We start from the raw sequence: 55,666 nt of genomic DNA, 5'->3' as shown, positions 1-55,666 counted from the left end.
GGATCAGCGGCAGGTTCAGCACCAGCAGCATCACGTTGCCGATGTAGAGGCTGGCGATCAGCGTCCACACGAGCACCGGCTGCTGGTCGAAGAGCTGTGGTCCGGGCTGCACGTTGTAGATCTGGAAAGCGATCAGCAGCATGCTGGCCGTGGCCGACGTCGGGATGCCGAGCGTGAGCAGCGGCACCAGCACGCCGGAGAACGCCGCGTTGTTGGCCGCCTCAGGCCCCGCCACACCCTCGATGGCGCCGTGGCCGAACTCCTCCGGGTTCTTCGCCAGCCGCTTCTCGACGTTGTAGCTGAGGAACGTCGGCAGCTCGGCGCCGCCCGCGGGCAGCGAGCCGATCGGCAGGCCGAACGCGGTGCCCCGCAGCCATGGCCGCCAGGACCGGCGCCAGTCGTCACGGGTCATGCCGATGCGTCCGGTCACCTTCACCGGCGCCTGCTCCTGCCGGTTGCGCTGGGCCGCGGTGGCGACCGCCTCGGCCACGGCGAACAGGCCGACGGCCAGCGCCACGACCGGCAGCCCCTCGTACAGCTCGGGGACGCCGAAGGCCAGGCGCGGCTGGCCGGTCATCTGGTCGATGCCCACCATGCCGATCGCCAGCCCGAGGAAGAGGCTGGACAGGCCGCGCACGATCGAGTCGCCCATGAGCGAGGTGACGGTGACGAAGGCGAGCACCATGATCGAGAAGTACTCGGCGGGCTGGATCGACTTGGCGATGGCCGACATGCCCGGCGCCAGGAACGTGATCACCACGGTGGAGATCGTGCCCGCGACGAACGAGCCGATGGCCGCCGTGGCCAGCGCGGCCCCGGCCCGGCCCTTCCGCGCCATCGGGTACCCCTCCAGCGTGGTGGGGATCGACGCCGTCTCGCCGGGGATGTTGAGCAGGATCGCGGTGGTGCTGCCGCCGTACATGCCGCCGTAGTAGATGCCGGCGAACATCACGAACGCGCCCACCGGGTCGAACACCATGGTCAGCGGCAGCAGCAGCGCGATCGTCGTGGCCGGCCCGAGGCCCGGCAGCACGCCGACGAGCGTGCCGACGGTGACGCCCAGCAGGCCGAGCAGCAGGTTCTGCAGGGTGAGCGCGTGCGCGAAGCCGTCGAGCAGATGGCCCAGTACGCTCATCTCAGATCGCCAATCTGATCAGGCCGGGCGGCAGCGTGATGCCCAGCACCCGGTCGAACAGCAGGTACGTCGCCAGCGCCAGCAGCAGGCCCACGACCAGGTCGCGGACCAGCTTGCGGCTGCCGAGCACCCGGGCGACCGCGAGGAAGAACAGCGTGGTGGCCTGCCAGTAGCCCACGGGCACGAGCAGGGTCGCGTACAGGGCGAGCGTGCCGATGAGGAGCAGCACGGGACGCCAGTGGATCCCCTCGTCCTCGCTCTCTCCCTCGCTGCTCACCGGAGCGCGGAACGCCTGCGCCACCCCGATCACCGCCACCACCGCCATGCCGATGCCGACCAGGAGCGGGAAGGCCCGGGGGCCGACGGCCTGGTAGCCGCCGCTGTCGGGGATCATGAACGCCTGCGCCAGCACGACCAGCGCGACCGCCAGGAACCCGGCCGACACGAGCCGGGTGGTCATTTGCCCAGTCCCAGCTCGCCGAGGATGGTGGTGATCTGACCGCGCTGCTCGGTGAGGACCTGCTTGAACGAGTCGCCCGGGGTCCAGGCGTCGACCCAGTTGTTCTGCTTGAGCACCTGCTGCCAGCACGACGTCTGCCGCATCTTGTCGACCATCTTGACGATGTCCTGCTGCTGCGCGGCCGACAGCCCCGCCGGGGCGAGCACGCCGGCCATCGTGGAGATGGCCTGGTCCGAGAGCCCGAGCTCCTTCAGCGTCGGCGCGTCGACGCCCTCGATCCGCTTGTCGCCGTCCACCGCGAGCGCCCTGAGCTCTCCGGCCTGGAGCTGCGCGCGGAGCTCGGCGACGGTGTCGATGCCCGCTGTGGCGGCGCCGCTGAGCAGCAGGTTCATCGACTCGCCGCCGCCCGACGTGGGCACGTAGTTGACCTGCTTGGCGTCGATGCCCTGGCCCTTGGCCAGCCCCGCCACCGTCATCTGCCCGGGGCCGCCGAGCGAGCCGCCGGTCCACTTGACGCCGTGCGGGTCCTTCTTCATCGCGGCGAGCAGCGACTTCAGGTCTTCGTACGGCGCCGACTTCGGCACCACGATCGCGCTCGGCCCCCTGCTCAGCCCCGCGATGGGGGTGAGCGTGGTCAGGTCGACGGGCGAGTGGTTGTTGACGATGCCGCCGAGCATGGTCGCGCTGTCCATGACCATGAGCTGGTAGGGGTCGCCCTTGCTCTTGGCGAACTGGGCGAGGCCGATCGTGCCGCCCGCGCCGGGGACGTTGACGACCGTGGCCTTCGCGGTGGTGATCTTGCACTGGCTGAGCGCGCCGGCGATGCCGCGGGCACGGGTGTCCCAGCCGCCGCCGGGGCTGCCCGGCGCCATGATCGTCAGGGGCTTGCTCGGGTATTCGGCGCCCGCCGCGGTGCTCTCGCCGACCGCGCAACCGGTGGCCAGGACCGTCAGGGCGGCGGCGGCAACAATGATCTTCATGAGTTCTCCCGGGGGGTGAGGATCGAGGTGAAGAAGTCCTTGACCGGCTCCAGCACGCTCATCGGCTGGTGCGCGACGCCTGGCACGACGTCGAACCGGACGTTGATGCCGTGCGCGGCGAAGTTGTCACGCAGCGCCGCCAGCCGTTCGACACGGGTGGTCCCGTAGGCGTCGGCGCCGTCCATCCAGTTGGCGTCGCCCTGGTTGTTGATCTCCCAGGTCTCGACGTCCTCGGCACCCACGACCATCTGTACCGGCACCGCCCCGAGCTCTTCGATCCTGGGCGGCTGGCCGAACTCCTCCTCGAACCCCTTGAGCCCGATCCACCATGGGCTGTCCCAGTCGATGTACGATATCCGCCCTGGTGCACCAATTGACACGCCGGACAACCGGTCCGGATGCAGGTAGGCGAACCGATGGGCGAACTGACCGCCGCCGGAGAAGCCGTGCAGGAGGAATCGCCGGGTGTCGACGTTGAAGCGCTCGCCGACCTCGTCGACCATCGCCAGCAGCACATGGTCGAAGCGGATGCCGCGGTAGTGGATGAACTTGAAGCCGTGCAGGTCCTCCGAGTCCTCGATGCCCGCGGGGAACAGCGGCGCCAGAACCAGGCAGCCCTGCTGCTCACCCCACTCGGCGAGGTTGTCGCGGTACTGCGGCCCGCGCCGTCCCGTCCCGTGCTGCATCACGGCGAGCGGTACCGGCGGGCCGTCGGGCGAGTGGGCCGTCGGCACGTAGAGGCAGTAGGAGAAGCGCTGGTCGTATCGGGAAGCGAAGATCGTGGTGGAGCCGCTGAAATAGAACTCCTTGGGGTGCTTGACTCCGCCGGTTTCGTGTAGTGCCTTGGCCATGGCGCCACAGCCTGGACATATATCCAGTTTCGGACAAGGAGATTGTCGCCAACGCGGTAATGTACAGGGTGCCTGTCACGCTCCTCCTGTCCTCCACCGACTCGGCCTCGATCACCGTTCGTGTCTCGCCGCTGGCCGAGCTCTGCGCCTGCCTGCACGCGCTCGACGAGCCGGGACACCACCCCGCGGCGGCCCGCTGGGTGGGCAGGGTCCACACCGAGATCGACGAGGACCTACTGGCCAGGGCCACGGCGTGGGCCCCGCTGTGGAGCGCGTTCCGGGCCCGCTACCTGCTGCCGCTGTCGGCCGGCCGCGCAAGGACGCTCGAGGACGAGCTGGCCGAGATCGAGGCGCTGCCGATCGGCGACTTCACCGCGATGACCCTCCAGGCGCTCGTCGGCAAGAACGGCGCCGTTCTGGGCGGCAACGTGCTCCAGCGCCTCAGGCTGATCTCCTCCAGCAGGGTGGAGCTCGGCACCCGGGTGCACGACGACCCCGAGGGCTTCAGGCGCGAGCTGACCGGCTTCCTGGCGGACTTCGCCGCCGCGGCGTTCGAGGCGGACTGGCCGGGGCTGCGGACGGCGCTGGCCGCCGAGGCCGCCGGGCGCGAGCGGGCGATCGCCGTACGCGGCCCCCTGGCGATCGCCGACTTCCCCACCGCCACGGCCGTCGAGGGCGGCCGCAGGATCGTCCTGGACAAGCTCTACAACGCCACCGTCCCCATCGGCGCCGACCGCCCCTGCCTGCTCGTACCCAGCCTGTACGGCCGGCCGCACTTCGTGGTCAAGCACTACCCGGGCTATCCCGTGGCCATCCAGTACGGCGTGGGCACCTCCGCCGGGCTGTCACTGGAGACCGCCCGGCAGCGGCTGGCCGTGCTCCAGCACCCGACCCGGCTCAAGCTCTGCTACGCCATCCTGCGCAACCCGGTGGCCACGGCCGAGCTCGCCAACCAGCTGGGCATGACCGCGCCACAGGTGTCGAGGCACCTGCGCCACCTGAGGGAGGCCGACCTGGTGCACGTGCACCGGCGGGGCTCGGTGGTCTACTACCAGCTCGACGCCGAGGCGATCGAACGCCTCGGCTCCGACCTGCTGGCGGTCCTCTACCGCTGACCGGGGATCAAAGGGCCCGGAGAGCGGCTCGTCACCGCGTCCGATGAGCGGCCCGTCACGGCGCGCGGTGAGCGGCGCTCAACCGGTGGGCCGCGACATGCCGGGGAAGGCCGTGGTGACCACCGGGCGGAAGCCGTAGGAGCGGTTCACCGACTCCTGCATGGCCAGGGCGGCGTAGCGGCGCAGCGACGCGTCGTCCGACGCCACCAGCTCCAGATAGGCCGCCGTGATGCCGGTCTCCACGTAGACCGCGAGGCGGATCGCCTCCGCCGACGTGGACGGCACGATCGGCAGGGTGTAGCCCGCCTCCGGCTCGGACGGCGTGCCGCCCCGGGCGGTGATGGCGGCCCGCAACTGGTCGCGCCTGGCCCGATGGGCGTCGAACGCCGTCGTGACCCGCGAGCGCAGCGAGCCCGTGGTGCGCGCGCCGATCAGCCCGTACGCGAAGACGGCGGCATGCTCGGCCGCCAGCGCCTTACGCAGCTTCTCCACATCGGCCGGCGTCATCACGCCGACCTCGGCAGAGCCAGGGCGTGGGCGGCCTCGCAGGCACCGATGCTGGCGATGAGCTGGGCCAGTGGCGGCGAGACGCCGGCGAGCTGACGCACGCGCAGCGCCGCCGACTTGCGCTCGGCGTCGCGCAGCCGCGACAGCGACGTCTTGGGCGCCGGAGCGGTCGTCTGAGAGCCCTGGGGCGCCGGAGTGGCCGTCTGGGAGCCGCCGGGCAGGCGTTTGCGCAGCTCGACGAGGTGCGCCTGGTGGCGGTCGCGGAACGGCGTCAGCTTGGTCTGACCGGCCGCGATCAACGTGGAGTAGAGGGCGATCGTGTGTTCCTTGTCGGCGATCAGCTGCCGCAGCAGCACCCGCTCAGGATCCTCCGCCGGGGTGGGCGACGGCTGGGGGACGTCGGACGCGCCGCATCCCGACAGAGCCGCGGCCGCCGCTCCGCCCGCCAGCACGGCTCGCCGTGATAGGAAACGCGGGCGCACGGGCAGGGACCTCCTGTAAACGGAACGCAGATAGCATCGTACGGTCTTGCGCCCGCTCCCAGTGTCAGGCGACGCTCGCCATTCGCCCGTGCCGAGTGGCGCTCTCTTCGTGCCCTCGTACAGATAGGGTGTCAACTGTCGTAGCTGGCTGAGCAGCCAGGCGGCAAGTGAGCCAGAGGCGAGGTCCGCCCGGCTGAGACATGACAATAGGGAGGTCGATATGGGCAGCGCATCACCCCGCGACCACCTGAGGAAGCTCCTTGAGCCCGTCGTCAGCGCGGAGGGCCTCGACCTGGAGGACGTCACGGTCACCCAGGCCGGCAAGCGCCGGCTGCTTCGTGTGATCGTCGACCGCGACGGCGGCGTGAGCCTCGACGACGTGGCCGACGTCAGCCAGGCCGTCTCCGCGGCGCTCGACGACACCGACGCGATGGGCCAGTCGGCCTACACGCTGGAGGTCTCCTCGCCGGGCGTCGACCGTCCGCTGACCGAGCCGCGTCACTGGCGGCGCGCGGCCAAGCGGCTGGTGAAGGCGGAGATGAGAGATGGTTCCGTGGTGCAGGGCCGAGTGCGCTCCGCTGACGAGAGCGGCGTCGAGCTCGACGTCGACGGCGCGGATCGCCGATTCGACTATCAGGACCTGACCCGTGGACGGGTGCAGGTGGAGTTCCGCCGGTTCGACGACGAAGACGTCGACGGCGACGAAGGCTAAGGGGAAAGCCTCGTGGACATCGACATGAGCGTCCTGCGCAGCCTGGAGCGGGAGAAGGACATCTCCTTCGACCTGGTCGTCAAGGCGATCGAAGACGCGCTGCTGATCGCTTACTTCCGCACCGAAGGTGCCGCGCCCAAGGCGCGGGCGGAGCTCGACAGGACGAGCGGGCACGTGACCATCTACGCCGCCGAGCTCGACGACGAGGGCGAGATCGTCAGGGAGTTCGACGATACGCCGGGCAACTTCAGCCGGATCGCGGCGACCACCGCCAAGCAGGTCATCCTGCAGCAGCTGCGCGACGCCGAAGACGAGATCAACTTCGGCGAGTTCGCCAGCCGCGAGGGCGAGCTGGTCTCCGGCGTGATCCAGCAGGGCAAGGACCCGCGCGTGGTGCTGGTCGACCTCGGCAAGATCGAGGCCGTGCTGCCGCACAACGAGCAGGTGCCCGGCGAGGACTACGTGCACGGCGAGCGCATCCGCGCCTACGTCGTGCAGGTGAAGAAGGGCCACAAGGGCCCCTCGGTCACGCTGTCGCGCACCCATCCTGGCCTGGTCAAGAAGCTGTTCGCGCTGGAGGTGCCGGAGATCGCCGACGGCACGGTGGAGATCGCCGCCGTCGCCCGCGAGGCCGGTCACCGCACCAAGATCGCGGTCAGGTCGCGCAGGCAGGGCGTCAACGCCAAGGGCGCGTGCATCGGCCCGATGGGCTCGCGCGTGCGCAACGTGATGACCGAGCTGCACGGCGAGAAGATCGACATCATCGACTGGTCAGAGGACCCCGGCGAGTTCGTGGGGAATGCCCTGTCGCCCGCCCGCGTTACCCACGTTGAGGTCCTCGATCTCGAAGGCCGGGTCGCGCGGGTCACCGTGCCCGACTACCAGCTTTCCCTGGCCATCGGCAAAGAGGGGCAGAACGCCCGGCTTGCCGCCCGGCTCACGGGATGGCGGATCGACATCCGGCCTGACACCCAGGCCGAGGATGCTGCCGGTTCCGTAGATGCGTCAACACGGTAAGCTGGAATATGGTGGCCACGCGGCTCCACAGCGCACCTGTGTGGGCTGCAGGGTCCGTACGGCTAAGTCCGACCTGCTCCGCTTGGTGCAGGTCGAGGATCACGTGATCCCTGACCTGCGAGGACGGCTTCCTGGTCGAGGTGCGTCACTGCATCCGACCGAGAAGTGTCTGGAGCTTGCCGAGCGTCGCCGAGCGTTCCTGCGCGCGTTCCGCGTGCCGGGGCCGCTTGACATCTCGCGAGTGCGGGCGCACCTGGAGAAGGAGAACCACGAAATGTCATGTAGGACGCCGAGTTGATGGGCGGAGTCAGATTGCTATGAGCGCCTGATGAGCACGCGGCGATGAAGACGTCAAGGTAGCGACGGTCCGGACGGCACAGCCAGCCTCCCGGGCCGAGTAAGGGAGTGCAGTGGCGAAGGTCCGGGTATACGAGCTCGCTAAGGAGTTCGGCGTCGAGAGCAAGGTCGTCATGGCCAAGCTCCAGGAGATGGGGGAGTTCGTCCGTTCGGCGTCCTCCACCATCGAGGCGCCGGTGGTCCGCAGGCTCACCGAAGCATTGGGCGCATCCAAGGGTGGGTCCTCTAGGGGCGGCGGTTCGTCGTCCAAGCCGCAGCCGCCAAGGGCTGCTCCCCGGCCGGCGGACAGCCAGGCCGGTAACGGCGTCGCGGAGGCGCCGACCCCAACATCAACTCCGCGTCCTGGTCCGGGTCCCCGGCCCGGTCCCCGTCCGGGTCCCGCGGCTCCTGCCCCGGCCCCGACTCCGGCGCCCGCGCCGGCTCCCGCGGTCAGCAGTCAGCCGCGCCCGCCGGTGCCGATGCCGCACCAGCCGCAGCCTGAGGCCGAGCGTGGCGACACCTCCGGCGCCCCGCAGGCGCGTTTCGACAGCGGCACCCGTCCCGCGCCCGCTCCGGGCGCCCCCGCTCCGGGCCCGCGTCCCGGTCCCGCCGCCCGTCCGGGTCCCAAGCCCGGCCCCGCGGCGCGTTCCGGCGCGCCCTCCGGCGGCGGCGGTCCGGCGGCTCCGCGTACCGGTGGCGCCCCGTCCGGTGGCGGTCCCCGTCCGGGCCCCGGCGGTCCCAAGCCGGGTCCGCGCGGCCCGCGTCCGGGCAACAACCCGTTCTCCTCCAACGCCAGCGGCATGGGCCAGTCCCGGCCGCCGCGTCCCGGTGGCAACCGTGACGGTGCCCCCAGTGGCGGTCCCGGGCAGCGCGAGCGTCGTGACGGTCCGCCGCGCGACGGCGCGAGCCCGCGTCCCCCGCAGGGTCGTGGTGGCGGCGAGGGCGGTCCCCGTCCCGGTGGCCCGCGTCCTGGTCCGCCCGGTGCGGCCGGTCCGCGTCCCGGTCCCGGTGCGGGCGGTCCCCGTCCCGGCGGTCCGCGTCCCAACCCGATGATGATGCCGCAGGGTCGTCCCGCCGGTCCCGGTGGTGGCGGCGGCGGTGGCCGTCCCGGTGGCGGTGGCGGCGGCGGTCGTCCCGGTGGCGGTGGCGGCGGTGGCCGTCCTGGCGGCGGTGGCGGCGGCGGTCGTCCCGGTGGCGGTGGCGGCGGTTTCGCCGGCCGTCCCGGTGGCGGCGGTGGCGCCGGTCGTCCGGGCACGAGCACCGGTGGTCCCGGTGGCGGTGGCGGTTTCGCCGGTCGTCCCGGTGGTGGCGGTCGTGGTCGCGGTGGCGGCACGGCGGGCGCGTTCGGTCGCCCCGGTGGCCGTCCCACGCGTGGCCGCAAGTCCAAGCGCCAGAGGCGCCAGGAGTTCGACAACATGTCGGCCCCGGCGATCGGTGGGGTGCAGGTCGCTCGTGGCAACGGCGCGACGATCCGCCTTCCGCGCGGTGCGTCGCTGTCCGACTTCGCCGACCGGATCGGTGCCAACCCCGCCGCGCTGGTGCAGATCATGCTGCACCTCGGCGAGATGGTGACGGCCACCCAGTCGGTCAACGAGGAGACGCTGCAGCTGCTCGGCTCCGAGCTCGACTACAACATCCAGGTCGTCAGCCCGGAGGAGGAGGACCGCGAGCTTCTCGAGGCCTTCGACATCGAGTTCGGCGAGGACGAGGGCGACGAGGCCGACCTGGCCGCGCGCCCGCCGGTCGTGACCGTCATGGGTCACGTCGACCACGGTAAGACCAAGCTGCTCGACGCCATCCGCAAGACCAACGTGGTGGCGCGCGAGGCGGGTGGCATCACCCAGCACATCGGCGCTTACCAGGTCTCCACCGAGCACGAGGGCGAAGAGCGCAAGGTCACCTTCATCGACACCCCGGGTCACGAGGCGTTCACCGCCATGCGTGCCCGTGGTGCCAAGGCGACCGACATCGCGGTGCTGGTGGTCGCGGCCGACGACGGTGTGAAGCCGCAGACGATCGAGGCTCTCAACCACGCCCAGGCGGCCGACGTGCCGATCGTGGTCGCGGTCAACAAGGTCGACAAGGAGGGCGCCGACCCCAACAAGGTCCGTGCCCAGCTCACCGAGTACGGCCTGGTGGCGGAGGAGTTCGGCGGCTCGACACTGTTCGTCGACATCTCCGCCAAGAACGGGACCGGCATCGAGCAGCTGCTCGAGGCCATCCTGCTCACCGCGGACGCCGAGCTCGACCTGCGCGCCAACCCGGCGATGGACGCTCAGGGCATCGCGATCGAGGCTCACCTCGACAAGGGCCGCGGCCCGACCGCGACCGTCCTGGTCCAGCGCGGCACGCTGCGCGTCGGCGACTCGATCGTCTGTGGCGAGGCCTACGGCCGCGTCCGGGCGATGCTCGACGACAACGGCGACCTGGTCGAAGAGGCCACGCCGTCCCGTCCGGTCCTGGTGATGGGTCTGACGGCCGTGCCGGGAGCGGGTGACAACTTCATCGTCGTCACCGACGACCGGATGGCCCGCCAGATCGCCCAGCAGCGCGCGGCGCGCAAGCGCAGCGCCGACATGGCGAAGTCGAGCCGTCGCCTGACCCTTGAGGAGCTGTTCAGCAACCTCGAGAAGGGTCGCGTCGACGAGCTCAAGCTCATCATCAAGGGTGACGTGTCCGGCTCGGTGGAGGCCCTGGAAGACGCCCTGCTCAAGATCGATGTCGGCGACGAGGTCAGGCTCCGTGTCCTGCACCGCGCCGTCGGTGCGATCACCGAGTACGACGTCAACCTGGCCGTCGCCGACGACAACGCGGTCATCATCGGCTTCAACGTCCGGCCTGAGCCCCGGGCGCGCGACCTGGCCGAGCGCGAGGGCGTCGACATCCGCTACTACTCGGTCATCTACCAGGCGATCGAGGAGATCGAAGCGGCGCTCAAGGGCATGCTCAAGCCCGAGTTCGAAGAGGTCCAGATGGGCACCGCCGAAGTCCGCGAGGTCTTCAAGGTGCCGAAGATCGGCAACGTCGCCGGTTCGCTGGTCCGCTCCGGGACGATCGTGCGCAACAGCAAGGCCCGGATCATCCGCGATGGCGTTGTCATCGCCGACAACCTGACCGTCTCGTCGCTGCGTCGCTTCAAGGACGACGCGACCGAGGTCCGCGAGGGCTTCGAGTGCGGTATCGGGGTCGGCTACAACGACATCCGGATCGACGACGTCATCGAGACGTTCGAGATGCGGGAGAAGCCGCGCGCGTAACACGCGGCCGGGCGCCCGGCGGACCATCCGCCGGGCGCCTCTCGCACGCCTGGACCTGCTTTCCACCGCAGCGGGGCCGGGGTGCGCTTCACACACCAGGACAAGCGGTGGTTACCAACGATGTATGTGGGTGCTCTGACCCTGGACATCCTGCTCGGTGACGTACATTCGCTGAAGCAGAAGCGTTCCGTCGTGCGACCCCTGGTCGCCGAGTTGCACAGACGCTTTCCCGGCGTCGCGGTGGCCGAGACCGGCCATCTCGACCTGCACCGCAGGGCGGAGGTCGGCATCGCCGTAGTCTCGGCGTCGGCGGGCAACTGCAAAGAGGTATTGGATGCTTGCGAGCGTCTGGTGGCCTTCCGCCCCGAGATCGAGTTGCTGTCGGCCAGACATCGGCTTTACAACGACGAAGATTGAACGACTGCACGACCTCCGGGTCGTGCGTGAGGGGGAGCGAACATGGTGGATGCAGCACGAGCGCGCAAGCTCGCCGACCGCATCCAGCAGATCGTCGCTGAGATGCTGGAGCGCCGGATCAAGGACCCGCGCCTGGGCTTCGTCACCGTGACCGACACGCGCATCACCGCGGACCTGCGTGAGGCCACGGTTTTCTACACGGTGTTCGGCTCCGACGCCGAGCGGGCCGACACCGCGGCCGCCCTCGAGAGCGCTAGAGGCATCATCCGCTCCGAGGTGGGCCGGCAGACCGGTGTCCGCTTCACGCCGTTGCTGGAGTTCAAGCACGACCCGCTGCCCGACAGCGCGCGCCAGCTCGACGATCTGATCAACGCGGCCAAGGCGAGGGACGCCGAGGTGGCCCGCAAGGCTGAGGGCGCGGCCTACGCCGGCGACCCGGACCCCTACCGCAAGCCGGAGGAGGACGACGAGCCGGACCTCAGCGGCAAGCCTGACGAGGACGGGCAGCCGGCGACGTGACGCCCGACGTGCGTGACAGAACCGGTCGCCCGTCCCGCGTGGATCCGGGCACGTTGGGGCAGGGCCTCAGTCCGGCCCTGCCGCCCACCGGCCCGGAGGGCGCGCTGCCGCCCTCCGGCTCGGTGATCCCCGAGCCCGCCTGGCGGCGCGCGCTGGACCTGATCGGCAAGGCCGACGAGATCGCGCTGGCCTGCCACGTGTCGCCGGACGGCGACGCGCTCGGCTCGATGTTGGCCACCGGCTCGGTGCTGCGCGCCCTGGGCAAGCGGGTCGTCGCCTCCTTCGGCGACCGGCAGTTCGCCGTGCCGCGCCTGCTGCGCTTCCTGCCCGGCCAGGACCTGCTGGTGCCGCCGGCCGACGTCCCGGCGGAGCCGGAGCTGATGATCACGTTCGACTCCTCGACGCCCGACCGGCTGGGCCTGCTGGGCGCCAACACGGCCAAGGCCCACGAGGTCATCGTGATCGACCACCACCTGTCCAACACCGGCTTCGGCACACTCAGCCTCATCGACCCGCACGTCGCCGCCACGGCCGTGCTGGCCGAGCAGCTGATCTACCGCCTTGGCGGCAGCCTGGACCGTGACATCGCCACCTGCCTGTACGCCGGGCTGGTGACCGACACCGGCTCGTTCCGCTACTCCTCGACCACGCCCGAAGTGCATCAGATGGCCGCCCGGCTGGTCGCCACTGGGCTGCGTACCGACGAGATCGCCCGCGAGCTGTGGGACCGTTCCCCGTTCGGCTACCTCAAGGTGCTCGCCGCCGCGCTCGACCGGGTGTCGCTGGAGGACCACCTGGTGTGGACGTATGTCCCCCGGGTAGACCGGGCCGCGTACGGGCTGCCGTACGCGGAGCTGGAGGGTCTCATCGACATCGTGCGGCGCACTGACGAGGCCGAGGTGGCGGCGGTGCTCAAGGAGGACGACCACGGAGCCTGGCAGGTGTCGACCCGCTCCAAGGGCGCGGTCGACGTCGGCTCGATCTGCGCCGAGCTGGGCGGTGGCGGCCACCACAACGCGGCCGGATTCACCTCGCACGTCAGTGTCGAGGACACCATGGCGGCGTTCCGCGCGCTGCTGGCGAACGCGGACGGAGTAGCTTGATGGCCGAGAGCGGCTTGATCATCGTGGACAAGCCCGCCGAGTGGACCTCCCACGACGTGGTGGCCAAGCTGCGGCGGTTGGCCGGCACCCGGCGGGTGGGCCACGCGGGCACGCTCGACCCGATGGCGACGGGGGTGCTCGTGGTCGGCGTGGAGAAGGCGACCCGGCTGCTCGGCCACCTGGCGCTGACCGAGAAGGTCTACGAGGCCACGATCCGGCTCGGTGTGACCACCAACACCGATGACGCCGAAGGCCAGGTCACCTCGACGGCCCCGGCGGCCGAGGTTGACCCCGCCGCGGTTCAGAAGGGCGTCGACGCGCTCACCGGCGAGATCATGCAGGTCCCGCCACAGGTCAGCGCGATCAAGGTCGATGGGCAGCGGGCGTACAAGCTGGCCCGTGCGGGTGAGGACGTCGAGCTGGCCGCGCGGCCCGTCACCGTGCGGGAGTTCTCGGTGCTGGACATCAGGGCGCACGACGACGTCATGGACATCGACGCCGTGGTGACCTGCTCCAGCGGCACCTACATCCGCGCGCTGGCCCGCGACCTGGGCGCCGGGCTCGGCGTCGGCGGGCATCTGACGGCGCTGCGCCGCACCCGGGTCGGCCCGTACGACCTGTCGCGGGCCAGGACCATCGAGCGGCTGACCGAGGAGTGCGTGATCCTGCCCATCGGGGAGGCCGTGTCCGCGGCGTTCCCGCGCTGGGACCTCACCGCCGAGGAGGCCAGGGTCGTCAGCCACGGCGGGCGGTTGCCCGCGGCGGGGCTCGGCAAGGGCCCGATCGGCGTGTTCGGGCCGGAGGGCGAGCTGCTCGCGCTGGTGGAGGAGCAGGGCCGCATCGCCAAGCCCCTGGCCGTATTCATTTCCTAAAGTTCATTTCTTAGCCCTTGGTCGTCTGATGGACGATGTTCGACGACACCCCGTAGCGGAAGGCGCGCACCCGGTAGGACGCGCGGCTCTCCTCGGGCAGCGTGATCAGGCCGAAGGCGTTGACGTCCGGATCTAGGGCGGCGACCACCCGGAAGTCCGGCCGGCCCGACGGCCGGTCCTCCAGCAGGAAGCCCTCCTCGTCGGCGGTCCGGTCGGTCCACCGGAACGCAACCCCGTCGGCCTGCGTGACGGTGGCCGTCAGGTCCGACGGCGCCGCTCCCTCGCTCCTGACCGGCCGCGCCCCTTTCGGGCCGCCGGGGATCGTCCGCGGCTGCGACCAGCCGGATTCCGGCTTGGCGTACGGCCCGCCGCCCAGCGCCACGTCGACCGGGGCGGAGGCCTGCCCGTAGTAGGGCCGCACCCGGTAGTAGAACGGCGTGCGCGGGATCAGATCAGGATGGGTGTACGTGGTCTGCTCCGGCGGCAGGAACCCCAGGATCGTGTACGGACCCCCTGGCTCGGTGGCGAACTCGATGACCTGCCCGGAGGCGTCCGGATCGCGACCCGCCCAGCGCAGCGTGATGTCGGTCGGCGACACGAGCGTGGCCGTCAGCTGGACCGGCGCCTGCCGTGGAGTCGCGCAGGCGGCCGCGAGCAGGAGCAACGCCACCAGAGCTGCTCTCATCGCCGCTACTTGCGCCAGAACTGGATGCCGCTCCACTCGACCGTGGCGGGACCCTTGCCGCTACCGGTCCGGTAGGCGCCGAACTTGTCGTAGAAGCTGCCGCTCTCACTCGACACGGTGTGCTTCAGCGACCCGTTGATGTAGGTCCGATGGGTGCTGCCGACCACATGAACGGTGTTGACGCGGACCGTCGTGCCGATCGTGGCGCCGGTGGCGATCGTGTCGCCGCCGTGCACGGAGTAGAGCCGGCCGCCGCGTTCGACGGCGAGCATGAAGAACGGGCCCGTCGTCTTGAACGTCTGCTTCAGGCTGATGCGGGTTCCTTCGAGACTGGTGATCTTGAAGTAGCCCTCGAACTGGCGAGTGCCGCTGGAGTAGGTGGCGTAACGCCGCTCGGCTCGCTGGTCGCCGCTGCCGGTGGAGCAGTTCAGCTTGAAGGTCAGGTCGCTGACATCACCGCAACCCCGCTCCTGGACGGTGAACGTCGGCTCGTATGAGGTCCAAGGTCCGGACTCCACGGGGTCGGCCGAGGCGGGCAGGGCCGGGACGAGTAATCCGATGGCTAGCGCGCCCGTGGTGAGTAATCGCATGGATTCCTCCTGATTAGGAAACTTTCCTATCAGGATTCATGGGATCACTTACCACACTCACTCGTCAAGAGCGGTGACGTGAGCTGTCGGAAGCGAGAAGAGATCCGATCTCTTATGGCTTGCGGGCCACCATGATGTCGCGGACGATCGCCTGGTCGACCCAGTGCTCGAAGTCGGGCAGATCGACCACGTCGAGCCCCGTCTTCGTGAGGATCCCGGCCAGCTCGTCGCGGGTGCCGCCATAGGTGTTCCACGAGATGCCGATGGCGCCGCCGGGCCGCAGCAGCTCCGCCCAGACGGGCGCGGCCTTCCTGATCAGCTCCAGCGGGCTGCGGGACAGCCCGCCGCCGCCCCTGCTGCCGTGCTGCACGCCGTAGGGGGTGTCGGTCACCACGACGTCGAAGGAGTGCGGCTTGAAGAACTCGCGGCTGCGCAGGGTGTCGGCGTTGACCACGGCGACGCGCTGCGTGTCGCCGGACTTGAACGCCTCCTTCGACGGGCTGAAGGCGATGTTCAGCCGCCGGCCGACCAGTGCCCGCTCACGTCGTACGGGGACGGTCTCGGCCGTGTGCTTGAACCGCTTGTTCTTCAGCCAGGTCTTGAGGAAGCCGGAGTACGCCTCGAAGTCCTTACCGTCGACATCAACCCCATAGGCGTCATATCCGTACATGAGGGCCTGGTTGAGCGTGGTGCCGCGCCCGCACAGCGGGTCGAACACCGACAGCCGCTCGTCCAGCCGCCGGTCGCCGGCCAGCACCGTGACGTTCAGCAGCAGCTTGGTGAAGTGCTCGTTCGTCTTGCCGGCGTACTTCTGGATCGTGATCAAATCGCTGCTGAGCCGGTCGAGCGGCGCCATGGTGAGCGGCCGCAGCAGCTCGCCCTCGATCCCGTAGAGCGCGTAGACCGACGAGAGGTTGGACAGCAGCGCGATGTCGCCGTCGGCGAGCGGCGCGGCCGTCTCGAAGGTCACGTACGGCAGGCCGCCGATCCCCCGCTCCTCGGCGGCCGACACCTCGGTCCGCAGGGCTCGCCGGCCGAAGACGGCCAGCTCGGCGAGGGTCAGGCGGACCGAGCTCTCGCCGTAGACCCGGTTGTAGGCAGGCAGGATCAGAAGTGCGTATCGAGGCATGGTGCGGCCGATCGTACCCCCTCGATTGGAGCTCACGCGGCGCCGCATGGCAGGCTGGTGGGGGATTGATCCGCCACAAGCGAATGGGGCCGGGCGTGCAGGGTTCGGGAAGGTCCGTCGTCACGATCGGCGTGTTCGACGGCGTGCACCGCGGGCACCAGCGGGTGGTCGAGCGTGCCGTGGCCGCCGCCCGGGAACGCGGTCTCCGCAGCGTCGCGGTCGTCTTCGAGCCGCATCCCAGAGAGGTCGTCCGGCCGGGCTCCCACCCGGCCCGGCTCACCACCCCGAGGCGCAGGTCGGAGCTGCTGACCGGGCTGGGCGTCGACGAAGTGTGCGTCGAGGAGTTCACGCTGGAGCTGTCCAGGATGAGCCCCGGCGAGTTCGCCCAGTCGATGCTCGCCGACCGGCTGCGGGCCGCCGTGGTCGTGGTGGGGGCGAACTTCACGTTCGGCCACCGCGCGGCCGGCGACACCGAGACCCTGGCCGCGCTCGGCGAGAAGTATGACTTCACCGTCGAGGTGGTCCCGCTGCGCGACGGGGTCTCCTCCACCGAGATCCGCGAACGGCTGGTGGCCGGCGACGTCGAGGGCGCCACGGCGGACCTGGGCCGCCCGCACCGGGTGGAGGGCGTGGTCGTACGCGGCTACCAGCGCGGACGCCAGCTCGGCTTCCCCACCGCCAACGTCGAGACGCAGCCCCACACGGCCATCCCCGCCGACGGTGTCTACGCGGGCTGGCTGGAGTGCGTGCCCGTCGCCAACCTGCCCACCGCCTACGAGGGCGAGCGCTGGCCCGCCGCCATCTCCGTCGGCACCAACCCCACCTTCGAGGGCGTCCCGCGCACGGTCGAGGCGTACGCGCTGGACCGCGACGACCTGGAGCTGTACGGCGTGCACGTGGCGGTAGACTTCGGCGCGAGACTGCGGGGAAACACCCGATTCGACTCGATCGAGGAGCTCATCGCGCAGATCCACGCAGACGTCGACCAGGCCCGGCGGCTGACCTCGGGCTGAGGATTGATGACGCGGAGCTTGACCGCGGTGGTAACCTTGCATGTCGGTCCAGTGACGGCGGCGCTGCGCGCTGCTCTGACGGCCTTCGCCGCGGCGACTGTAGGCACGCACGGTCGTTCGCATCAATTATCCATCCGCGCGTGCCCGTAGCTCAAAGGAGAGCCGTGTCCCTCGACACCGCTGCCAAGAAGACCATCATCGCCGAGTACGCGACGGCCGACGGTGACACCGGGTCGCCCGAGGTGCAGATCGCGCTGCTCAGCAAGCGCATCAGCGAGCTGACCGAGCACCTGAAGACGCACAAGCACGACCACCACAGCCGTCGTGGCCTGCTCCTGCTCGTCGGGCGCCGGCGCCGCCTGCTGAAGTACCTGCAGAAGGTCGACATCGCGCGTTACCGTGCGCTCATCGAGCGGCTCGGCCTGCGCCGATAGAGTGAGAGGGAGCGGCGTTCGCGTCGCTCCCTTCTCCGTTGTGAGACCGGCGCGTCGAGCGCCGGACAACTGAATATCCAAGACACACTTAGAGCCCCCCGCGTCCGCACAAGCACCAAGCGACCCGCGACGCATGCGGGCCGGTCCTCGGTAGTGGCTTCCGGTAACAGTCGTATCTGACCGGGCGCTTCGATCGAAGACCGGCGCTGCACCTAACGAGGGTGCCGGTGAGAAAGAGGGCGCGGGAGACTGACTGACCAAGGAGGTCCCCCGTGGAGGGTGTCCACACCGCTGAAGCCGTCATAGACAACGGTTCTTTCGGTACGCGCACGATCCGGTTCGAGACCGGTCGTCTCGCGCGTCAGGCGGCCGGCTCCGCCGTCGCCTATCTCGACAACGAGACCATGGTCCTTTCCGCGACCACCGCCTCGAAGTCGCCCAAGGAAAACCTCGACTTCTTCCCGCTGACGGTGGACGTCGAGGAGCGCATGTACGCCGCGGGACGCATCCCCGGCTCGTTCTTCCGCCGTGAGGGCCGTCCCTCCGAGGACGCCATCCTCACCTGCCGCCTGATCGACCGGCCGCTGCGCCCGTCGTTCGTCAAGGGCCTGCGCAACGAGATCCAGGTCGTCGCCACGGTCATGGCGCTCAACCCCGACCACCTCTACGACGTGGTCGCCATCAACGCCGCCTCGCTGTCCACCCAGCTCGCCGGGCTGCCGTTCTCCGGCCCGATCGGCGGCGTCCGCGTCGCGCTGATCGACGGCCAGTGGGTCGCCTTCCCGACGCACCACGAGCTGGAGCGCGCGACGTTCGACATGGTCGTGGCCGGACGGGTGCTCGCCGACGGCGACGTCGCGATCATGATGGTCGAGGCGGAGTCCACCAAGGACACGCTCAAGCTGGTCGCCGAGGGCGCCGTGGCGCCCAACGAGGAGACGGTCGCGCAGGGCCTGGAGTCCGCCAAGCCGTTCATCAAGGTGCTGTGCGAGGCGCAGTCGCAGGTCGCGCGGGTCGCGGCCAAGGAGACCGCCGAATACCCCGTCTTCCTCGACTACCAGGAGGACGTCTACGCGGCCGTGGAGAGCGCGGTCAAGACCGAGCTGGCCGCCGCGCTGACCATCCCCGGCAAGCAGGAGCGCGAGACCCAGCTCGACAAGGTCAAGTCGCTGGCCGCCGAGAAGCTGCTCCCCGAGTTCGAGGGCCGGGAGAAGGAGATCTCCGCCTCCTTCCGCTCGGTGATGAAGAAGCTCATGCGCGAGCGGGTCATCAAGGAGGGCCTGCGCATCGACGGCCGCGGCACCAAGGACATCCGCGCGCTGTCCGCCGAGGTCCACGTGGTCCCGCGGGTGCACGGCTCGGCGCTGTTCGAGCGTGGCGAGACCCAGATCCTGGGCATCACCACCCTCAACATGCTGCGCATGGAGCAGGTCATCGACACGCTCAACCCCGAGCGGACCAAGCGCTACATGCACAACTACAACTTCCCGCCCTACTCCACCGGTGAGACCGGCCGGGTGGGCTCGCCCAAGCGCCGCGAGATCGGTCACGGCGCGCTGGCCGAGCGGGCGCTGATCCCGGTCCTGCCGGCGCGTGAGGACTTCCCCTACGCGATCCGCCAGGTCTCCGAGGCTCTCAGCTCCAACGGCTCCACCTCGATGGGCTCGGTCTGCGCCTCCACGATGGCGCTGCTCGACGCCGGTGTGCCGCTGCGCGAGATGGTCGCGGGCATCGCGATGGGCCTGATCGGCGAGGGTGACCAGTACGTCACGCTGACCGACATCCTCGGCGCCGAGGACGCCATGGGCGACATGGACTTCAAGGTCGCCGGCACCAAGGACGTCATCACCGCGCTCCAGCTCGACACCAAGCTCGACGGCATCCCCGCCTCCGTGCTGGCCGCCGCGCTGAAGCAGGCCAAGGGCGCCCGCCTGGCGATCCTCGACGTGATGCAGGAGGCGATCGACTCCCCGGCGGAGATGAACCCGACCGCGCCGCGCATCATCACCATCAAGGTCCCCGTGGACAAGATCGGCGAGGTCATCGGCCCGAAGGGCAAGATGATCAACCAGATCCAGGACGACACGGGCGCCGAGATCACCATCGAGGACGACGGCACGATCTACATCGGCGCCACCGACGGCCCGTCCGCCGAGGCCGCCCGCACGGTGATCAACGGCATCGCCAACCCGCACATGCCCGAGGTCGGCGAGCGTTACCTGGGCACGGTCGTGAAGATCGCCGCCTTCGGCGCGTTCATCTCGCTGATGCCCGGCAAGGACGGCCTGCTCCACGTCTCCCAGATCCGCAAGCTGCACGGCGGCAAGCGCATCGAGAACGTGGAAGACGTCATGAGCGTCGGCGAGAAGGTCCAGGTCGAGATCGCCGAGATCGACGGCCGGGGCAAGCTGTCCCTGGTCCCGGTCGAGGTCATCGAGAAAGAGGCCGCCGAGAAGGAGGCCAAGGGCGACGCGGACTCCTCCGCCGACTCCGCTTCCGCTTCCGGTTCCGGTTCCGGCGAGGCTCCGGCCGCTTCGGACGACAAGCCGCGTGACGACCGGCCGCGCCGTACCCGCACCCGTGTGCGCGCACCGCGCGCCGACGGATCCGATGGAGACGACCGCAACTCGTGACAACCACCACGCTGCACCCCGGCCGTGACGGGGCCGGGGTCGTGACGCGCACCGTCCTTCCCGGTGGGCTGCGCGTGGTGACCGAGACCATGCCGACCGTGCGTAGTGTCGCGGTCGGCATGTGGGTCGGCATCGGCTCGCGTGACGAGGACCCCCAGCACATGGGGGCCACCCACTTCCTCGAACACCTGCTCTTCAAGGGCACCCCCACCCGCGACACCATGGAGATCTCGGCCTCCATCGAGGGCATCGGCGGTGAGATCAACGCTTTCACCGCCAAGGAATACACCTGCTACTACGCCCGGGTGCTCGACGAGGACCTGCCGGTCGCGGTGGACGTGCTCGCCGACGTGGTGACCAGCTCGCTGATCACCCCCGACGACGTCGAGTCCGAGCGCGGGGTGATCCTCGAAGAGATCGCCATGCACGACGACGACCCGTCCGATGTCGTGCACGAGCAGTTCGCGGCGGCGCTCTACGGCGACTCGCCGATCGGGCGGCCCATCCTCGGCACGGTCGAGTCGATCAACGAGCTCCCCCGCGACCGGATCGCCGAGTACTACCAGCGGCACTACCAGCCGCGTCGCACGGTCGTCTCCGTCGCCGGCAACATCCGGCACGAGGAGGTCGTCGAGCTGGTCGCCCGCGCCTACGAGCGGGCGGGTGCGCTGGGTGGCCCGCTGGAGGCCGATCCGCCCCGCACGAGCGGGCCGGGCGCGCGGACGCGGTCGATGGTCAAGGTGCTCGACCGGCCCACCGAACAGGCCAACCTGGTGCTCGGTACGACCGGCATGTCCCGTACGGACGAGCGGCGCTTCGCCCTCGGCGTGCTCAACGCGGCGCTCGGCGGCGGCATGTCGTCGCGGCTCTTCCAGGAGATCAGGGAGAAGCGCGGGCTGGCCTACTCCGCCTACAGCTACACCTCGGCCTACGCGGACACCGGCCAGTTCGGCATCTACGTGGGCTGCCTGCCGTCGAAGATCGACGACGTGCTCAAGATCTGCCGCGACGAGGTCGTCCGGGTCGTGGACGACGGCCTGGACGCCGACGAGATCATGCGCGGCAAGGGGCAGATGCGCGGCGGGCTGGTTCTCGGCCTGGAGGACACCGGTTCGCGCATGTCGCGGATCGGGAAGAACGAGCTGGTCTACGACGAGCTGCTGTCCGTGGACGAGGTGCTCGCCAGGATCGAGGCCGTCACCCCGGACCAGATCGCCGAGGTCGCGACCGATGTCCTCAACCGGCCGCTCACGCTCGCCGTGATCGGCCCCTACGGCGACAAGGACTTCTCCGGCGCCATCGCCTGACGACGCTCGCGGGACCTCCCCGGAGGTCCCGCGCATGTCATCCGGTATAGGGTTGACCTGTGATCAAGGTAGGTGTGCTGGGCGCGCGCGGTCGCGTGGGCCTCGAGGTGTGCAAGGCGGTAGAGGCGGCTTCCGACCTGGAGCTGGTGGCCGCGCTCGACAAGGACGACGCCATCGAGGGGCTCCAGGGCGCCGAGGTGGTCGTCGACTTCACCCATCCCGACGTCGTCATGGGCAACCTTGAGTGGGCGATCGCCCACGGTGTCCACCCGGTGGTCGGCACCACCGGCTTCGACGCCGGGCGGCTTGAGACCGTACGCGGGTGGCTGGCCAGGTTCCCCGGGACCAACTGTTTGATCGCCCCCAACTTCGGCATCGCCGCCGTGCTCATGATGCACTTCGCCCAGCAGGCGGCCAAGCACTTCGAGTCCATCGAGATCGTCGAGCTGCACCACCCCAACAAGGCCGACGCGCCCTCCGGCACCGCCCGCCGCACCGCTGAGCTGGTCGCGGAGGCGCGCGCCAAGGCCGGGCTGGGCGCGATGCCCGACGCGACTACCACGGAGCTCGGCGGAGCGCGCGGCGCCGACGTCGGCGGCGTCCACGTCCACGCCGTACGGCTGAGCGGGCTCATCGCGCACCAGGAAGTGCTGCTGGGCGGCGACGGTGAGATCCTCACGATCAGGCACGACACGATGAGCCGCGCGGCGTTCACCCCGGGCGTGCTGCTCGGTGTGCGCCGGGTCCGCGAGCTGCCCGGCCTGACCGTCGGCCTGGAGCCACTGCTCGACCTCTGAACGCACATCATGCCCACAACCTGACGCGGGTCATGGGCACGACGTGAGGAGAGGATTCCGGCTCCGCACAGCCGGCCTGCTCACCACATTAATATCCAGAGGCGCGAACCAGGCCAAACGTGAGACCGTGTCGGCATGACGCGATGGGCCGAGCCGGGTGAGCTGCCCGGGCTGGTCGCTGTGGAGCTGGCGGCGGACGGGCTGTTCGAGCAGGTGGGGATCGTTTTCCCGCCGGGCACGACCATGATCGAAGAGGTCACGGACCCGGCCGTGGTGCTGGTCGAGGGGGATCCGCCGGCCGGGTTCGCACTGATCGGCTGGGTCGACGGCAACCTGCATCTGGATCAGCTGGCCGTACACCCGTCGCGAATGCGGCAGGGGATCGGCGGGCGGCTCGTCGCGGCGGTACGCGACCACGCGGCGGCCTGTGGCGCGCCTGCGGTGACGCTGACGACCTACAGGGACGTGCCGTGGAACGCGCCCTGGTACGTGCGGCACGGCTTCTCCGTGCTGCCCGAGGCGGAGTGGGGGCTCGAGCTGCGGGCGCTGGTCGAGCATGAGCGTGAGCTGGGCATCGAGGTGGCGCCGCGCGTGGTCATGACCTGTCTGTCCTGAGGGGTCTGTTCGCGCGGAGGGTTAAATGCCGAGTTCGTCCGCCAGCCGCTTCAGGTAGGAGGCGAACTGCCGGCGGTCGTGGTCGTCCCACCCCACGGTGAGCTCGTCGAAGGCGTGGCGCTGCCACTGGCGCGAGCCCGCCAGGAGGTTCTCGCCGTGTGCGGTGAGCTGCAGCGACGCGCGCCGGCGATCGTACTCGGACGAGGCGCGGGCCAGGTAGCCCGCCTTGGTGGCGTCCTTGACGATGCGGCTGGCCCCAGAGTGGTCGAGGCCGAGCTGGTGGGCCACGGTGCCTACGGTGGCCTCCTCGGTGGCGTCCTTGCCCGTGTCGACTGCCTCCACGGCCAGGATGTGCTGCACGTGGCGGGTCTCCCCGGTCTGCTCTTCCGAGGCGCTGTTGATCCACCGGCGTGACCAGAAACGCACCAGTCGGAACAGTGCGGGACCGCCGTCGCTGTCAGTGGAGGAAAGGCCGTGCGCGTTCATGCGCACACTCTACCCCGAGATGGATGCGATATGCATATATAGTGTGTGCATATCGCATGTATTCGGCTGAGTTTTCAGGAGAGTCGACGTGTCCATCGTTCTCAACCATCTGATCGTCCCGGCGGCCGACAAGACCGCTGCCGCCACGTTCCTCGCCGACCTGCTCGGGCTGCCGGTCTCCGCGCCGTCCGGCCCGTTCGTGCCCGTCAGGGTCAATGACGACCTCGCACTCGACTTCGACGACCGGCACCAGGTCCAGCCGGGCCACTACGCGTTCCTGGTCGACGACGACACGTTCGACGCGGTGCTGGGCCGGCTCCGGGGGTCCGAGTCGATCTCGTACGGTTCCGGCCCGGGTCATGGCTGGGACCGGCGGATCAACCACCTCGGCGGCGGTCGTGGCGTCTACGTGCGCGATCCCAACGGCCACAGCTACGAGCTGTTCACCGCCGTTCCCTAGCGAGTAGGGTGGCGACCGTGACTGCCGGGTTGGCCAAGTGCCATGACGAGACGGGGCGCCCGGTCACGCCTTGATCACCGAGCGGGCCCGCGGCCCGCCGCCTCTCGCGTTCCCCAAGCGGAGATCGCAGAGGAAAGGAGGTGATCACATGTCCCATGCTTGGGAAGGCTTCGCCTCGCGGCACGCCGTCGGTGACGTGCTCGACGGGCACGTGGCCAAGGTCGTCCCGTTCGGCGCCTTCATCGAAGTCGCCGACGGCGTCCACGGGCTGCTCGTCGGATCGGAGCGGCCAGAGGCCGGGTCGAGCGTCTCGGTACGGATCGCCGAGATCGACCACGACAACCAGCGGTTGAGACTCACCGCGAGCTGAGGTTGATGGTGCGTGCGGGGGCCCTCCGGTCCCCGCACGTCCTTCACAGAGTGATCGCCAGGCCGAGCGTGAACAGCAGGCCGTACGCCAGCTGCAGTTTGCCGGTCTGCTGCAGTACGCCGATCAGCGCGGGGCCGACGGCGCCGTGCAGGACCGTCTTGACCGGCGTGATCGCCAGCGGCGCGGCGAGCACCGCGGCGGCCGCCAGCGGCGCGATCGGGAGCATGGCCAGGGCGATGACGAACGGCACGATCAGGCAGGTGGCATAGAGCGTGCGGGTGCGCGCCGCGCCCAGGACGACCGCCAGCGTCCGCTTGCCCGCCTGGCCGTCGGTGCCCACGTCGCGCAGGTTGTTCACGACGAGCATGGAGCACGACAGGAGCCCGACGGGGATCGACGCCAGCAGCGCCGCCCAGGACAGGTGCTCGGTCTGGACGTACGCGGTGCCGACCACGGGGACGACGCCGAAGAAGGTGAACACCGACACCTCGCCGAGCGCGCGGTAGCCGTACGGAGCCTTGCCGCCGGTGTAGAACCAGGCGGCGGCGATCGCGGCGGCGCCCACGAGCAGGATCCACCACGCGCGGGTGGCGAGCACCAGGGTCAGCCCGAGCACCGCGGCGAGGGCGAAGGAGCCGAGCGCGGCGGCCAGCACCTGCGGCGGCGTGGCCGCACGCGAGCCGACCAGGCGCATCGGGCCGACCCGCTGGTCATCGGTGCCGCGGATGCCGTCGCTGTAGTCGTTGGCGTAGTTGACGCCGATCTGCAGGGACAGGGCCACGAGCAGCGCGACGATCGCGCGCCACCAGATGAAGCCGCTCTCGCCGATCGCCACGCCGGTGCCGACCATGACGGGCACGATGGCGTTGGGCAGGGTGCGCGGACGTGCGCCGGCGATCCACTGGCCGGGGGTTGCCATAAAGACGAATCCTCTAGCTGATGTCGGTGGTGAGCCTGACCATGCGGATGGGACGCCCCATGTCGAGCACGCGCTCGGCCATGTCCTCGCCCCAGCCGGCCGACTCCAGGAAGCCCAGCACCGCGTAGTTGTCGGCGAACACCCACGTGACGATCTGCCGGAAACCGTCGTCCCGCAGGTAGTCGACGGTGGCATTGAGCAGACGGCTGCCGTGACCGCGGCGGACGAAGTCGGGGTCGACCAAGAGGGTCAGCATCTCAGCGGCGACGGTCGGGTCGAGGTCGGGATCTTCGGCGGGCGCGTGCGAGGCCAGGCCGACCACCCGCTCACCACCGCGCGGCGTGGCCAGGGCGGCGCTGCCGCCCGCGCCGAGAGCCGGGAAGCCCTCGGTGTCGAGAATCGTCTCCACCGCCACCAGCACCCGATGCATGGGGGTGGGCGGGGCGACGATCGCCTCGTCCCACTGGCGCAGCCACATCTTCTCCGCCGCGGCCCCCGTCATCTGCTCGAGCGGCCCCTCGGGAAGGAATTCCCGATAGCCGTAGCGCCAGGCGCGAATCTGAGTATTCGCCACCTGGAGCACATCCTCGCGCCGGGCCGCCCGGACGCCTACGTCTGCCATCTCGGCCCGCTCCTTCGCCTGCCGTCCATGCCACAAGGCACGAGTTACACCGTATCGGTGTTTGAGCCTTGGGGATGACGCGAACCCTGCTTCCTCGCCCGGTAAGCGCGTGTTTTGGTGCGGTTGCCGCAGACCCGCATAGAACACCACGAGCGCGATCGGTTCTTCGAGGAGTCGATGAACGCCCACTGGCACAGGCCCTCGGCACAGACCTTCAGCCGGTGCCACGACTGGTCGGTCACGGCCGCGGTGATCCTGGCCAGGCCGCCTCTGACGCCGTCTTCGAGGGGGACCAGCTCCGGTGTGGCGCCGCCGACGCGTACGAGTAGCGGCAAGGCCGGCAGGTCGGGCATCTCCGGAGTTTCACGTGTTAGCGCGGGCGGCTTCGGATTTTCGCGGCTTAGCGCGGGCGTCCTCCGGGGTTCGCAGCTTGGTGCGGCTCGCAGTTCGGGCGTCTCCGGAGTCTCGTGTCTTAGAGCGGCCCGTAGCTCGGCCGGCTCCGGAGTCTCGCGTCTCAGCGCGGCCCGAAGGGCTTCGCGCAGGGTGAGCGCGGTGGCGAGGTCGTCGTCGGTCGCGCGGTCACGCGGGCCGATCAGGCCCCGCTCCCGGAGCCAGACGGCCAGTTCGGCGGGTGAGGCCAGCTCGTCGGCGTCGGAATCGAGGTTGTAGGTGTTCACGAAGTCGCGCACGAGCTCCGCGGGCGCCAGCATGTCACCACTGTATGGCAGGGGCCGGTTGCGCCATGATGAGTCGCGTGATCGTTCGTACCTGGCGAGGCTGGACGCGTGGGTCCGATGCCGCGGCCTATGAGGAATACCTCCTGCGCACCGGATTCCCCGGCTACACCCAGACGCCCGGGAACCGCGGCGCCTACTTCACCAGGCGTGACACCGGCGACAGGACCGAGTTCTTCCTGATCTCGCTGTGGGAGTCGTGGGAGGCGATCAGGGCGTTCGCCGGGGACGATCCGGGCGTGGCGGTCTTCTATCCCGAGGACGACGCGTTCCTGGTCGACAGGGAGCGGACCGTGGAGCACTACGAGGTGTTCGCCAGCGCCTGAGCCAGCCGCCGCACCCCCTCCGCCAGCTCGGCCAGGTTCGCGGCAGCGATGTGCGTGACGCGGAGGCGGGGTCCCGGCGGTTCTGACGGGTAGTGGATCCGGCCGGGGCTCACCAGTACGCCGTTGCGTTTCGCCGCCTCGACCAGGGCGTTCTCGTCGGTTTCCGGCGGCAGCCGTACCCACAGATGCATGCCGCCCTTCGGCAGCAGGTGCAGCTCGGCGGCGGGCAGCCGCGCGGCCAGCTCGGTGGCGAGCGCGTCGCGGCGGACCAGGATCTCGGTACGCACGTTCGCCAGGTGCCGGCGCCAGCCGGGGGAGCCGACGAACTCCAGCACCGTCTCCTGCAGCGGGCGCGCCACGAAGAACGACTCCACGAGCTGGCTGGCCCGCAGCCGGTGCGCGGCCGGACCGCGCGCGACGATGGCCGCGACCCGCGCGCTCGGCGACAGGATCTTGGTGAGTGAGCAGATGTAGACGACCGTGCCGTGCGCGTCCATCGACACCATCGGCGGCGGCGTCCGGTCGCTGAGGTAGCGGGCGTAGTCGTCCTCGATCACGAACGCGCCTGCCGCCCTGGCGACCTGGAGCACCTGTTCCCTGCGTTCGCGGGTGAGCGTCGCGCCGGTCGGGTTCTGCAGGGTGGGCTGGCAGAGGAACACCCGCGCGCCCGTGACGGCGAACGCCTCGGCCAGCAGGTCGGGCCGTACACCGTCCCGGTCCATCGGCACGGCCGTCGCCCGCAGGCCCGCCGCCTTGGCCGAGGCCAGCGCGCCCGGATATGTCGGTGTCTCGACCAGAACCGGGGTACCCGGGGCGGCCAGCGCCCTGAAGGCGTGCGTGAGCGCGGCCTGGCCGCCACTGACGATCAGCGCGTCGGTCTCGGTCACGTCGCCCCCGGCCTGCGTCGCGAACCACCTGCGCAGCTCCGCCAGCCCGGTCAGCGGTGGCATCGCCCACGCGCTCGGCCTGCGCACCGCCCGCGACGCCGCGGCGGCCAACTGCTTGTCCGGCCGGAGCCCCGGGTTCAGATAGCCGCCGGTGAGTGGGATGACGCCCTCGGGTGGCGGGGTCAGCAACGCGGTCACCGGGCTCTCGTCCACCACCCGATCGCCCAGCGCGACGGTCTGCCAGGAGAAGTCGGGCAGGTCGCTGGGCCCCGCGGGCGGCTGGGCGATGAATGCCCCGATGCCGGGCTTGGTGATCACCCGGCCCTCGGCCGCCAGTTGCCCGATGGCGCGCGAGACCGTCACAGGGCTGACGTTGTGGCGGCGCATGAGCTCTCTGGATGAGGGGAGGCGGTCACCTGGTCGCAGGCGGGTGAGCTCCTGGCGCAGAATCGCGGCGATATGGGCGATACTGCTATCCTGTTCCATGACGGATAAGAATAGCGCTATCGTCGCCGACAGAGTAGCGGTCGCCTCTCGGGAAGGCGCGGCGCGATTCCGCCAGGGGACCTTCCTCGCGTTTCTCGGCGTTCTCGCCTTTTCCGGCTCCTTCCCCGCCACTGTCTACGCGATGCGCGGTTTCGATCCGTGGCTGGTCGCCATCGGCCGGGCCGTGATCGCCGGTGTCATAGCCCTCATTTGCCTCAAAGCAGCCCGCCACCCGCTGATCCCGCCCCGCCACCAGTGGCGCTCCTACGCCGCGATCTCCCTCGGCGTGGTCTTCGGGTTCCCCGTCTTCAGCGGCCTGGCTCTGGACCTCGGCGCCACCACCGCCCACTCCGCGGTGGTCATCGGCCTGCTCCCGGCCGCCACCGCTGTCTGCGCGGTCCTGCGCGCCGGCGAACGTCCGCGCCCCCTGTTCTGGCTGGCCTGTACGGCAGGCGCGATCGCCATCACCGCCTTCACCCTCACCCGTGGCCAGAGCACGGCCGCCTGGCCCGACGTCCTCCTGGTCGGCGCCCTGGTCTCGGCGGCCATCGGCTATACCGAAGGCGCCCGGCTCTCCCGTGAAACGCCGGGCTGGCAGGTCATCTCCCACACCCTTGTCCTCTCTCTCCCGCTCACCGTCCCCGTGACGGCCATACTCGCCCTCACCACTTCTGTCCACCCGTCGCCCCAAGCTCTCGCCGGCTTCGCGTACGTCGGCCTGATCTCGATGTTCCTCGGCTTCGTCCCCTGGTACGCCGGCCTCGCCAGGGGCGGCATCGCCAGAGCGGGTCAGACCCAGCTCACCCAGCCGCTGCTCACGCTCGCCTGGGCATGGTTCCTGATGGGGGAGAGGTACGGTCCGGCCACTGTGGCCGCCGCGCTGGCCGTACTCGTGTGCGTGGCCCTCACCCAGCGAGCCCGCACTTGAAAGCCGTGACGCCGCCCCGCAGGATGGGAAGCGGAGGTGTCACAGATGGCAGACCTCACGATTCCGGAGGGCGGCTTCTGGCCGGCCCCCGCGGTCCCGCAGCCGAACATCTACCCGATGGAGTGGCGGGTCGAGACGGCCAAACTGGCGGCGATCTACGAGAAATCCAAACGGACGCTCTGGAACCCCGCCGACCTGCCCTGGGACGGGCTGAACCCGGACGACTTCACGCGTGAGCAGCGCCTCGGGATCATGTACTGGTTCGCCGTGCTGGCCAATTTCGACGCCTCGGGGCCGGCCGTGTTCGCGCGGGCGACCATCCAGGCGTTCGAGAAGCACGAGGAGGATCCGGTCAGGAAGTGCTTCTTCTCGATCACCCGCGACGAGATGAACCACGAAGAGTGCTGCCAGCGGACCATCGCCAAGCTCTGGCCCGGCGGCCCCCTCGACTGGACCCCGTCCGACGACCTGGAGAGGGCCGCGCACAACAACATCGGCTGGCTCTATCACAACGGCGGTCGCTACTGGACCGGCTACACCGCGGCCGTGGGCAAGTACTCGCTGCCCGTGCTCTTCACCAGCTTCATGATGGGCGAGATGGCCGCCTCGACGCTGTTCAGGGGCATGGCCTCGGGCACCGAACATCCCGTCTTCGGGGAGATGTTCCAGCGCATCGGCCGCGATGAGTCCCGACATCTCCAGATTTGCATGACCATTCTGGAGAACGAGTGGCCCGGCCTCACGGACGAGACCCGGTCTCTCATCACCCGCCAACTCCGCGCCGGCTTCGTCTTCCTGTCCATGATCCTCTGGGAGCCACCGGAGGGCTTCTGGGAGCTCCCGCCGTACTTCCTGGCCAACCATCGCGTCCTGATGGACCACGCCAGGCAGGCCGGGCTGGGCGTGCTGTCCTACGAGGAGCAGGCGGAGAACTGGCGGCTCGCCATGGCCCGCATCCGCGCCATCGTCGAACGCTGGGGCATCGCCTTCCCCGCCATCCCCGAACTCGACCTGGAGGGCGTCCAGGTGGACTTCATCGACCCCGAGGAGATCATCCCGGTCTTCTGATCCCGGTCTGTACGATCTTTACATGTGGGGACGCATCGACGGGCTCCGCGTGCTCGAACTCGGCATGCCCGGCGAGCAGCGCATCTGGCTGACCGACCTGGTCCTGTCCGGCGCCAAGACGGCCACGGCGGGATTGCTGGAGCTCGACTACGTCGCCGAAGGGGAGCCGCTGGAACACGTCGGCGAGCGGCTCGTGCTCGTGAACGATGGGGGCTCGCGGGCGGCGCTGGTTGAGGTGGTCGGGGTGGAGCAGGTGCCGTTCGGGGCGGTGAGCTGGGAGTTCGCGCAGGCGGAGGGGGAGGGGTTCCGGTCGGTCGGGCACTGGCGTGAGGTCCATGGCCGGTACTGGGCCGGCCTGGGGCACGAGGTGACCGACTCGTCGACGGTCGTCTGCCTGACCTTCCGCCTCGTTACTCCTGGGTGAGCGCTTTTCGGGGGCTGGTCATTCTCGCCTAGCGGTGCCATCGAATCGCCTGGGGCGCCTGCGGGCCGGGCGGAGATCGCCTTTGGCTATTCGGGCCAGTCTTCCTTGGCGGCCACGTAAGTACCTCGGTAGGGGACGGTGAATACCCAGCCTTGCCTCCGAAGGGACTCGACCGCCCTTCGGGCCGTGACCTTGGCGACCCCGTGGCGCCGCATCAACGCCTTTTCGCTGAATATCGCCCGGTTGGGCGGGAACTCACCGCGGCGGATCCGCTTGACGATGTCGTCCGCGATTTCTTCGGAGGGCAACGGCTTTCGTCTCTGTCGTGGGACACCAACCACACCCACGAATGTGCCCTCGCCCGACACCGTGTGGGCCACCTGACGGTCGCGCAACTCTCTGGCGACTCTGCGGGCCGTCGTCCTGGCGATGTAGAACTCTGCCTCCATCTCCGCCTCGCTCGGCAGAGGCTCTCCGGCCAGCAGCTCACCCTTGAGGATTCGATCGTGGAAGATGTCGGCGATCTGGACGTAGATCGGGGTGGGTCCTTCACGATCGAGCATGTATAGATTCTAGATGTCTCTATACAAGCAGTCGACCAGGTTCAGTCCTGGGGCCACGACTCCTTTGGAGACACGTAACTGCCGCGCTGGGCGACCGTGTAGATCCAGCCACGCTCGCGGAGCAGCGCCATGGCCCGCCGCACTGTCTCGCGGGCGCAGTCGTACTGCTGAAGTAGCGCTGTTTCGCCAGGGATCGGACGCCGTGGCGGATACGTCCCTGCCTTGATCTGCTCCGCCACATCTGCCGCTATCTGCTGATAGAGCGGGATTTTGCGCTGCTGGCGCGGTGCCTCGTTCGGTGCGCCGACGAAGGTGCCCTCGCCCTGGACCGTGTAGATGAGACCCTCTTCGCGGAGCACATGGATCGCTCGCCTGGCGGTCGTCCTGGCGACCCCGAACTCCGCCTGGATGTCGGCCTCGCTGGGCATGGGATGCCCCGAGGCGAGATCGGAGACCCGTTGGCGGAGGATCTCAGCGATCTGAAGGTATGGATGGGTGTCTCCATCATAGTCGAGCACATACGCAAGATAGGTGAAGAGGTACGACCTTGCCCATATCGTCCCGTCCAAGTAGACGGAGCGATCCTGTTATCTAGGCAGCGAGATACAACTAGATATATGATGGTGGAATGGCTGGCTCCAAAAGAGGGCCGTACGCGGACGACTGCATTGGTCGTCACGTCGAGGCGGCGCACAGGGACTGCGTACGCATCGACTGGAATCCGGTGAGGCCCGACGTGGAGCGAATGCGCGTGCGGGACCACACCTGCGACTGCCAGCCGGTGTTTTACGAGCTGTGCCAAGCAGGCGGCCAGCGTTGCATCCGCAGAACGACGAGAAAGGGTGGGCGAGTGGTGGTGGAGGAGAGTGTCCGAACGAACGCGCCTCAAACGGACATTCTGTGGTTCCTGCTGCTGTGCGGAGACGCTAGGTGATCACCGCACGTCGTGGGGGCATTTTGCGGCGTCTTCTCTCCAGACTGCGCGGCATGTGGCAGACGTCATCCCAAGAACTCCGTGCTCTGCCAGGGCCTAACTCGTTCTTGCAGGTCCCATTCCCGCGTCTGGGACCTGCGACCACCTTCTGGTGGGGCATTTCGTTGGAGCCGGCGTCGCCGGGGCGGGCGTGGCCGTGTGGGGCATCAGGTCGCTTTGCCGAATGAAATGCCGCAGATTCGGCGATCACGGCCGAAGACCGGGTCGCGCTGGCCCCGCATCCCGCGTCTGATGCGGGGCCAGCGACGAGGCAACCACCCTCTACAGTCGAGTGGCTGCGATTTCAGAGAGTCTTCTGGTCCTAGCGGGTTCACTGATCGCCGGCGAGCGCAGTCCGCCGACGCTCCTGAGAACCCGCTTGGGTGGTGCTGAGCCTTCCTCTTCGCCTGCTCCCGAGTGGACCTTGCCAGGAGTCCGACCGTCCACGGTGTTGCTGCGCCGTCGCGCGTAGTGGACGGACCCAGTTGCGGGCCGTACGTGGTCCCATGCCCTCCGGGAGGCACGGGACCACGCGTTTGCCAGCAATTGGCCGACTCACGTCTTAGTCGACCTGCTCGCAGAGGTAGCGTCTCACGCTCCGCTGAGGGAAGCCTTGCCTTCAGAGCTATCAACGGAAACATGCCTTTCGGTGGTCTTGCGGTGGATCAGCACTCTTAGTGGTGACCAAAAGGCCCCATACCGGTTCGGCGAAGCGCTGGAATGCCCTGAGGAACGCACTGGAGCGGGTAGGCCGAGAGCCGTGATGCCGGTGAGGGACCTGTCGAAGTGGGCGGCTCGATGGGTCGCGATGGCGGGGAGGAACACGCTGAGGGTTCAGCGGTGCTGGGCGCCGCCCGGCTCAAGCGGGGCATGTGGCGGCCCGTTTTGCGCCGGGGGTTGGCGGTTGGTTTGTGCTTGAGATTCGGTCTTTCGGGGTTTCGCCTGGGGCTGGCGGGTTGCTTTGCGCCGATATATGGCGGTTGGTTCGTGTCTGGGGGTTCGGTCGTCCGGGTCGCGCCTGAAGTCCGGCGGGCAGGTAAGTGTCTGGGGGCTCGGCCGTTCAGATTGCGCCTGAACGGCGGCGGGTTGGCGTAGCGCCGGGAGCCTGGTGGTCGGTTCGGGCTCTGCGTGCGCCCGTCAGGGTGGGCGGAGACCGACCCGGTTCCCGGACCACCCCCTTGGCGTTCAGAAGGGCACCCGACGCCATGCCGTGTCCGTGACGATCAGATGGTCGAGGAATCGCAGCCCGACCGTCTCGGCGGCCTCGGCGAGACGTGCCGTGGCGACCATGTCCGCGTCGCTCGGATCGAGGGAGCCGCTCGGATGGTTGTGCGCGACCCCGAACGCCGCCCCGCCGGCCGTCAGCACCGCCGTGATGATGTCCCGAACCGGCACTGTCGTGTGGTCAGAGCCCCCCTCGGTCAGCACCACACGCCGCAACACCGCACCCCGGACATCGCACGCCATCACGACCAGCCGCTCCCGGGAATGGCCACGGAGCAGAGGAGCGACGACCGTGGCCAGATCGGACGTGCTGGTGATCCTGGTCGGCTCGGGCTCTGCCTGCGCCCGCCGTACGAGATGGAAAGCCGCAATCACCCGCGCCGCCTTGGCGGGCCCGACGCCGTGTACGGCGAGTAGCCGGTGTGGCTCGGACCGGGCGAGCCCATCGAGATCGCCGCAGTGCTCGATCACCTGGGCCGCAAGATCCATCGCGCTCGCCCCCCGAAAGCCTGAACCGAGGAGCACGGCCAGCAGCTCCCGGTCAGCCAGCGCCGTCGCGCCGCTCGCCATCAGCCGCTCGCGTGGCCGCTCACGTCTTGGCAGGTCTTTGACTCGCATCCGCAACCTCCAGAACGGTTGTATCAACGAGCACCGACAACCTCGGCCTGACCAGGGAGAACCGCCTGGAATGTCGGCAGGAGACGCATTTGAGAGCTGCGGTCTAGTTGACGAAGCTTGATGTTGCTTCCGTCACATCGAGGCCCGGGTGGCGGCGCTCGGCTTCGGCGCGCCCGCCAGTGGTCTGGACGGTTGTGGTGGCCGGGACAACGGTGGTCCGCACGATCGCAGTCTGTGCGTATGTGGTCTGGATAGCCCCTGTCTGTACGGTCGAGCTCCGGACGGTCACAGCTGGAGGGGCGCAGATCCGGCCGCGGTTCTGAACGCTTGCAGTCTGGACACCCGCAGGCCGAGACGGAAACCTCTAAAGCGCAACCCTGAGGCCGCAGGTTGGGCCGGAGATCCCGTGACGTGCGGATACTTGGGTCTCAGGTCGGTTTGAGGGGCGTGACGTGCGGACTCTTGGCTCTCAGGTCGGTTTGGGGGGCGCGTAACGCGCAGGGTCCTGAGCCTCAGGTCGATTCGGGGGTGGCGTAACGCGCAGGTTCCGGAGCCGCGGGCTGGCTGCGAGCCCGTCTGAAGCCGCAGGTTGGTTTGGGGGCGCGTGACATACGGACTCTGAAGCAGCCGGGGACGCGGAGATCCCGCAACGCGAGGGCCACGACGCCCCGGACCAGAATGAAACCTCGCACCTCAAGGCCCTGAAGCCGCGGAAATCGGCTCAGCGACAAGTCGTGATGCTGCGGGCGATCGGCCGAACGTGCGGCGAAGTGTCAGCCCAATGGCCGTCTGGCTGAGCTCCAGGCCGAAGAGGCGGGTATCGGCCCGGAGCTCTCACATTCGCTCAAACAGGCATGCTGTACATGATCCGGAAGCGGTCGCCCGGGATCACGATGTCGCTGGTCTCCACCGGGCGGTCGCCTGCCCAATGGGTGCGTTCCACGTGCAGGACGTGGATGCCCGCAGGTAGGTCGAGGGCGTCGCTCTCCGCGGGGCGGGGAACGCGAGTGTGCACGCTTTCGACGATCTCCGTGATCTTTATTCCATGCGCGTACATTCTGGCGACCAGGCTGCGCCGCTCCTCCTCCGTGTGGGCGGCGAACTCCAGGGGCTCGTACGAGGTGGCGAGCTGGAGCGGCCTGCCGTCGCCGCGGAAGACATAGTGCGTCCTCGTCAGGGTGGTCGATTCGTCGAGCCGTAGCCGTCTGGCGATGTCGGGTCCGGCCTCGGCGGGTTCGCTGTGCCAGTCCCACGTCACGCGCCGGCCCTGGGACTGCAGGTCGGCGGCGAATGGGGCGGGATGATCGAGGAAGCGCCATCGGTGCAATGGGGAAAGGTCGGGGCGTTCTCTGACGTAATGACCCGATCCCACGCGGCCGATGATGAGGCCTTCGCCTGCCAGCACGCGCAGGGCGTGGCGGGCTGCGGTCTCGCCGACCTGATACTTGCGGGTCAGCTGCGCCCGTGAGGGAATGGGCGCGCCGGGGGGAAGGGTGCCGTCGGTGATCTGTCGCCGAATGTCTTCGACGACACGCAGGTAGACCGGATCTGAGGTGGCCACTAGTCCATCCCTGAGGGTTCGTGTGAGGCGTTGCCCCATGTTGCCGTATTCGGCAGGTAACCGACCGTCATCGAGGACACTTGGAGCCCCAACTTTGCGGCAGTGGAAAATTATCGGAGAAACCCTGTAACGCCGATGTAAGGGCAGCCGATTCTTCGGTAGAGGTCGTCGATGTGTGTACCCCCGAGCACATATCGGCGGCCTCTTCCCATGCGTGGCTCAGAGGTCGCTTGCGCGGGCGTTGCCCGGTGCCGCACCCGGTTCGGCGGATTTGGGATATGTACGGGACGTCTGTGGACGTCATGACGTCTGTGCGTGGCATGTCGAGCTGCGGCCGTACGGCATGCGCCTGGCGTGCCATGAAGTCTGCTCTGTGGTCCTGGTGATCACTGCGACCGAATATCCGATGATCGAGTTCTGGGCTCGCAGTCAGCTCCACGCGGACGCTCGGACGCTTGGAACAGCGCGTCGAGGGCGGTTGGACATGCCCTGAGAGACCAGGGAACGGCATGACAACAGGCGACTCCAGGCAGGCAAAGCGGGGTGGCGGCGTCCACCGCTTTTGCGAATCCAGGTAGCGTTCGCACTATGGCTTCGCCAACTGGAACCACCGACGCGCCCTTCGGCCGTATGTTGACCGCCATGGTCACGCCGTTCACTCCTGACGGTGCGGTCGATTACGACGCCGTGCGGCGCCTGGCCACCTATCTGGTGGACGAGCAGCGCAACGACGGCTTGATCGTCAGTGGGACGACCGGAGAGTCGCCCACCACCTCTGATGACGAGAAGGAGCGCATTCTGCGCACCGTACTCGAAACGGTGGGTGATCGAGCGACGGTGGTGGCCGGGGCAGGCACCAATGACACGCATCACAGCATCTCGCTCGCCAAGGCCGCGGCCCGCGCGGGTGCTCACGGGCTGCTCGTGGTGACGCCGTATTACAACAAGCCTCCGCAAGAGGGCCTGTATCAGCACTTCGCTGCCGTGGCCGATGCAACCGGCCTTCCGGTGATGCTCTATGACATCCCCGGACGCAGCGGTGTGCCGATCAAGATCGAAACCTTGATCCGGCTCGCACAGCACGAGCGCATCGTGGCCGTTAAGGACGCGAAGGGCGATCTGTTCCTTGGCAGCCAGGTGATGGCGATGACCGATCTCGCCTTCTATTCGGGCGACGATTTGCTCAACCTGCCCTGGCTCTCGGTTGGAGCGGCAGGGTTCGTCAGCGTTGTCGGCCATGTGGTCGGCGCTGACCTGGCTCGCATGATCGACCTGTACAGGAACGGCGACGTCGTTCAGGCGCTCGCAGTGCACCGCCAAGTGGCGCCCGTGGTCGAAGGGATCATGTTGAGCGCGGGCGGCGCGATCATGGCCAAGGCGGCACTGGGCATGGTAGGAGTGCCGGTCGGACCGGTGCGGCTGCCGTTGGTGGCCGCGACAGAGAAGCAGATCGCCGAGCTGCGTGCTTGCCTGGTGGCCGGCGGGGTGAAGTTGACAGACGCATAGGAACGGGGAGGAACCGGGAGTTTTGAGAACACGATTTGACCATGGGGGCCGGCTATGAGCCATCCACATCCTGAGCTGGGCCCCCCGCCGACGCTGCCGGAGGGCGGCCTGCGCATTGTCGCGCTGGGCGGGCTGGGTGAGATCGGCAGGAACATGGCCGTCTTCGAATACGAGGGCCGGTTGCTGATCGTCGACTGCGGGGTGCTTTTCCCCGAGCCGGACCAGCCAGGCGTCGACCTGATTCTGCCCGACTTCGAATACATCAGGGATCGGCTCGACGATGTCGAGGCGGTCGTCCTGACGCACGCGCACGAAGACCACATCGGCGCCGTGCCATACCTGCTTCGCGAGCGGCGTAACATCCCGCTCATCGGATCCAAGCTGACGCTGGCCTTCATCGAAGCCAAGCTCACCGAACACCGGATCCAGCCGACCAAGATCGAGGTGATCGAGGGCGAACGGCACAGGTTCGGGCCGTTCGACTGCGAGTTCCTGGCGGTCAACCACTCGATCCCGGACGCGCTGGCGGTGGCCATCAGGACGCCTGCCGGCATCGTGCTGCACACCGGCGACTTCCGCATGGACCAGTTGCCCAGCGACGGCCGCCTCACCGACCTGGGCGGGTTCGCCCGTCTTGGTACCGAGGGCGTCGACCTGCTGATGTCCGACTCGACCAACGCAGAAGTGCCCGGGTTCGTCACCAGCGAACGGGAGATCGCGCCGGTCATCGACGAGGTGATCCGTACCTCGGAGCAGCGGGTCATCGTGGCCAGCTTCGCGTCGCACGTACACCGTATCCAGCAGGTCCTGGATGCGGCGGCCAAGCATGGCCGCAAGGTCGCCCTGGTCGGGCGGTCGATGCTGCGCAACATGGGCGTGGCCCGCGATCTCGGCTATCTCAAGGTGCCGCCGGACCTGATCGTCGACTCGCGCGACATCGAGGAATGGCCGCCGGAGGACGTGGTGCTCGTCTGCACAGGTTCGCAGGGCGAGCCAATGGCGGCGCTGTCGAGGATGGCCAACCGGGATCACCCGATCCGCATCGCCGAGGGTGACACCGTCCTGCTGGCTTCGTCGCTGGTGCCGGGCAACGAGACCGCCGTCAACAAGGTGATCAACGGGCTCACCCGTTGGGGGGCCCGGGTCGTACACAAGGGCAACGCCAAGGTGCATGTCTCCGGGCATGCGGCCGCCGGCGAGCTCCTCTACGTGTTGAACCTGACCCGTCCGTCGAACTTCATGCCCGTGCACGGCGAATGGCGGCACCTGCGCGCGCACGCCAAGCTCGCCGCGCTCACCGGCGTGCCCGACGATCACATCGTGATCGCGGAGGACGGCGTGGTGGTCGACCTGGTCGACGGCAGGGCGAAGATCGTCGGTGCGGTTCACGCCGGGTATGTCTACGTCGACGGCTCGTCCGTCGGTGAGATCACCGACACCTCGCTGAAGGACCGCAGGATCCTCGGCGACGAGGGCTTCATCTCCGTCGTCGTGGTGGTCGACTCCAGCACCGGCAAGCTCACCGGCGGGCCGGAGATCCACGCCCGTGGCTCCGGCATCGACCCGGCGCAGTTCGAGCAGTTCATTCCACAGATCGAGAAGGCGCTCGAGGAGAAGGCCGCCGACGGAGTCGTCGACATGCAGGAGATCCGCCGGGTGGTTCGCCGCACGGTCGGGCGCTGGGTGAGCGACACCTACCGCCGCCGTCCGATGATCATCCCCGTGGTGCTCGAGGTCTGACCTCCGCATGGGTACGGCAGGCACGCGCGCCTGCCGTACCTCTGGGAGCCGTTCCGGATACAGGTTCGATGTCGTCTGGTGGTCTGCCGGACAGCAACGGCGTACCGACCGGCCGGTCGACCAGCCAGCGGTCAGCGTCCTGGCCGACAGGTCGGCTGATCGACGAACGTTTCGATCCACCGTGGACGGTCGGTTGAACACTGCCTGGACGGTTGGTGGGCACGGTCGGTTGAGCATGGTTGGTTGATAACTGCCTAAACGATTGGTGGGCACGGTTGGTTGAAGACCGCCCGGACGGTCTGCTGAGCATGGTCGGTTGAACACTGCCTCGACAGTCGGCAGGTCGGTTGACGACCGCCCGGACGGTCGGTTCAGCGAGCGTCTCCACTGGCCTGATCGAGTCACCGTTGTGTCCGCTCGTTTCGCTGGCTCCGCGTCCCCGTCAACGCGGTGTGTCAGCAGGTCACGCGTCCCTCCGGCGCATCAGCCATGCGCCGGCGAGCAACGGCAGCACGGCATAGGCGATCAGCACCATGACCGCCGCTACAGGCGGGAGCAGCGAGCCGTATACCGAATGGGTGAGATCGTCGCCGGTTATCTCACGCGGGAGGGCTCCGATCTGCACCGAGCCGATCCGTTCGCTCCATGGCTCAGGCAGGTTGCCCACGATGATCGGGATCACGTACACGAGACCCACGAGGAGCGTGATGGCTCCCGCCGTGGAGCGTAAGGTCGCGCCCAATCCCAGCCCGAGCAGCGCGAACACCACCACGGAGAGGCTCGAGGTGACAAGCGTCGGCAGTTTGTCGAGGAAGGGCGTCGTGTAGGAGCCGCGAAAGCGGTCGCCGATCATCCAGCGGGCGGCGAAGTAGGTCCCGAACACGACGAGCGGACCGGTCACCAGGCCGAGCAGACCCACGATCGCGGACTTTCCTGCCAGGACCGGCCAGCGTCTTGGCACGATGGCGAGGCTCGTCCTGATCAGGCCTGTTGCATATTCCGACGTAATGGTAAGTACGCCGAAGACGCCCATGCAGAGCTGTGGCACGATCAGCACCACCTCCTCCAGGTCCGCGATGCTGGCATGGGCCTGTCGTTCGGGGGTGGTGCTGTCGTACATCCCGACCGCCGCCCAGGCGACCGCGATGCCCAGCAGGATGCCGCCCAGACTGAGCCCCAGAGCCAGATAACTGGAGCGAACGGTGCGAACCTTCAGCCATTCCGACGCGAGCACGCTCACGCGTCTCTCCTTCTGAACAGATAGAAACCCGCCGCGAGTGCGACGATCGCATATGTGGCGAGGACCAGGAGCGCGGCCCAGGGCGGCAGGAAACCGTCGCCCAGCCGTCTGGAGAGCCGCTGGTCGGCGATCTGAGGCACGAGGTTGGGCAGCATGAGCGCGGCCACGCGAGTGTTCCACGGCGCAGGCAGGTAGTTGGCTATGCCGGGCATGACGAACAGGAGCGACACCACCGAAACGATCGCCGCCGCTGTGGATCGGGTGGCTACCCCTAGGCCTAGGCCCACCAGTGCTAGCACAGTCACCGACAGTCCGGAGGCGAGCAGCATGGGTAGGTCGTTGGCCACGGAGGACTCGTTGAACTGCAAGTGGCGGTCGCCCGCCATGAGGCGGCTCGTGACGTACGTGAGAATGATGATCGAGTTGGCGGCGACGAATGTAACGGCGGCGACTACGCCGGCCTTGGCCAGTAATAAGGTTCCTCGCTTGGGAACGGCGGTGAGGGTCGTGCGGATCATGCCGCTGGTCTGCTCCGCGGTGATGGCCAGCACGCCGAGGACCGCCAGGCTGATCTGGACGAGTGGCAGGAAACCCTGCTCGGGCGCCGCCGCTCGCAGTGATCCGCGTTCGTCCGCCAGACCGCTGACGTAGAAAGTCCAGATCATGCCGAGAACCACCGTGAGCGCAGCCACTCCGAGCGCGTGATAGGTCGAGGTGACCGAGCGCAGCTTCAGCCATTCGGAAGACAGGATTGCTCTCATCGTGCGGCTCCGTACTCCACGCTGCTCGCCGTCAGCGCGAGGTAGGCGTCTTCGAGCGACGGGTAGCGCTCGGTGAGCTCCGCCACAGTGGCTTCCGTGATCAGCTTGCCTTGGCCGACGATGATGATGCGTTCGGCGGTCAGTGCCATTTCGCTCATCAGATGGCTGGAGAGCAGGACAGTCCTGCCTTGCTTGGCCAATGAGCGCATTAAGTCGCGAATCCAGCGCACCCCGTCGGGATCGAGTCCGTTGACCGGTTCGTCGAACATCAGCGTGCCCGGGTCGCCGATCAGGGCGGCCGCGATGCCGAGGCGCTGTTTCATGCCGAGTGAGAAGCCGCCCACCCTTTTGCGCGCCACACCGGCTAGACCGACCTGTTGGAGGACCTCGGATACCCGCGTCGCACTGATGTCGTTGGTGCGGGCCAAGCACAACAGGTGGTTGTAGGCGCTGCGGCCGCCGTGCACAGCGCTCGCGTCGAGCAGCGCGCCCACCTCGCGCATGGGCCTGCTCAGCGAGGTGTATCGTCGCCCGTTGACGAGTGCCTCGCCCGAGGTCGGGGAGTCGAGGCCGAGGATCAGCCGCATCGTGGTGGACTTGCCGGCACCGTTGGGACCCAGGAACCCGGTCACGTGGCCGGGCTCTACATTGAAGGAGAGATCGTCGACGGCGAGTGTGTCGCCGTAGCGTTTGGTGAGGCGGTTGAGTTCGATCACGCGGTAAAGAATGAGGTACGGCGGTCGTTCGTCACATCGGACCACGGTCCGAACCTCAAGGTCAGACCCTGGTCTGACGTGCGAGCCCACCGTCAACCACTACGGTCAACGCGTGAACGACTCCCACTCCTTCTTCACCGCTCGCTTGAGTCATCGTCAGTTGATCGCGCTGGACCTGCTGGCAGGGTTGGGCTTCTCTCTCATGTTCCTCACGGCGTCGACGGGTGGGTCGCACCTGCCGCCGTGGGCGAGGCTGGCTCTTATCCTGGGGCTGGGTATGCCGCTGGTGCTGCGCAGAATCTGGCCGTTGCCTGTTTTCTGCCTCATGCTGACGCTCTCCATCGTGGTCGCTGTGGTGTTAGGGGTGTCGTTCGCCTATATTTCGCCTGCCTATGCGCTCTATATCGTCGCGCTGGGCGATGCCCGGGGCGCGTGGGTCCCAACCTCGGCGATCGGCGTGCTCACTCTGGTCACGCTGGTCGGAATGGTGGTCGCCGGCGCTGCGCCGCAGCAGGCGGGTCCCGCGTGGTTTCCGAATATCGACGGGCCGCTCATCGGCGTGGCAGCGCTGGGCGGCGCGTGGACGGTCGGGCGAGCCGTACGAGAACGAAGACACTATGCGGCGCGTGACGCCGAGCGCCTGGCCGAACAGGCCGTGACAGAGGAGCGGCTGCGCATCGCCCGCGAACTGCACGATGTCGTCGCGCACAGCGTGGGGTTGATCGCGGTCAAGGCAGGCGTGGCAAATCATGTGATGGGCACCAGACCAGAAGAGGCGCACGATGCGTTGCGGGTGATCGAGACCGCTAGCCGGAGCGCGCTCGTCGAGATGCGCCACTTGCTCGGCGTCCTCCGCTCAGACGAGACGCCCGACCGTGGCCCCGCTCCCGACCTCGGTGGCCTTCCGGGGTTGGCCGAGCAGGCCAGGTTGGCGGGAGTAGAGGTGGAACTGGATCTCCGGTTGGCGACAGGAGAAGGCCGTGGCAGCGGAGACGATGGCGGACTTCCTTCGCGGATTGATCGTGCGGCCGGCAGTGGCGCGCCCGCTGCTGCGACGGACGGCAGGGTCGCTCACGCTGCTGCGGCGACCAGTAGCGAGTGCGCAGACCGGGGCAGCGCAACCCTAGATGGTGCTGACGCCCCGATCAGAGGCGGTAGGCCAGCCGGGGGGCGGGCTGACGGTCGGACTGATGCCCAGGTGAGGGCTGGCCGACGAGCCCAGGGCAGCGAGGAGGGTGGAGCAGGCAGTCGCGGGGGAGAAGATATCTCGCGGCTCGGGGTGGAGTTGCCGGAGGGCGTGGAGTTGTCGGTCTATCGGATCGTCCAGGAGGCGCTTACCAATGTGGTGAAGCATGCGGCACCGGCGCGGTGCCGGGTGTCGGTGGTCGCCGATATGCGGGAGGTGCGGATCGAGGTGATCGATGACGGTCCTGGTCGCCGCACGCTGCCGGTAGAGGGGACGGGGCACGGGCTGATCGGAATGCGAGAGCGGGTCATGATGTACGACGGGGTGTTCGAGGCAGGGCGTCTGCCTGGGCGAGGGTTTCGGGTGTCGGCCCAGTTGCCTTATGGAGGCACTTCATGATTCGTGTCCTTGTCGCCGATGATCAGGCGTTGCTCCGGGGGAGCTTCAGGGTGTTAGTCGACTCGGAGCCCGATCTGATGGTCGTCGGCGAGGCTGCGACGGGAGTCGAAGCGGTGGCCGTTGCTCTGGATGAGAGACCCGATGTGGTCCTTATGGATGTACGGATGCCGGAAATGGATGGCATCGAGGCCACGAGGCGCATCGGTGATGTGGCTCGGGTCCTGATCGTGACCATGTTCGACCTCGACGCCTACGTTTACGACGCGCTCCGTGCCGGGGCCAGCGGGTTCCTGCTCAAGGACACCCCGCCGGCCGATCTGGTCGCCGCCATTCGGGTGGTCGCGAGCGGTGAGGCGCTGCTGGCTCCGACGGTGACGCGTAGGTTGATCGAGGAGTTCACCCGCACGCCGGCATCGCTAGAGGTCAAGGGGCTTCAAGGAGTTACGGAGCGGGAGCGGGAGGTTCTCACATTGATCGCTCGGGGTCTTTCCAATAGCGAGATCACCGCCCATCTTCACCTCAGCCTGGCGACGGTCAAGACTCACATTGGTCGCTTGCTGGCCAAGCTCGATGCGCGGGACCGGGCACAGCTCGTCATCGTGGCATACGAGAGCGGGCTCGTTTCTGCGCTTCGTTCAGGAGAGAGGCGGGAGCGCAGGTGAGGTTGGGGCTGTTGATCGAAGGCTTGGGCAGCGCAGGTGAGGTCGAGGTTGTTGATCCGAGGTTGGGGGGCGCAGGATCTTAGTGATGGTCCGGTAGCGTCCCGGGAGTGACCGATGTGAGGGTTGTCTTCCGGAAGTACGGCGGGGCGTTGCACTGGAATCATCCCGCGAAGGTGCTGGGCGAGGATGAGCACGGGGTGTGGGCCGCGGCGCCGAAAGGGACTGTTGCCCGTAAGGGGGAGGGGCCGCCGGTGGTGTGGAAGACCACGGCCATCATGCTGTTCCCGCGTGACGGGTGGTGGACGGCGTCTTTCAACTCGCTGCCTAATCGGGCTGAGGTGTATGTGGACGTCACTACCGTTCCCGAGTGGCGTGACGATGAGGTGACCATGCTGGATCTCGACCTTGACGTGATCAGGATGCGGGATGGGCGGCTGATTTTGGACGATGAGGACGAATTCGCTGAGCACCAGGTGTTACTGGGATATCCGGAACAGATGATCGCGCGGGCGGAGGAGACAGCCAGGTGGTTGATGGGCGCGGTGGGAGAGCGGCAGGGGCCGTTCGCGGGTGCCCATTTGAGGTGGCTCGATCGGATGGGTGGAGCAACGCGAGCTGAGTAAGTGCGGGGCTGTCTCCGGGGATTACCGGCGTGGGAGGCCTCTGCGGGCGCGTGGAGAATGCGGCGGGCCTTGAGAACCCGTGGACCTGCTGGAAGGCGCCCGGGGATAGGTAGAGACCGTGGACTTTGGAAGAGGTCCGGGAAAGGTAGAGACGGTCGGTCGGGCAGCGAAGTCCTGGGGCGGCGGGCGTGGTCGGTCGGGCCGTGGAGTCGTGTTCGGTGATGTGGGTCGGGCGACCACGTGGACGCCGGGGTGTGCGTTGTCGACGACACGTGAATACTGACCCCCTAGAACCCGCGCGTCGATCGGGGGTCAGGATTCGAGCGTCGCTGACATGCGTCTCAGGCGCTGATGCGGCAGCTGGGAGGGGTTGCCCGTAACGCGTTCACAGACCAGATTGGACCGGCGCGGACCAGCCCCGCTGCGTCGGCTCGGGCACCAACAGCTTCCACTACAACGGACAAACGCGTGAAAGCCGTGGACGCCGAGAGAAGCCACAGGACTGCGGACCGGGATGAAGTCGTACACGCGAGGGGTAGAGGGCCCCGCCAAAGAGCGAGGCCCGGGGTTCGTGCGTTCGTCAGCGGATGAGGCGTAGGGCTTCGGCCATGGAGGCGAGACGGCCGGGGGAGGCGAGGCCGGCGTGGTAGAGGTGGAAGTCCGTGGCGCCTGCCTTGGCGTACGTTCTGAGCTGTTCGGCGAGTGCCTGGCCGTCGGCGGGGCGTGGGGGAAGGGCCAGGACGTACGCGCCCACTCGCTGGCCGGGATTGCAGAGTTCGCCGAGCCTGGCCAGACGGGCGGCGTCCGAAGTCGGGTCGCCCCAGCAGTTGCCCACCAGGACCTCCGCTCCGGGTTCGCCGGTGGGGAGGGCGGCGAATGAGCTGGCTGCCCACGGGTCGGGGTTGGCGTGCAGGGTGATGGGGACGTTCGGCGCGGTCTCGCGGGCCACGGCGACGAGGCGGGTGCGTAGTGAGGCCGACAGCTCGACGCGTACGGCTCGGATGTCGTCGGCGAGGGGGCCGAGAGCGGCCTCCACGGTCGCAGGAGACAGCGGCGACGCAGTAGATGCCGGTGATGCGGATGTCGGGGATGCGGAGGCCGTGGAGGCCGCGGATGCGGAGGCGGGGGCGACAGAGGTCGGTGCGGGAGAGGTTGCGGTTCCAGGGGGAGGAGCGTCGATGGCCGCGCGGACGCGTTCTCTGGTGCCCTCCGGGTAGCGGGGTGCGCAGGCCGTGCAGAAGCAGAGCGTCAGCAGGTCACTGTGTACGGACGTCCAGTCGGCGCCCGCCGTCTTCTCGTGCACGCTCTGGTGCCCGAACCCCATGGGGCCGCACGCCTCAAGGATGAGCCCATCGGGCTCTCCGACGGTCAGGATCTCGCTGACCAGATGTTCGCAGTACTCGACCACGTCCTCGAAAGCGGGGCACAACGCATATGGATAGCGATCGCCGAATGCGTTACGCACCACCAGGTCAGGGTGTACGCCGCCCAGGAATGAGTTGTGCGTCAACACCGTCCACGCGTGTACCTGCAGTCCGACGGCCTTCAGGGCGTCTCGGGCCCGCAGGTAGGCGTCCGTGGGCGTCCAGGTCGGGGAGGCCGGTGTCAGGCGTCCCCAGGAGGAGGGGCGCACTGGCAGGTAGAAGGCCGAATAGGGGACATCCAGCACTCGGTGCGCGGGGTGATACGGCGTTGCCGCGCGGGTGGAGTGATAGCTGGCCGCCACCGCCACGGCCTCGACGCCCAGCTCCGCGAGGCGCGAAGGGGCCGACGGGTCGCCGACGATATCCCAGGGGTAGGCGTAGGCCACGTTCACCAGCGCGGTCTCCTCGCAGAGAAAGCAGGCTCGAAGCGCTGCATGTAGGTGGTGTCGTCGCGTTCGGTGATTCCGCACGCGAGATATTGCTCGTGCATCACGGCCAAGGCGTCGCGGTCCAGTTCGAGGCCGAGGCCGGGCCCGTCGGGGACGGGTACGGCGCCGTCGACGAACCGCAACGCGCCTGGCGCGACTACATCCTGCCCGTTCTGCCACGGTGTGTGGGTGTCGCAGGCGTGGGTGAGATTGGGGGTGGCGGCGGCCAGGTGGGTCATGGCGGCCAGGCTGATCCCGAGGTGGGAGTTGGAGTGCATGGACAGCTCCAGCCCGAACGTGTCACACAGCGCGGCGATATGCGAGGAACGTACGAGCCCGCCCCAGTAGTGGTGGTCGAGCAGCAGCACGCCGATCGCTCTGGCGGCGATGGCGGGCGGCAGGTGCTCGGGTGTCACCACGCACATGTTGGTGGCCAGCGGCATCGGCACCTCGGCGGCGACCTTCGACATGCCGGGAATGCCCGGCGTGGGGTCCTCCAGATACTGCAGGCTGCCTTCCAGCGCCTGTCCTACCTGGATGGAGGTCTCGACGGTCCAGGCGGCGTTCGGGTCGAGGCGGAGCGGCACGCCCGGGAACGCCTCCCGCAGGGCTATGATCGCCTCGACCTCTTCCTGAGGTGCGAACACGCCGCCTTTGAGCTTGATCGACGCGAATCCATACTCTTTGATCAGCATCGACGCCTGGTCGACCAGCCCCGCCGGGTCGAGCGCCGCGCCGAACCTGTCGGGCTCGCCGCCCGGATGCCCCGCCCACTTGTAGAAGAGATAGGCGCTGTACGGTACGGCGTCGCGCACTCGGCCGCCCAGCAGGTCGACCACGGGCACGCCGGCTGCCTTGCCGCGAATGTCCAGGCAGGCCACCTCGAAAGCGGCGAACACCCGATCGATGCTCTTCTCCTGGGTCGCGGCCCCGGTCAAGCCATGCATGTCCGTCACCACGTCGCCGACGATCGCGCTGATCCTGGCGTACATCTCGTTCGTCGCATGCACGTCCACGCCGATCAGTGCCTCGGCGCATTCGCGTACCTTGGTGAGATGTCCCAGGTCACCGTACGTCTCGCCGAGGCCGCTCAACCCCTCGTCGGTGACCACCTCGACGATCGTCCGCAGCGCCCAGGGTTCGTGCACCCCGGCGGCGTTCAGCAGTGGCGGATCCCTGAAGGCTACGGGGGTGACGTGGATCTGCCGGATGATCATATGACCGCCGTCCATATATGTGAACACGTGCCAGGTTTGTGGACAGGTTGCGGCAACTGTAAGAATCAACATGAAGAAGTGTCAAGACTCCGAAGGGCCATTCGATGATCTACGGACACGACCCCAGGACCGGCGAGGCCGTGGGCACCGCCCTGCCTGAGACCGACCGAGCCGGGGTCGACCTGGTGGTTTCCGCTGCCGCGGCCGCGGGCGCGGCCTGGCGGGCGACGCCGGCCGCCGAACGGGCCGAAGCGCTGGAGGCCGTTGCCGACGCGCTCGCCGCGAAGGTGGACGAGCTGTGGCAGACCGCCGACAGCGAGACCGCGCTGGGAGAGGCCCGGCTACGCGGTGAGGTCGCTCGTACGGCCGGGCAGTTCCGGCTGTTCGCCCAGGTGCTCAGGGACGGCGGCTACGTCGACGCCATCATCGACCACGCCGATCCCTCGGCCACCCCGCCCAGGCCCGACGTACGCCGGATGAAGCAGCCACTGGCCGGTGTGGTCGCGGTGTTCGCGGCGAGCAACTTCCCGTTCGCGTTCTCCGTGGCGGGTGGCGACACCGCCTCGGCGCTGGCCGCCGGTTGCTCGGTCGTCGTGAAGGCGCATCCTGGCCACCCGAACACTTCCGAGCAGGTCGCCCGCATCGTCCGCAAGGCTCTGCCGTACCCCGATCTGCTGGGGCTGGTGCAGGGCATGCAGGCGGGCGCCGACCTGGTGCAGCATCCGAGCGTGGTCGCGGCCGGATTCACCGGGTCCGTCGCGGGTGGCAAGGCGATCCAGGGGCTGATCGACGAGCGGGAGGTGCCGATCCCGTTCTTCGGCGAGTTGGGCAGCGTCAACCCGGTCGTGGTGCTGCCGTCCGCGCCCGTGGCGGAGGTGGCCACCGGGTTCGCCGCGTCGCTGACGATGGGGGTCGGGCAGTTCTGTACGAATCCCGGGCTGATGTTCGTGCCGGAGAACGACGAGCTGCGCAAGGCGCTGGTCGCGGCCGTCGAGGGCACCACCGGCGGGCCGATGCTGGCCGAGCGGATCAGGGACGGTTACGTGGGCGGGCTGCAGCGGCTCGGCGAGCTGCCGCTCCTGGCCGAGGGCAAGGCGGGGGAGGGGACCTGGGCGGTCACGCCCAAGGTGTTCACCACGGATCTCGACTCGTTCGCGGAGAAGCTGCCGGGCATCGGCGAGGAGTGCTTCGGGCCGGCGTCGATCGTCGTGACTTATCGCGAAATTTCGGATCTGCGGCCGGTGCTGGAGCGGCTGGATGGGTCGCTGACGGCCACCGTGCACGCCACCGACCCCAGCGAAGCCGGTGAGGTCGTCGAGGTGCTCGGGCGCAGGGCCGGGCGGTTGATCTGGAACGGATGGCCCACCGGGGTGGCGGTGTGCTGGGCGATGCATCACGGCGGTCCGTGGCCGGCTTCGACGGCGGCCGCGCACACGTCGGTCGGCGCGACGGCCATCGACCGGTGGCTGGTGCCGACGGCGTACCAGGACTGGCCGGAGGAGCTGCTCCCGGAGGAGCTCAGGGACGGCAACCCGCTGAGTGTTCCGCGCCGGGTGGATGGTGCGCCGGGGCGTTAGGGGCGGGAGTGACGCAGGGACGCGCCCCGGGCGTCTGGAGGTGGAGGGGCGCGTCTTCCTGCCTGGGTTGGTGTTCAGAGGGGTGGAGGGGAGCTGTCTCGTCCGAGGGCGAGGGTGACGCCGAGGGCGAGGGTGGCGTCGAGGGCGAGGGTGGCGCCGAGGGCGAGGGAGAGGTCAGGGGAGAAGGCGAGGTCGGGGTTGAGGGCGAGGCAGGGTCGGTTGATGGGCGGGGTCGAGGGCGGGGTCGAGGGCGAAGGCAGGGTCGGTTGATGGGCGGGGTCGAGGGCGGGGTCGAGGGCGAAGGCAGGGTCGAGGGCGAGATTGAGGGCGAGGGCGAGACGCCAGAAGGCCGGTTAGACCCCGGCGATCTCCAAGCCGATCGCGAGGATCCGTTCCAGCTCCGCCAGATCCGCAGCGGACGGATCGACCAACGGCGCCCGTACCCCGCCGACCGCCAGCCCCCGCAACCGCACCCCCGCCTTGACCAGCGACACCGCGTACCCCGGCACCCGATCGCGCAGCTCCACCAGCGGCAGGTAGAAGTCGGTCAGCAGCCGCTGCACCAGCACCTCGTCATCCCCGGTCACCGCCTTGTGAAAGGCCAGCGCGATCTCCGGCGCGAAGGCGAAGACCGCGCTGGAGTACAGCGTCACGCCCAGCCCCCGGTAGGCGGGGACGGTCAGCTCGGCGGTGGGCAGTCCGTTGAAGAACGTGAACTCCCGGTCCGTGGACCGGCGCACGGTCAGGATGATGCGCTGGAGCAGGTCGAAGTCGCCGAGCCCGTCCTTGAAGCCGATGATCTCGGGCACCTGGGCCAGGGTGGCCACGGCCGAGGGGGAGAAGCGGGCGGTGCCGCGCTGGTAGATGATGACGGGCAGCCCGCCGGCCGAGGCCACCTCGCGTACGTAGTGGACCAGACCGTCCGGGGGAGCGGTGACCAGGTAGGGGGGCATCAGCAGCAGGCCGTCGGCTCCGTTGTCCGCCGCCGCGCGGGCGAGCGCCTTGGCGGTGGGCAGTGGGCCGCCCGCGCCGGAGAAGACGGGCACCCGGCCGCCGGTGGCGGTCACTGACGCGGCCACGACCTTGGTGTAGTCGGCGAGGTCGAGCGCGTTGAACTCGCCTGTGCCGCACGCGGTGAACACTCCTCCGGCCCCGGCGGCGACTCCCTGGGCGACGTGCTCGGCCACTAACTGTTCGGCTATGTCGCCATCGGTGCTGTAGGGGGTCACGGGAAAGAAGAGAACACCATCTAGCCGCATCAACGATCCTTCCTAGCGGATGCCCTCCCGGCGAAGAGTGGCAGCCAGCTTGCGAGTGTGTTTGATCACCGCATCGGTGATCTTCTCGACCTCGGCGGGTGCCAGGCCCGCCGGCATCGAGCAGCTGATCGCGTCCGTGGCGGGGATCCGGTAGTCGACGGCCACCGCCACGCACGCCACGCCGGGGGTGCCCTGCTCGCGTTCATAGGCCCAGCCGCGGGTGCGTACCTGGTCGAGCTCGCCGATCAGCTTGGCCGGATCGGTGAAGGTGTGCTCGGTGATCGGCTCCAGCGGGTCGGGCAGCAGGGCCGCGACCTCGTCGTCGGTGAGCTGGGCGAGCAGCACCTGGCCGAGGGCCGTGACGTGGGCGGGCAGCCGCCGGCCCACCCTCGGGATCACGTGGTGCGCCTCCCGTGACTCCCTGGTCGCCAGGTAGAGGACGTGCGCTTCGTCGCGACGGGCGAAATGTGCGGTCTGGCCGGTCTCCGCGCGCAGGTCCTCCAGCGTCTCCTGGGCCAGCGGTAGCGCGGGGTCCTTGTCGAGGTAGGCGGTGCCGGTCAGCAGCGCGTGCGGGCCGATGCCGAAGGAGGACCTGGCGGAGTCGGTCTCGACCCAGTTCAGCTCGACGAGCGTGCGCATCAGGGCGTGAAGCGAGCTGCGTGGGAATCCCGTGTGCTGCTGGAGCTCCGACAGTGTCAGGGTCTCGTGAGAGGCGGCCAGGGTCTCCAGGATGCGGACCGTCCGCTCGGCGGACTTGACTAGCTGGGGCTCCATACTCATCCCATCTCGACAGTGGCTTCAGATTGTCAGCATATGGGATCCCATCCAGATACATGGACATCTAACCCTTGATGGCGCCGCTGGTGAGGCCACGCATGAACTGCCGCTGGAAGGCCAGGAAGGCGATGATCGACGGCAGCAGCGCGAGCAGTGTCGCCGCGAGCAGTACGCCGATGCCGACCTCCTCGTCGGAGCGCAGCGAGCGCAGTGCGATGGGCAGGGTCCACATGCTGGACTCGGGTGCCACGATCAGCGGGAGCAGGTACTGGTCCCAGATCATGGTGAAGCCGAAGACGCCGATGACGCCGAGGGCGGGCCGGCACAGCGGCAGGATGATGCCGAAGAAGATGCGTAGCTCGCCCGCGCCGTCGATGCGCGCGGCCTCCTCCAGCTCGACCGGCACCTCCTTCATGAACTCGGTCATGACCAGGATGGAGAAGCCCCAGGCGCCGACGGGCAGGATCATGCCCGCGTACGTTCCGATGAGGTCCGCGTGGATGATGGGCATGTCGGCGAGCACCAGCGAGAGCGGGATCGCGATGATCTCCTCGGGTAGCATCATCGTCGCCAGCATGATCAGCATCACGAACGCCATGCCCCGGAACTTCTTGCGCGCGAGCGCGTAGGCGGCGAAGACGCTGACCAGCATCTGGAGCAGCAGCCCGAACCCGACCACCACGAACGAGTTGAACAGGTAGTGGTAGACGTTCTTCTTGCCGGCCTGGACGAAGTTCTCCAGGGTGAAGTCGTCGGGCCAGAGCGAGAAAGCGGTCGGGTCGAGTGTCTTGTTGAAGGCGCTGACCAGCAGCCCGACCAACGGCCCGGTGAAGACGATCACCATGAAGGCGTAGGCCAGAACCTTGCCGACCGTGGCCAGAGGGCCCCGCCTGGCCTCCAGGCCGAGCGCGCTGTCGAATCTCATCATGCGTTCTGCCTCCTGCGCATGACCTGGACCAGCACGGTGAGCACCAGGGTCGCCACGAACAACACGATCCCGCCGGCCGCTGCGATGCCCAGCTCGCTCTTCTGGAACCCGAGCTTGTAGATCAGGGTCATCAGCACTTCGGACGACCCGTTCGGCCCGCCGTTCGTCAGCACGTACACCTCGACGAAGACGCGCAGGCCGCGGATGGCGGCCAGGGTGAACAGGATCCAGAACACCGGGCGCAGCGCGGGCAGCGTGATGTGACGCAGCCGGTGCCACGTCGTGGCTCCGTCCACGGCGGCGGCCTCGTACAGCGTGCGGTCCACGCCGACCAACCCGGCCAGGAAGATCATCATGTCGTACGGTGTGCCGCGCCAGATGTTCATGCCCATGATCGACAGCAGCGAGGAGTGCTCGCTGGCCAGGAAGGGCTGCGGTTCCAGGGCGATCCAGCCGAGGATGCTGTTGACCATGCCGCTGTCGGCGGGGTGGTACATGATCCGCCAGACCTCGGCGACCGCCGCCATCGTGGTCACCACCGGCAGGAACGCCGCGGTCCTGATGAACCAGAGATAGCGGGCCGGTCCCTCGACGAGCAGGGCGAACACCAGCCCCAGGACCAGTGAGCCCGCCGTCGTGCCCAGAGCCAGCAGGACGCTGTGCCAGATCGCCGCCGTGAAGGCTTCGTCGGTCATGATCGTGGCGTAGTTGTCGAGGCCCACCCACCGGTCACCCAGGTACGGACGGACCTCGAAGAAGCTCATCCGCAGGCCCTCGAACATGGGGATGAACTTGAAGAACAGGAACAGCAGCAAGGCCGGCGACAGGAACGCCCACGCGATGAGGGTCCCCCGCCGCCGCATCCGCTTGGGACGGCGGCGGGGGGTCACCGTGCGGCTCCGCGCCTGGGTGAGCGTCGGAGTCATGATGCTTTCTGGGTCTGCAGTTCCTGGGTGAGCTTGGTGTTCAGCGTGTCCATCGCGGTCTTGACGTTGGCTGAGCAGTCGGCCCACACGGTGTTGATGGAGTCGGCGGAGTCCTGGCGGATCGGCGCCCAGTTCGGCACCGGCGGCGCGTAGACGGCGTTGGCGTAGGCCTCCTGGAACACCTTCCAGCGCGGATCCTGGCGTTCGGCGCCCAGGTCGACCTGGGAGTTGACCGGCAGGCGGACGATGGCGCCGTTGGCGTCCTTGTTCATGCCGATGCGCTGGCCGTCGGGGGAGACCGCGTACTCGGCGAACTTCTTCTGGCCCTCGACATTGTCGGAACCGGCCATCATGTAGACGTTCTCGCCCTCACCGAGGGTGCCGGGGCCGCCCGACGGGCCCTTGGGCACCGGTACGACCTCGATCTTGTCGGTCCCGATGCTCTTGACGAACCTGGCGAGCACGTACGGGCCGACCAGGTAGATGCCGCCCTGGCCCTTCTCGAACACCTCGTGGGTGACGGTCGTGTCGTTGCTGACCGCGCCCGGGTTGACGGTCTTGGCCTTGCAGAACTGGTCCTGCAGGTACTGGACCGCCTCCACGGTCTTGGGGTCGTTCACGATGGGCGAGAACTTGCCGCCGCCGTTGGCCTTCACGAAGTCGCCGCCGTTGGCGTAGATCAGCGAGGAGGCGTACCAGGAGGCGTAGCCGCGCTTGGTGCCCGCGGGGATGACGAAGCCGGCCGTGTCCTTCTGGCCGTTGCCGTCCGGGTCCTTGTCGGTGAAGGCCGCGGCCAGCTTGGCCAGGTCGTCCCAGGACTTGGGCGGCTCCATGCCGACCTTCTCCCGCCAGTCCTTGCGGATGATCAGGGCGAAGGCCTGGGCGGAGAACGGCGTGCCGTAGTACTTGCCGTCGGAGCCCTGAGCGGCCTTCCAGGCCTGCTCCGACACCTTGTCGCCGCCGGCGAGCTTGGCCTTGTCGACCTCCTGCAGCCAGCCCTGCGTGTGCATGTTGCCGAGTTGTGCCGTGTCATTGATGACGATGTCAGGTAGCTTCTTCTGAGCTGCCTGCTGTTGAAGCTTGGTCTCGAAGTCATCGAAGAGCGCGACGACCTTCGTCTTGATTCCGCTGGCTTTCGTGAACGCGTCGGCCAATTTCACGGCCGTTTTGGCGGAGTCGGAATCGGGCGCCTGCCTGATCCAGATCTCTAACGCGTCGTCGGAACTCGATCCCCCGGAGCCGCAGCCTGTCAGCGTTACGGCCAGGGCCGTCGCAATCGCGGCCCCGAGCAGCTGGCGTGACATCAGACCGCCTCCCGTTCACATACGTGGACAACTGTCGCAGACGTGGAGCATGTCCATGTGAACGTAACGAGTGACGTAGGTCACGGTCAACATTCAAGGATGTGAAGTTCGACCAGAGTTGTGTACAACAATGACCCTCATGCGCATTCTCATGACCGGTGCCGCCGGCAAGGTCGGCACGCTGCTCCGTCCCCGCCTGGCCCGTGACGGCCGTACGCTGCGCCTTTCCGACCTCCAGCCGGTGGAGACCGGGCCCGGCGAGGAGATGGTGGTGGCCGACCTCGCCGACGAGGCGGCCATGGCCGAGGCGATGAAGGGCGTCGACGCGGTGATCCACCTGGGCGGACAGAGCCGCGAGCATCCGTGGGCCGACATCGTACGGGCCAATATGGACGGAGTGCACGTCCTGCTGGAGGCCGCCCGTAAAGAGGGTGTCGAGCACCTGGTGCTGATGGGCAGCCACCACGCGGCCGGCTTCCACACCCGGCCCGCCGCGGGCGCGGACCTGCCCGACTACGCCTTCCCGCGGCCCGACACCTTCTATGGCGTGAGCAAGGTCGTCATGGAGGCCCTCGGCAGCCTCTACCACGACAGGTTCGGCCTGAACGTGACCGTGATCCGGCTGGGCACCTGCAACGAGGCCTCGGGCGACACCCGCGGCCTGGCCACCTGGATCTCCCCTGACGACCTCGCCCGCCTGGTGGAGGCCGCGCTGACCGCGCCCGGCTATCACGTCGTTTGGGGTGTCTCCGACAACGCGCGCCGCTGGTGGTCGCTGGATGAGGCCCGGGCGATCGGGTACGTGTCGCGGGACGACTCGGAGGGCCAGGCCGCCGCGCTGATCGCCGAGCAGGGCGAGCCCGATCTGAGCGAGCCGCTGCACGATCGGGCGGGCGGCGTCTTCACGCTGAAGGATCTCGGAGGCAAGTGGTAGGGGCCGTTTCGCCAGCATGATGCGGTTGCAAGTGGTAGTGCAACCGGTTGTATTCACCGGCAAAACATTCATCCGACCCTTTTCTCTCGACTGCCCCGTGACCTGGGGTTTCTAGATAGAGATATATCGGTAACGTCTTTGTAACGCCTGCAAAGGGTTGACGAAACTTTTGGCGCACCTATAGGAAGGCGCTATCCGATCCCGCCGTGCCCGGGCAGGTCCTGAAATGAGGGGTGCATGAATGTCTGTAACCCCGGACAGCGCGGTTGCGACCGTGCCACCACGCGCGCAACCGCCCAGAGGGCGTCGTCGCGTCCCCCAAGTTAACGCTCACAGACGGCGTGAGGCACGTACGGCCTACGTCTTCCTCGCGCCCTGGTTCGTCGGTCTGTTCGTGATCACGGTTGGTCCGATCCTGGCGTCGCTGTATCTGTCGTTCACCGA

Annotated in this window: 55 protein-coding genes and 2 pseudogenes (1 of these 57 cut by a window edge); 29 read left to right on the top strand and 28 right to left on the bottom strand. The window is 68.4% G+C overall.

Translation table 11 applies throughout. The annotated features are described in order from the left end of the window. The 4 genes in view from AB0B91_RS52715 to AB0B91_RS52700 are tightly spaced (at most 1 nt apart) and all read right to left on the bottom strand, a layout consistent with a single transcriptional unit that may run on beyond the window. On the bottom strand, positions 1-1,135 hold the 5' portion of the coding sequence (locus tag AB0B91_RS52715) for a tripartite tricarboxylate transporter permease (protein ID WP_358338502.1). Its footprint begins 371 nt before the window's first position; only the first 1,135 of its 1,506 coding nucleotides appear in the window; the start codon lies at positions 1,133-1,135; the stop codon falls past the left edge of the window. A 1-nt stretch (position 1,136) separates the two neighbouring features. Further along, positions 1,137-1,595, bottom strand: coding sequence for a tripartite tricarboxylate transporter TctB family protein (locus tag AB0B91_RS52710; RefSeq protein ID WP_358338499.1), 459 nt, complete (start codon positions 1,593-1,595; stop codon positions 1,137-1,139). After that, the gene (locus tag AB0B91_RS52705) at positions 1,592-2,575 is read right to left on the bottom strand and encodes a tripartite tricarboxylate transporter substrate binding protein (protein ID WP_358338496.1); all 984 of its coding nucleotides are present in this window, start codon (positions 2,573-2,575) and stop codon (positions 1,592-1,594) included. The genes AB0B91_RS52710 and AB0B91_RS52705 overlap by 4 nt, the downstream gene beginning before the upstream one ends. After that, positions 2,572-3,426, bottom strand: a complete 855-nt coding sequence (locus AB0B91_RS52700) for a PHB depolymerase family esterase (protein ID WP_358338493.1) — start codon at positions 3,424-3,426, stop codon at positions 2,572-2,574. The genes AB0B91_RS52705 and AB0B91_RS52700 overlap by 4 nt, the downstream gene beginning before the upstream one ends. A 68-nt stretch (positions 3,427-3,494) precedes the next feature. Here AB0B91_RS52700 and AB0B91_RS52695 point away from each other — a divergent pair, with 68 nt between their 5' ends. After that, the gene (locus tag AB0B91_RS52695) at positions 3,495-4,541 is read left to right on the top strand and encodes a DUF5937 family protein (RefSeq protein WP_358338490.1); all 1,047 of its coding nucleotides are present in this window, start codon (positions 3,495-3,497) and stop codon (positions 4,539-4,541) included. A gap of 78 nt (positions 4,542-4,619) precedes the next feature. Here the strand turns inward: AB0B91_RS52695 and AB0B91_RS52690 are convergent, their stop codons facing one another. Together AB0B91_RS52690 and AB0B91_RS52685 are read right to left on the bottom strand one after the other, a co-directional pair. After that, entirely contained in the window at positions 4,620-5,048 is a 429-nt protein-coding gene (locus tag AB0B91_RS52690; protein ID WP_358338488.1) for a ferritin-like domain-containing protein, read from the bottom strand. Next, the gene (locus AB0B91_RS52685) at positions 5,048-5,530 is read right to left on the bottom strand and encodes a hypothetical protein (protein WP_358338486.1); all 483 of its coding nucleotides are present in this window, start codon (positions 5,528-5,530) and stop codon (positions 5,048-5,050) included. Before AB0B91_RS52685 ends, AB0B91_RS52690 begins: the two co-directional genes overlap by 1 nt. 220 nt (positions 5,531-5,750) lie before the next feature. Between AB0B91_RS52685 and rimP the strand changes: the two genes are divergently transcribed. The 8 genes from rimP to truB all read left to right on the top strand — a co-directional run bounded on the left by rimP (position 5,751) and on the right by truB (position 13,763). Further along, a complete protein-coding gene (gene rimP, locus AB0B91_RS52680) occupies positions 5,751-6,242 on the top strand; it encodes a ribosome maturation factor RimP (protein ID WP_358338483.1) in 492 nt (163 codons plus the stop codon). A 12-nt stretch (positions 6,243-6,254) separates the two neighbouring features. Next, complete coding sequence (gene nusA / locus AB0B91_RS52675; protein WP_358338480.1) at positions 6,255-7,259, top strand: transcription termination factor NusA; 1,005 nt, start codon at positions 6,255-6,257, stop codon at positions 7,257-7,259. Beyond that, positions 7,243-7,557: a YlxR family protein gene (locus AB0B91_RS52670; protein ID WP_358338476.1), complete on the top strand. Its 315-nt coding sequence runs from the start codon at positions 7,243-7,245 to the stop codon at positions 7,555-7,557. Before nusA ends, AB0B91_RS52670 begins: the two co-directional genes overlap by 17 nt. 112 nt (positions 7,558-7,669) lie before the next feature. Beyond that, the gene (gene infB / locus AB0B91_RS52665; protein WP_358338473.1) at positions 7,670-10,852 is read left to right on the top strand and encodes a translation initiation factor IF-2; all 3,183 of its coding nucleotides are present in this window, start codon (positions 7,670-7,672) and stop codon (positions 10,850-10,852) included. A gap of 120 nt (positions 10,853-10,972) precedes the next feature. Continuing rightward, the gene (locus AB0B91_RS52660; RefSeq protein WP_219538722.1) at positions 10,973-11,269 is read left to right on the top strand and encodes a DUF503 domain-containing protein; all 297 of its coding nucleotides are present in this window, start codon (positions 10,973-10,975) and stop codon (positions 11,267-11,269) included. 42 nt (positions 11,270-11,311) lie between these two features. Next, positions 11,312-11,788: a 30S ribosome-binding factor RbfA gene (rbfA, locus tag AB0B91_RS52655; RefSeq protein WP_219538720.1), complete on the top strand. Its 477-nt coding sequence runs from the start codon at positions 11,312-11,314 to the stop codon at positions 11,786-11,788. An 8-nt stretch (positions 11,789-11,796) separates the two neighbouring features. Beyond that, positions 11,797-12,891 carry a bifunctional oligoribonuclease/PAP phosphatase NrnA gene (locus AB0B91_RS52650; RefSeq protein ID WP_358338470.1) on the top strand — a complete coding sequence of 365 codons (1,095 nt, stop codon included), beginning with the start codon at positions 11,797-11,799 and terminating at the stop codon, positions 12,889-12,891. Next, positions 12,891-13,763, top strand: coding sequence for a tRNA pseudouridine(55) synthase TruB (gene truB, locus AB0B91_RS52645; RefSeq protein WP_358338467.1), 873 nt, complete (start codon positions 12,891-12,893; stop codon positions 13,761-13,763). The genes AB0B91_RS52650 and truB overlap by 1 nt, the downstream gene beginning before the upstream one ends. Before the next feature lie 10 nt (positions 13,764-13,773). Here the strand turns inward: truB and AB0B91_RS52640 are convergent, their stop codons facing one another. The 3 genes from AB0B91_RS52640 to AB0B91_RS52630 form a co-directional block, all read right to left on the bottom strand. After that, positions 13,774-14,448, bottom strand: coding sequence for a fibronectin type III domain-containing protein (locus AB0B91_RS52640; protein WP_358338464.1), 675 nt, complete (start codon positions 14,446-14,448; stop codon positions 13,774-13,776). 5 nt (positions 14,449-14,453) lie between these two features. Then, positions 14,454-15,038, bottom strand: coding sequence for a hypothetical protein (locus AB0B91_RS52635; RefSeq protein ID WP_358338461.1), 585 nt, complete (start codon positions 15,036-15,038; stop codon positions 14,454-14,456). 112 nt (positions 15,039-15,150) lie between these two features. Beyond that, entirely contained in the window at positions 15,151-16,167 is a 1,017-nt protein-coding gene (locus tag AB0B91_RS52630) for an SAM-dependent methyltransferase (RefSeq protein WP_358338459.1), read from the bottom strand. An 83-nt stretch (positions 16,168-16,250) separates the two neighbouring features. Between AB0B91_RS52630 and AB0B91_RS52625 the strand changes: the two genes are divergently transcribed. From AB0B91_RS52625 to AB0B91_RS52600, 6 genes are all read left to right on the top strand, one after another. Next, positions 16,251-17,180: a bifunctional riboflavin kinase/FAD synthetase gene (locus AB0B91_RS52625; protein WP_358338906.1), complete on the top strand. Its 930-nt coding sequence runs from the start codon at positions 16,251-16,253 to the stop codon at positions 17,178-17,180. 164 nt (positions 17,181-17,344) lie between these two features. Continuing rightward, positions 17,345-17,614, top strand: a complete 270-nt coding sequence (gene rpsO / locus AB0B91_RS52620; RefSeq protein WP_214642971.1) for a 30S ribosomal protein S15 — start codon at positions 17,345-17,347, stop codon at positions 17,612-17,614. Between the two features lie 272 nt (positions 17,615-17,886). Next, positions 17,887-20,247 (top strand): polyribonucleotide nucleotidyltransferase, encoded by a 2,361-nt coding sequence (locus tag AB0B91_RS52615; RefSeq protein ID WP_358338456.1) that lies wholly within the window; start codon positions 17,887-17,889, stop codon positions 20,245-20,247. Then, positions 20,244-21,554, top strand: coding sequence for a pitrilysin family protein (locus AB0B91_RS52610; RefSeq protein ID WP_358338453.1), 1,311 nt, complete (start codon positions 20,244-20,246; stop codon positions 21,552-21,554). The genes AB0B91_RS52615 and AB0B91_RS52610 overlap by 4 nt, the downstream gene beginning before the upstream one ends. Before the next feature lie 59 nt (positions 21,555-21,613). Next, positions 21,614-22,351 (top strand): 4-hydroxy-tetrahydrodipicolinate reductase, encoded by a 738-nt coding sequence (dapB, locus tag AB0B91_RS52605; protein ID WP_358338450.1) that lies wholly within the window; start codon positions 21,614-21,616, stop codon positions 22,349-22,351. Between the two features lie 135 nt (positions 22,352-22,486). Continuing rightward, positions 22,487-22,966, top strand: coding sequence for a GNAT family N-acetyltransferase (locus tag AB0B91_RS52600; RefSeq protein WP_358338447.1), 480 nt, complete (start codon positions 22,487-22,489; stop codon positions 22,964-22,966). 21 nt (positions 22,967-22,987) lie between these two features. Here AB0B91_RS52600 and AB0B91_RS52595 read toward each other — a convergent pair whose 3' ends face one another. Next, the gene (locus tag AB0B91_RS52595; RefSeq protein ID WP_358338445.1) at positions 22,988-23,452 is read right to left on the bottom strand and encodes a MarR family winged helix-turn-helix transcriptional regulator; all 465 of its coding nucleotides are present in this window, start codon (positions 23,450-23,452) and stop codon (positions 22,988-22,990) included. Positions 23,453-23,540: 88 nt separating this feature from the next. Here AB0B91_RS52595 and AB0B91_RS52590 point away from each other — a divergent pair, with 88 nt between their 5' ends. Both AB0B91_RS52590 and AB0B91_RS52585 read left to right on the top strand, forming a co-directional pair. After that, a complete protein-coding gene (locus AB0B91_RS52590; RefSeq protein WP_358338442.1) occupies positions 23,541-23,912 on the top strand; it encodes a VOC family protein in 372 nt (123 codons plus the stop codon). A gap of 148 nt (positions 23,913-24,060) precedes the next feature. Continuing rightward, positions 24,061-24,282, top strand: coding sequence for a S1 RNA-binding domain-containing protein (locus AB0B91_RS52585; protein ID WP_358338439.1), 222 nt, complete (start codon positions 24,061-24,063; stop codon positions 24,280-24,282). A gap of 43 nt (positions 24,283-24,325) precedes the next feature. Here AB0B91_RS52585 and AB0B91_RS52580 read toward each other — a convergent pair whose 3' ends face one another. The 3 genes from AB0B91_RS52580 to AB0B91_RS52570 are packed head-to-tail and all read right to left on the bottom strand — an operon-like array spanning position 24,326 to position 26,533. Continuing rightward, entirely contained in the window at positions 24,326-25,201 is an 876-nt protein-coding gene (locus tag AB0B91_RS52580) for a 1,4-dihydroxy-2-naphthoate polyprenyltransferase (RefSeq protein WP_358338436.1), read from the bottom strand. A 13-nt stretch (positions 25,202-25,214) separates the two neighbouring features. Then, entirely contained in the window at positions 25,215-25,823 is a 609-nt protein-coding gene (locus AB0B91_RS52575) for a GNAT family N-acetyltransferase (protein ID WP_358338433.1), read from the bottom strand. A gap of 44 nt (positions 25,824-25,867) precedes the next feature. After that, a complete protein-coding gene (locus AB0B91_RS52570; protein ID WP_358338430.1) occupies positions 25,868-26,533 on the bottom strand; it encodes a CGNR zinc finger domain-containing protein in 666 nt (221 codons plus the stop codon). 44 nt (positions 26,534-26,577) lie between these two features. Between AB0B91_RS52570 and AB0B91_RS52565 the strand changes: the two genes are divergently transcribed. Beyond that, positions 26,578-26,883: an antibiotic biosynthesis monooxygenase gene (locus AB0B91_RS52565; RefSeq protein WP_358338427.1), complete on the top strand. Its 306-nt coding sequence runs from the start codon at positions 26,578-26,580 to the stop codon at positions 26,881-26,883. On the opposite strand, the gene AB0B91_RS52560 is transcribed toward AB0B91_RS52565, so the two are convergent. Next, positions 26,859-28,256 carry a PLP-dependent aminotransferase family protein gene (locus AB0B91_RS52560; protein WP_358338425.1) on the bottom strand — a complete coding sequence of 466 codons (1,398 nt, stop codon included), beginning with the start codon at positions 28,254-28,256 and terminating at the stop codon, positions 26,859-26,861. The genes AB0B91_RS52565 and AB0B91_RS52560 overlap by 25 nt on opposite strands. Here AB0B91_RS52560 and AB0B91_RS52555 point away from each other — a divergent pair. The 3 genes from AB0B91_RS52555 to AB0B91_RS52545 are packed head-to-tail and all read left to right on the top strand — an operon-like array spanning position 28,255 to position 30,676. Further along, positions 28,255-29,184 (top strand): DMT family transporter, encoded by a 930-nt coding sequence (locus AB0B91_RS52555; RefSeq protein ID WP_358338422.1) that lies wholly within the window; start codon positions 28,255-28,257, stop codon positions 29,182-29,184. The two genes, AB0B91_RS52560 and AB0B91_RS52555, sit on opposite strands and share 2 nt — an antisense overlap. Positions 29,185-29,229: 45 nt before the next feature. After that, positions 29,230-30,252, top strand: a complete 1,023-nt coding sequence (locus AB0B91_RS52550; protein WP_358338420.1) for a hypothetical protein — start codon at positions 29,230-29,232, stop codon at positions 30,250-30,252. 22 nt (positions 30,253-30,274) lie between these two features. Continuing rightward, the gene (locus AB0B91_RS52545; RefSeq protein WP_358338417.1) at positions 30,275-30,676 is read left to right on the top strand and encodes an ASCH domain-containing protein; all 402 of its coding nucleotides are present in this window, start codon (positions 30,275-30,277) and stop codon (positions 30,674-30,676) included. An 86-nt stretch (positions 30,677-30,762) separates the two neighbouring features. Here the strand turns inward: AB0B91_RS52545 and AB0B91_RS52540 are convergent, their stop codons facing one another. From AB0B91_RS52540 to AB0B91_RS52525, 4 genes are all read right to left on the bottom strand, one after another. Then, positions 30,763-31,239 carry a GntR family transcriptional regulator gene (locus AB0B91_RS52540; protein ID WP_358338414.1) on the bottom strand — a complete coding sequence of 159 codons (477 nt, stop codon included), beginning with the start codon at positions 31,237-31,239 and terminating at the stop codon, positions 30,763-30,765. A gap of 41 nt (positions 31,240-31,280) precedes the next feature. Beyond that, positions 31,281-31,757, bottom strand: a complete 477-nt coding sequence (locus AB0B91_RS52535) for a GntR family transcriptional regulator (protein ID WP_358338411.1) — start codon at positions 31,755-31,757, stop codon at positions 31,281-31,283. A gap of 1,640 nt (positions 31,758-33,397) precedes the next feature. Next, positions 33,398-34,054, bottom strand: coding sequence for a DNA repair protein RadC (gene radC / locus AB0B91_RS52530; RefSeq protein ID WP_358338408.1), 657 nt, complete (start codon positions 34,052-34,054; stop codon positions 33,398-33,400). 844 nt (positions 34,055-34,898) lie between these two features. After that, positions 34,899-35,615, bottom strand: a complete 717-nt coding sequence (locus AB0B91_RS52525) for a GntR family transcriptional regulator (RefSeq protein WP_214642951.1) — start codon at positions 35,613-35,615, stop codon at positions 34,899-34,901. 588 nt (positions 35,616-36,203) lie between these two features. On the opposite strand from AB0B91_RS52525, the gene dapA reads away from it, so the two are divergent. Further along, positions 36,204-37,121 (top strand): 4-hydroxy-tetrahydrodipicolinate synthase, encoded by a 918-nt coding sequence (dapA, locus tag AB0B91_RS52520; RefSeq protein WP_358338405.1) that lies wholly within the window; start codon positions 36,204-36,206, stop codon positions 37,119-37,121. Positions 37,122-37,175: 54 nt separating this feature from the next. Then, positions 37,176-38,861 (top strand): ribonuclease J, encoded by a 1,686-nt coding sequence (locus AB0B91_RS52515; protein WP_358338402.1) that lies wholly within the window; start codon positions 37,176-37,178, stop codon positions 38,859-38,861. Between the two features lie 463 nt (positions 38,862-39,324). Here AB0B91_RS52515 and AB0B91_RS52510 read toward each other — a convergent pair whose 3' ends face one another. The 3 genes and pseudogenes from AB0B91_RS52510 to AB0B91_RS52500 form a co-directional block, all read right to left on the bottom strand. Next, positions 39,325-40,101: an ABC transporter permease gene (locus tag AB0B91_RS52510; RefSeq protein WP_358338398.1), complete on the bottom strand. Its 777-nt coding sequence runs from the start codon at positions 40,099-40,101 to the stop codon at positions 39,325-39,327. Beyond that, complete coding sequence (locus tag AB0B91_RS52505) at positions 40,098-40,862, bottom strand: ABC transporter permease (RefSeq protein ID WP_358338395.1); 765 nt, start codon at positions 40,860-40,862, stop codon at positions 40,098-40,100. Before AB0B91_RS52505 ends, AB0B91_RS52510 begins: the two co-directional genes overlap by 4 nt. A gap of 77 nt (positions 40,863-40,939) precedes the next feature. Beyond that, positions 40,940-41,578, bottom strand: a pseudogene (locus AB0B91_RS52500) (ATP-binding cassette domain-containing protein); the annotation flags it as partial. A 112-nt stretch (positions 41,579-41,690) separates the two neighbouring features. Between AB0B91_RS52500 and AB0B91_RS52495 the strand changes: the two are divergent. From AB0B91_RS52495 to AB0B91_RS52485, 3 genes are all read left to right on the top strand, one after another. Beyond that, positions 41,691-43,163 (top strand): histidine kinase, encoded by a 1,473-nt coding sequence (locus AB0B91_RS52495; protein WP_358338392.1) that lies wholly within the window; start codon positions 41,691-41,693, stop codon positions 43,161-43,163. Then, positions 43,160-43,825 carry a response regulator transcription factor gene (locus tag AB0B91_RS52490; protein WP_358338389.1) on the top strand — a complete coding sequence of 222 codons (666 nt, stop codon included), beginning with the start codon at positions 43,160-43,162 and terminating at the stop codon, positions 43,823-43,825. The genes AB0B91_RS52495 and AB0B91_RS52490 overlap by 4 nt, the downstream gene beginning before the upstream one ends. A 107-nt stretch (positions 43,826-43,932) precedes the next feature. Then, entirely contained in the window at positions 43,933-44,448 is a 516-nt protein-coding gene (locus AB0B91_RS52485) for a DUF402 domain-containing protein (RefSeq protein ID WP_358338386.1), read from the top strand. Positions 44,449-45,028: 580 nt separating this feature from the next. On the opposite strand, the gene AB0B91_RS52480 is transcribed toward AB0B91_RS52485, so the two are convergent. Continuing rightward, positions 45,029-46,264 (bottom strand): hypothetical protein, encoded by a 1,236-nt coding sequence (locus AB0B91_RS52480; RefSeq protein WP_358338383.1) that lies wholly within the window; start codon positions 46,262-46,264, stop codon positions 45,029-45,031. After that, complete coding sequence (locus tag AB0B91_RS52475; protein ID WP_358338380.1) at positions 46,261-47,517, bottom strand: glucarate dehydratase family protein; 1,257 nt, start codon at positions 47,515-47,517, stop codon at positions 46,261-46,263. The genes AB0B91_RS52480 and AB0B91_RS52475 overlap by 4 nt, the downstream gene beginning before the upstream one ends. Before the next feature lie 104 nt (positions 47,518-47,621). Here AB0B91_RS52475 and AB0B91_RS52470 point away from each other — a divergent pair, with 104 nt between their 5' ends. After that, positions 47,622-49,094: an aldehyde dehydrogenase (NADP(+)) gene (locus AB0B91_RS52470; RefSeq protein WP_358338377.1), complete on the top strand. Its 1,473-nt coding sequence runs from the start codon at positions 47,622-47,624 to the stop codon at positions 49,092-49,094. A 353-nt stretch (positions 49,095-49,447) separates the two neighbouring features. On the opposite strand, the gene AB0B91_RS52465 is transcribed toward AB0B91_RS52470, so the two are convergent. The 5 genes from AB0B91_RS52465 to AB0B91_RS52445 all read right to left on the bottom strand — a co-directional run bounded on the left by AB0B91_RS52465 (position 49,448) and on the right by AB0B91_RS52445 (position 54,288). After that, entirely contained in the window at positions 49,448-50,353 is a 906-nt protein-coding gene (locus tag AB0B91_RS52465) for a 5-dehydro-4-deoxyglucarate dehydratase (protein WP_358338374.1), read from the bottom strand. A gap of 12 nt (positions 50,354-50,365) precedes the next feature. After that, positions 50,366-51,127, bottom strand: a complete 762-nt coding sequence (locus AB0B91_RS52460) for an IclR family transcriptional regulator (protein ID WP_358338371.1) — start codon at positions 51,125-51,127, stop codon at positions 50,366-50,368. A gap of 67 nt (positions 51,128-51,194) precedes the next feature. Then, on the bottom strand, positions 51,195-52,058 hold the full coding sequence (locus AB0B91_RS52455) for a carbohydrate ABC transporter permease (RefSeq protein WP_250907731.1): 864 nt from the start codon (positions 52,056-52,058) through the stop codon (positions 51,195-51,197). Then, a complete protein-coding gene (locus AB0B91_RS52450) occupies positions 52,055-52,984 on the bottom strand; it encodes a sugar ABC transporter permease (protein ID WP_358338368.1) in 930 nt (309 codons plus the stop codon). Before AB0B91_RS52450 ends, AB0B91_RS52455 begins: the two co-directional genes overlap by 4 nt. Next, positions 52,981-54,288, bottom strand: a complete 1,308-nt coding sequence (locus tag AB0B91_RS52445) for a sugar ABC transporter substrate-binding protein (RefSeq protein WP_358338365.1) — start codon at positions 54,286-54,288, stop codon at positions 52,981-52,983. The genes AB0B91_RS52450 and AB0B91_RS52445 overlap by 4 nt, the downstream gene beginning before the upstream one ends. 139 nt (positions 54,289-54,427) lie before the next feature. On the opposite strand from AB0B91_RS52445, the gene AB0B91_RS52440 reads away from it, so the two are divergent. Together AB0B91_RS52440 and AB0B91_RS52435 are read left to right on the top strand one after the other, a co-directional pair. After that, the gene (locus AB0B91_RS52440) at positions 54,428-55,222 is read left to right on the top strand and encodes an NAD(P)-dependent oxidoreductase (RefSeq protein WP_358338362.1); all 795 of its coding nucleotides are present in this window, start codon (positions 54,428-54,430) and stop codon (positions 55,220-55,222) included. A gap of 274 nt (positions 55,223-55,496) precedes the next feature. After that, positions 55,497-55,666, top strand: a pseudogene (locus tag AB0B91_RS52435) (ABC transporter permease); the annotation flags it as partial.

Source organism: Nonomuraea sp. NPDC049141, assembly GCF_040648415.1.
Taxonomy (GTDB): domain Bacteria; phylum Actinomycetota; class Actinomycetes; order Streptosporangiales; family Streptosporangiaceae; genus Nonomuraea.
Note: the sequence above shows the minus strand (reverse complement) of the source record. Positions and strands in the feature narration are given on the sequence as shown.

Excerpts from the sequence above, each read along its gene's own strand:
- AB0B91_RS52700 (WP_358338493.1), bottom strand. The coding sequence starts at position 3,426 with ATGGCCAAGGCACTACACGAAACCGGCGGAGTCAAGCACCCCAAGGAG.
- AB0B91_RS52555 (WP_358338422.1), top strand. The coding sequence starts at position 28,255 with ATGACGGATAAGAATAGCGCTATCGTCGCCGACAGAGTAGCGGTCGCC.
- AB0B91_RS52515 (WP_358338402.1), top strand. The coding sequence starts at position 37,176 with ATGAGCCATCCACATCCTGAGCTGGGCCCCCCGCCGACGCTGCCGGAG.
- AB0B91_RS52595 (WP_358338445.1), bottom strand. The coding sequence starts at position 23,452 with ATGAACGCGCACGGCCTTTCCTCCACTGACAGCGACGGCGGTCCCGCA.
- AB0B91_RS52580 (WP_358338436.1), bottom strand. The coding sequence starts at position 25,201 with ATGGCAACCCCCGGCCAGTGGATCGCCGGCGCACGTCCGCGCACCCTG.
- AB0B91_RS52460 (WP_358338371.1), bottom strand. The coding sequence starts at position 51,127 with ATGGAGCCCCAGCTAGTCAAGTCCGCCGAGCGGACGGTCCGCATCCTG.
- AB0B91_RS52635 (WP_358338461.1), bottom strand. The coding sequence starts at position 15,038 with ATGCGATTACTCACCACGGGCGCGCTAGCCATCGGATTACTCGTCCCG.
- AB0B91_RS52670 (WP_358338476.1), top strand. The coding sequence starts at position 7,243 with ATGCGTCAACACGGTAAGCTGGAATATGGTGGCCACGCGGCTCCACAG.
- AB0B91_RS52640 (WP_358338464.1), bottom strand. The coding sequence starts at position 14,448 with ATGAGAGCAGCTCTGGTGGCGTTGCTCCTGCTCGCGGCCGCCTGCGCG.
- AB0B91_RS52445 (WP_358338365.1), bottom strand. The coding sequence starts at position 54,288 with ATGTCACGCCAGCTGCTCGGGGCCGCGATTGCGACGGCCCTGGCCGTA.
- AB0B91_RS52540 (WP_358338414.1), bottom strand. The coding sequence starts at position 31,239 with ATGCTCGATCGTGAAGGACCCACCCCGATCTACGTCCAGATCGCCGAC.
- AB0B91_RS52690 (WP_358338488.1), bottom strand. The coding sequence starts at position 5,048 with ATGACGCCGGCCGATGTGGAGAAGCTGCGTAAGGCGCTGGCGGCCGAG.
- truB (WP_358338467.1), top strand. The coding sequence starts at position 12,891 with ATGGCCGAGAGCGGCTTGATCATCGTGGACAAGCCCGCCGAGTGGACC.
- AB0B91_RS52705 (WP_358338496.1), bottom strand. The coding sequence starts at position 2,575 with ATGAAGATCATTGTTGCCGCCGCCGCCCTGACGGTCCTGGCCACCGGT.
- AB0B91_RS52550 (WP_358338420.1), top strand. The coding sequence starts at position 29,230 with ATGGCAGACCTCACGATTCCGGAGGGCGGCTTCTGGCCGGCCCCCGCG.
- AB0B91_RS52440 (WP_358338362.1), top strand. The coding sequence starts at position 54,428 with ATGCGCATTCTCATGACCGGTGCCGCCGGCAAGGTCGGCACGCTGCTC.
- AB0B91_RS52625 (WP_358338906.1), top strand. The coding sequence starts at position 16,251 with ATGGGGCCGGGCGTGCAGGGTTCGGGAAGGTCCGTCGTCACGATCGGC.
- AB0B91_RS52490 (WP_358338389.1), top strand. The coding sequence starts at position 43,160 with ATGATTCGTGTCCTTGTCGCCGATGATCAGGCGTTGCTCCGGGGGAGC.
- rimP (WP_358338483.1), top strand. The coding sequence starts at position 5,751 with ATGGGCAGCGCATCACCCCGCGACCACCTGAGGAAGCTCCTTGAGCCC.
- AB0B91_RS52575 (WP_358338433.1), bottom strand. The coding sequence starts at position 25,823 with ATGGCAGACGTAGGCGTCCGGGCGGCCCGGCGCGAGGATGTGCTCCAG.
- AB0B91_RS52545 (WP_358338417.1), top strand. The coding sequence starts at position 30,275 with ATGTGGGGACGCATCGACGGGCTCCGCGTGCTCGAACTCGGCATGCCC.
- AB0B91_RS52660 (WP_219538722.1), top strand. The coding sequence starts at position 10,973 with ATGTATGTGGGTGCTCTGACCCTGGACATCCTGCTCGGTGACGTACAT.
- AB0B91_RS52585 (WP_358338439.1), top strand. The coding sequence starts at position 24,061 with ATGTCCCATGCTTGGGAAGGCTTCGCCTCGCGGCACGCCGTCGGTGAC.
- AB0B91_RS52570 (WP_358338430.1), bottom strand. The coding sequence starts at position 26,533 with ATGCTGGCGCCCGCGGAGCTCGTGCGCGACTTCGTGAACACCTACAAC.
- AB0B91_RS52470 (WP_358338377.1), top strand. The coding sequence starts at position 47,622 with ATGATCTACGGACACGACCCCAGGACCGGCGAGGCCGTGGGCACCGCC.
- AB0B91_RS52560 (WP_358338425.1), bottom strand. The coding sequence starts at position 28,256 with ATGGAACAGGATAGCAGTATCGCCCATATCGCCGCGATTCTGCGCCAG.
- dapA (WP_358338405.1), top strand. The coding sequence starts at position 36,204 with ATGGCTTCGCCAACTGGAACCACCGACGCGCCCTTCGGCCGTATGTTG.
- rbfA (WP_219538720.1), top strand. The coding sequence starts at position 11,312 with ATGGTGGATGCAGCACGAGCGCGCAAGCTCGCCGACCGCATCCAGCAG.
- radC (WP_358338408.1), bottom strand. The coding sequence starts at position 34,054 with ATGCGAGTCAAAGACCTGCCAAGACGTGAGCGGCCACGCGAGCGGCTG.
- AB0B91_RS52465 (WP_358338374.1), bottom strand. The coding sequence starts at position 50,353 with ATGCGGCTAGATGGTGTTCTCTTCTTTCCCGTGACCCCCTACAGCACC.
- AB0B91_RS52455 (WP_250907731.1), bottom strand. The coding sequence starts at position 52,058 with ATGATGAGATTCGACAGCGCGCTCGGCCTGGAGGCCAGGCGGGGCCCT.
- AB0B91_RS52600 (WP_358338447.1), top strand. The coding sequence starts at position 22,487 with ATGACGCGATGGGCCGAGCCGGGTGAGCTGCCCGGGCTGGTCGCTGTG.
- AB0B91_RS52630 (WP_358338459.1), bottom strand. The coding sequence starts at position 16,167 with ATGCCTCGATACGCACTTCTGATCCTGCCTGCCTACAACCGGGTCTAC.
- AB0B91_RS52475 (WP_358338380.1), bottom strand. The coding sequence starts at position 47,517 with ATGATCATCCGGCAGATCCACGTCACCCCCGTAGCCTTCAGGGATCCG.
- AB0B91_RS52710 (WP_358338499.1), bottom strand. The coding sequence starts at position 1,595 with ATGACCACCCGGCTCGTGTCGGCCGGGTTCCTGGCGGTCGCGCTGGTC.
- AB0B91_RS52450 (WP_358338368.1), bottom strand. The coding sequence starts at position 52,984 with ATGACTCCGACGCTCACCCAGGCGCGGAGCCGCACGGTGACCCCCCGC.
- AB0B91_RS52505 (WP_358338395.1), bottom strand. The coding sequence starts at position 40,862 with ATGAGAGCAATCCTGTCTTCCGAATGGCTGAAGCTGCGCTCGGTCACC.